Source organism: Blautia acetigignens (assembly GCF_025566865.1).
Taxonomy (GTDB): Bacteria; Bacillota; Clostridia; order Lachnospirales; family Lachnospiraceae; genus Blautia_A; species Blautia_A acetigignens.
In genome coordinates this window covers 1-57,671 of record NZ_JAOQJM010000016.1, presented here as the reverse complement: position 1 = coordinate 57,671, position 57,671 = coordinate 1, and the positions used below count along the sequence as shown (strand labels likewise).

The window sequence follows — 57,671 nt, the reverse complement described above, 5'->3', positions numbered from 1 at the left end:
GTGTTAAGCGACAGCGAGCTTCTGGCAGTGATCTTAAGAAACGGGGTGCAGGGAGCCAATTCTCTTGCACTTGCCAATCAAATCTTAAGTCTTACGAAAGATACCTCATATCCGGGGCTTTTGGGACTGCTTCACATGTCCCTGCCGGATCTGATGAAGGTGAACGGAATCGGGAAGGTCAAAGCCGTCCAGCTGAAATGTATCGGGGAGCTTTCCAAGCGGATGGCGTCTGCTGCTGCCAGACCAAGACTTTCTTTCAATGATCCCGTCACAATAGCAAGATACTATATGGAACATCTCCGTCACGAGGAGCAGGAGATGCTGATCGTCATGCTGCTGGATGGAAGGAATCATCTTCTTGGGGAGCAGACGATTTCAAAGGGGACGGTAGGAGCCACACTGATCACGCCCAGAGAGGTGTTTGTGGAGGCACTGAAGTTCCACGCCGTGAGCCTGATCCTGGTTCACAATCACCCAAGCGGCGATCCTTCGCCCAGTGAGTGTGATGTGGAAATCACGGAACGGATCTACCGGTCAGGGGAGCTGATAGGGGTGAAGCTTCTGGATCACATTGTGATCGGTGACCAGAAATACGTAAGCTTTCGGGAACAGGGAATGCTTCCTGTGTAATTCGGAAGTGCACCTTTTGGGAAGGGTAAAATGATGAAGGGACAGGTATATGCTGTTTGAAAAAACATATGGAATAGATCTTGGAAGCAGTTCCGTCAAGGTCTATTCCATGATTCGAAATAAAAGCTACATTGAGAAGAACATGATTGCGGCGAAAGGCCGCAAAATCATAGCCGTGGGCAACGAAGCGTATGAAATGTTTGAAAAAGCACCATCTAACATTTCCGTAAGTTCGCCGATGGCTTTTGGTATGATAGCCAATCTGGAACTGCAGGAAATTGTACTTTACAGTATGATGAGAAAAATTGATAAAATTTTAGGAATAGGCTCTGTTATGTATTTTGCAGTCCCTCTTGACATGACTGCCATTGAGAAACGGGCTTATTACCAGGTGGCAAATGGCCACTGGCTTCGCAAGAACCGTGTCTATATGGTGGAGGCACCCATTGCAGATGCCATTGCCATGGGCGTGGATCTGGAGAACAATGAGGGAAGCATGGTGGTGAATATCGGTGCCCAGAGCACGAATTTTTCCATTATCACAGGGGGCAGGATCATTATCAGCAAGAAGATCCCCATCGGGGGACGGCAGATGAATGAAGCTGTATGCAGCGAGGTGCGCAAGCGCTATAACCTTCAGATCGGAACCCGTACAGGGAAGCGGCTGAAGCTTGTAATGGGGCGTCTTGCAGACCAGCACAAGCAGGCCCGCAAGGTAGTTGGAATCGACAGTGTATCCGGACTTCCAAGAGAAGAAGTGATTTCTGCCTATGTGGTGAATGCAGGCATTATGAACTGCGTTAATGAGATCGGAGCCCAGATGAAGGTTTTTCTGGAGCGTATTCCGCCTCAGATTGCCTACCACATAGCCAAGGAGGGAATTTTCCTCACGGGCGGAAGTACCAGGATTCCGCACATAGATACATATCTGGCAAGCTATACCGGATATTCTTTTAACCTGTCCGACCTTTATGAGACCTCTTCGGTCACAGGACTTGAGAAGATCATTCACGACAGGGAGCTGCGCAAGTGGGCACAACCCATTACACAGCGTAAATTATAAGTTTTAGGGGTGCCATTTCATGAAAAACCTGAAGAAAAAATTTCGTTTCCGAATTAATTTAAAAAGCAAGCATCTGCTGGCAATCATGACGCTTTTCTGCCTGTGCTGCATTGTGTCCACCTTTGCATCGGGCATTTCCACTGCTCCTCTTCAGGAGGCGGCAGGAATCGTCATTGTGCCATTTGAGAAAAGCATTGAGAAGATCGGCTCCATGATCCGTTCTGCAGGGGACAGCTTCCAGGACAAGCAGGACCTGATTTTTGAAAATGAAGAGCTCAAAGCACAGATTGACAGCCTTACCACGCAGAACAACAAGCTGATCCAGGATCAGGGAGAATACCAGCGCCTGAAAGAGCTTTATGACCTGGACCAGACCTACGAGGAGTATCCAAAGGTTGCAGCCACCATTATTTCCAAGGATCCGGGCAACTGGTACGATACCTTTATGATCAACAAGGGCTCCAAGGACGGAATCCGCGTGGACAATAATGTAATCGCAGGCAAGGGACTTGTAGGAATCGTTACGGAAGTCGGTTCTTCCTGGGCAACAGTGCGCTCCATCATAGATGACAGCAGCAGCGTCAGCGCAATGACCGTAAGCACCTCAGACAACTGTATTGTAAACGGTGACCTGGAGCTGATCGATGAGGGCAAGCTTCGTTTTGAGCAGCTTTATGATCAGGAAAACAAGGTGACAGTCGGGGAACGTATTGTGACCTCCAATATCAGTGAGAAGTTCGTGGAAGGGCTTTTCATCGGCTATGTAAGCGAGGTGGAGGTAGACAGCAATAACCTGACCAAGACCGGTACCATTGTAACGCCTGTGGATTTCCTCCATCTGAAGGATGTATTTGTAATTACAGTCAACAAGCAGGATATGACAGATGACAGCGCGGCAGATACAGCGAAGAGTGTACAGGAGGGTGCGGATGAAGAGTAAGGTCGTCTTTTTTCTCACTGTGGTAGTATGCTTTCTGCTGCAGAGCACGGTTATGGATCTGATCTCCATTGGCTCTGTGACGCCCAACCTGATGCTGGTCCTGTGTGTGTCTATGGGATTGATGCGGGGGCGTAAGAGCGGGCTGTGGACAGGCTTTTTGTCCGGGCTTCTGGTGGATCTGTTTTTCGGATCCATATTTGGATTTTATGCTTTGATCTATATGTACATCGGCTATCTGAGCGGATATGCCCACAGAATTTATTATGATGATGACGTGAAGGTTCCCATGTTTCTTACTGCAGGTGCGGATCTTCTGTATAATCTGGCAGTCTACGGACTGCAGTTCCTTCTCCGGGGACGTCTTGGACTTCGTACATACCTGTACAGGATCATTATTCCGGAGATGTTTTACACGGTATTTATTACCTTGATTGTATATCGGCTTTTCCGTTACATCAACTATCGCTACATGAATATTGCAAGGAAAGAAAGTGAGTCAATTTGGGTACTAAAATAAAACGTATTTTTCGAAAAATCAGTTTAAAAAGAACAACCGTCCTGGTCCTGGCATTTGTTCTGATGTCTGTTGTGCTGGTCCGCAGGCTTTTTGACCTGCAGATCATCCAGGGACAGGACTATATCAGTAAATTTGAAGCAAGAACCACCAAGGAACGTGTGATCAAAAGCACCAGGGGGAACATTTTGGACCGGAACGGAGATATTCTGGCATCCAATGTGCTGTCCTATTCCCTGACCTTTGAGGATAACGGAACCTACACTTCTACCAGAGAGAAGAACCTTACCCTGAACGGCGTGGCTTATCAGGTGCTTCAGATCCTGCACAGCAATGGGGATGATATCACCCATTCTTTTCATATTGTGGTAGACGACAGCGGGGAATATGCCTTTGATGTATCAGAGGGATTTACCCTGAACCGTTTCCGTGCGGATATTTACGGCCAGGCGCTGATCGATGACCTGGAGGATGCGCAGAAAACGGCAACTGCGGATGAAATGATGGCATTCCTTACCGGTTCCGAGAAGTTTTCCATTGTTCTGGAGGGCGACAGGGCGTACACGGAAGAAGAGCTTTCCTCCCATGGTCTGCCTCAGACTTTGACGAAACAGGAAATGCTGGATATTGCCACTATCCGATATGAACTGAATACCAACAGCTTCAAGAAATACATGCAGGTGACCATTGCGACCAATGTAAGCGAGAAGTCTGTGGCTGCCATTATGGAGAATAAGACCGGACTTCAGGGAATCGATGTGGTGGAGGATTCTATCCGCCAGTACATAGACGACGAAAGCATGGCGCCTATTCTTGGCTACACGGGAAGGGCTTCCTCTGAGGAACTGACAGAGCTTCGCAAGCAGAACCCGGATTACTCCAATGATGCCATTGTAGGTAAAGCTGGAATCGAGCAGTATATGGAGCTTACCCTTCAGGGAACAGACGGTAAGGAAACCGTTTACGTGGATAACCTTGGAAAGGTTCTGAAAATTGATGAGGATACCAAGGTAGAGCCTGTGGCAGGTAATGACGTTCAGCTTACCATTGATACAGACTGGCAGTCCGCAATCTACCAGATTCTGAAGCAGCGTGTGGCAGGTGTGCTCCTTACCAAGATCGATGCGGTAAAAACCTTTGACTATTCTGCTGTGACAGATGCCAGCCAGATCCGTATTCCGATTTATGATGTATACAACGCACTGATTTCCAACAGTGTGATCGATATTAACAAATTTGACCGTACAGATGCTTCTGATACAGAAAAAAATTTATATGCCAAATTTCAGCAAAAGCAGCAGAGCGTTTTTGATACAATAAGCTCGAAGCTGAATGGCTCCAACCCGCCGGCCTATAAGGACGAGGATACAGAGACCCAGGAATACCTTTCCTATATCTGCAATGACCTTCTTCGGGATACCCTTGGAATCATTTCCCGTGATGCCATCGATACTTCCGATGCTACTTACAAGGCATGGACTACAGATGAGAGCATCAGCCTGAAGGATTATCTGACCTATGCCACAAGTCAGGGCTGGATCAACATCAGTAGCTTTTCTCCGGAAGGAGAATATCTGGATTCTGATGAGATCTATCAGGCACTGACTGCATATATCATTGATTATCTGAGTACAGATACGGGATTTTCCAAGCTGCTGTATAAGTATATGCTTCTGAATGATACCATTTCCGGTCAGGAGATCTGTCTGGCCCTGTATGAGCAGGGTGTTCTGGATAAGGAGGACGGATCTTATGAGAATTTGGCGTCCGGAGCTACAAGTGCCTATGATTTTATGATCAATAAGATCTATAATCTGGAAATCGAACCTGCACAGCTTGCCCTTATGCCTTGTTCTGCTTCCGCAGTGGTTGTGGATGTGAAGAACGGAGATGTGGTAGCCCTGGTATCTTATCCAGGATATGACAATAACCGACTGACCAACGATATGGATACAGAGTACTATGCCAAACTGGCACTGGATCAGTCCAGCCCATTCTTTAATAAGGCCACCCAGCAGACAACTGCGCCAGGTTCTACCCTGAAGCTTCTTTCCACCATTGCAGGTATGGAAGAGGGCGTGATTGACGAGGGCACTTATATTGAATGTACCGGTACCTTCGATTATGTAGATCCGCCGATCAACTGCTGGAACAAGGAAGGTCACGGCGGTCTTGATATCCGTACCGCTATTGAGCAGTCCTGTAACTATTTCTTTAATATGATCGGTTTCCAGCTTGGAAAGGTTGGGGACAATGAGTTTTCTGAGGTGCAGAGCCTTAGCAAGCTTCAGGAGTATGCTTCTTTGATCGGGCTTGATCAGAAGACCGGAATCGAGCTTTCCGAGGCTTCTCCGAAGGTTTCCGATGCGAAAGCAGTTCCGTCCTACATGGGACAGGGAAACAACCTGTTTACCACAACACAGCTGGCCAGATATGCAACAACTGTGGCAACTTCCGGTAACGTATTTAAACTTACCCTCCTCGACAAAGTAACGGATCCAAAGGGAGAAGTGCTTGAGGAATATGAGCCGGAACTGCAGGATGTAGTGAATATTTCTTCAAATATCTGGGATGTGCTCCATGATGGTATGCGCCGTGTAATCCAGACCCACAGCCAGTTCGACGGACTGGGCATTGAGGTGGCTGGTAAGACCGGTACTGCCGAGCTGGATCTGCGTCACCCGAACCATGGTCTGTTCGTTGGCTACGCGCCTGCATCCGATCCGGAATATGCGGTGGCAATCCGTATTGCCAATGGCTACAGTTCCGGTAATGCGTGTCTGATAGCTAATGATACTTTTAAATATATGTACAATCTTGCAGATAAAGATTCTATTCTCACAGGAGTCGCTTCTACAGACACCAGTGATACATCGAATGACTAAACTTAAGCTATGCCTGCGGCAGTATTTCCGCAGGCATAACCATAAGAGGAATACCAGGATTTTGGAACATTTTGTTTAGGAGGAATCAGAAAAAATGGGTGAAGTCATTGTCATTACATCCGGAAAAGGCGGTGTGGGAAAAACAACTACCGTTGCCAACATTGGAACCGGACTGGCTATGATGGGCAAAAAAACAGTGGTTGTGGACACGGATATCGGTCTTCGAAACCTTGACGTTGTGCTGGGACTTGAGAACCGGATCGTTTACAACCTGGTGGATGTGGTTCATGGAAGCTGTCGGTTGAAACAGGCACTGATCAGGGACAAGCGTCATCCGGAGCTGTATCTGCTGCCATCTGCCCAGACCAAGGATAAAACGGCGGTATCCCCGGAGCAGATGATCAAGCTGACAGATGATCTGCGGGAAGAATTTGACTATATTCTTCTGGATTGTCCAGCCGGGATCGAGCAGGGGTTCAAAAACGCCATTGCAGGTGCTGACAAGGCCCTTGTAGTTACCACTCCAGAGGTTTCTGCCATTCGTGACGCGGACCGGATCATCGGCCTGCTGGAGGCCAATGACTTGCGGGACATTCATCTTATTATCAACAGGCTTCGCCCGGATATGATTGCCAGAGGGGATATGATGTCTGTGGATGATGTGACGGAAATTCTGGCTGTGGATCTGATCGGAACCCTTTTGGATGATGAGCAGATCGTGGTGGCGACCAATCAGGGAGAGCCCTTATCCGGCCGAAACTCTCAGGCGGAGGAGGAGTACCGCAATATCTGCAGGCGGCTTATGGGGGAGGAAGTTCCTTTTGCCCAGATCCGTCAGAAGAAGGGCATGCTTTCCAGACTATTTAAAAGACACTGAGAGAGTGCAGGAAGGACAGACTGGATCCTGATAGTTGTCAATAAAAGTTTTATGTAAATCATCAAGCCGCGAGGAGGAATTCTTATGAAGACCTTTTTACATGAGAAAAGGCGTTCAGCAGGATATGCCCGGGACAGAATGAAGCTTCTTCTGATTTCCGAGCGTATTGAATGTTCCCCACAGATGATGAAAATGTTAAAAAGTGACCTGGTACATACTGTGAAAAAGTATGTTTCCATAGAAGAAAGTAAAGTGAAAATACAGATTTCACAGGAGCCGCCAGTTCTTATGGCGTACATTCCTGTGCAAAGGAAAAAGGACAAATAGATATATGATTAGACAGTATAAGCTGCGTTTTTACAATTTTAAGCTGGTAGCCCTGCTGCTTGCCATCAGTTTGTTTGGAGTACAGCTGGTTGCAAGCGCGTCCCCGGATCTTCGCAACAAACAGCTGTTGGGAGTTGTGACGGGAGTTGTGATCCTGATTATTTTATCGCTAATGGATTATTCCTGGATCCTGAATTTCCAGTGGATCATGTATGGCTTTAATCTGCTTATGCTTATTGGCGTACGATTGTTCGGAAGCGAGGCAGGAGGTGCTTCAAGATGGCTGGATATCGGAGGCTTCCGTTTCCAGCCTACCGAGCTTTCCAAGATTATCATTATCCTGTTTTTTGCCAAGTTTTTTATGGACCATGAGGATGATATCAATACGTTTAAGATCCTTGCAGAGTCGGCAATCCTTCTTGCGGTTCCCCTTGCACTGATCTATGCACAGCCGGATATGAAAAATACCATTACTGTAACGGTGATCTTCTGTATTTTGCTGTATGTGGCGGGCTTAAGCTACAAGGTTATCGGCGGGGCAATCCTGATCGCGGTGCCGCTGGCAGTTATTTTCCTTTCCATAGTGGTGCAGCCGGATCAGACTCTAATCAAGAGCTATCAGAGAGACCGTATCATGTCTTTCTTATACCCGGAGAACGCGGAATATCAGGAAGATATTGAACAGCAGAACAACTCCAAGACTGCGATCGCATCCGGAGAGCTGGTGGGAAAAAGACTGACCAGTGACGGCTATGTTTCTTCTGTAAATGAAGGAAACTTCGTTGCGGAGAACCAGACGGACTTTATTTTTGCGGTTGCGGGAGAGGAGTATGGATTTATCGGGTGCACGGCCATTGTGATTCTGCTTCTGCTGATTTCGATAGAGTGCATACGAATGAGTCTTCGAGCCAAGGATCTTGCGGGGAAAATACTTTGCTGCGGGGTAGGCAGCGTGGTAGCCATACAGAGCTTTCTGAATATCTGCGTTGCCACCGGACTTGCACCGAATACAGGTACGCCGCTGCCCTTTGTAAGCTACGGCCTGACATCTCTGATCAGTCTGTTTATCGGTATGGGACTGGTGATGAATGTAGGTCTGCAGAGCAGCGCATACAATAAAGAACTGAAGAAAAAAGAAATTGATAAGAAAGAGGAATACTTATGACAGCGGCGAAAAAAAACAACTCCAGGCGTAAGTCCGCCAAATTTCGCAGATCCAGGAAAAAAAGGATCCAGAAAACCATTTTGCTGGTGCTCCTTTTGATTTTCCTTGGCGGAGCGGGAATCGGGTCTATTTATCTTTTAAGAAACGGAACGCTGTTTGGCAAGCTGGATGAGCCTTATATGGCCTCCCGGGAGTTCTCCGGCGGAATTACAGGGACAGACAGCCTGCGGGCGGATGGCTTTGCCAAGAAGCTTTGTGTGGTGGTTTCGGATGTTCCTATGGATGGGGTTTCCCTTGGAGAGAACCAGAAAGGGCTTCTTCTGGATTTGGATGACAGGCAGGTGCTTTATTCCAAACAGGCACTTGAGAAGGTATATCCAGCCAGTATCACCAAGATCATGACTGCCATGCTGGCGCTGAAATATGGAAATATGGATGATGTAGTGACCATTACCCAGGAGAATCTGGATCTGGAATCCGGTTCTCAGGTCTGCGGCTTCTGGGCCGGGGATCAGGTGACCATGGATCAGCTTCTGCATTGTCTTCTGGTGTATTCCGGAAATGATGCAGCTTCCGCCATTGCAACCCATGTAGGAGGCTCTACAGAGGGCTTTGTGGAGATGATGAACAGCTTTGCGAAAGAGCTTGGCTGCACGGGAACCCATTTTACCAACCCACACGGACTGCAGGACGAAAATCATTATACCACGCCATATGATATTTACCTGATGCTGAAGGAAGCACTGAATTATCCGGAATTTACCCAGATTACCCAGATGGGCTCTTATACGGTAGAATACACCCATGCAGACGGAAGCAGCGCAAGCACGACTCTGACAGCCACAGACCATTATCTGACCGGAGAGGCGACTCCGCCTAAGAATGTGACTATTCTTGGAGGAAAGACCGGTACCACAGACAATGCCGGCAACTGTCTTGCCCTGTTAAGCCAGAACGCATACGGAAAGCCGTATATCTCTATTGTTATGGGAGCTTCTACCAAGGATGAGCTTTACCAGCAGATGTCCTCTTTGCTGCAGAACATCAATTGACGCAGTTTGCTGAATTGTGCAGTTTTTACACAATTGAGAAAAATAGACAGAAATTTCAAAAAAACTCTTGTCTTTTTAGAAAAATTATACTATAATATGAATTATATTAAACAAGGTTTTTGGTAAAATTTAATATCATATTGTCTAAGGAGGAAAACATCATGGTTGAACTGATCGTAGGAAAGAAAGGCAAAGGCAAAACAAAAGTGCTCTTAGACAGAGTAAACAATGCAGTGAAAGAAGCTAATGGAAGCATTGTTTATCTTGACAAAAGTACCAAGCACATGTATGAGCTTAACAACAAGGTACGTCTTATCGACGTTTCCTCTTATCCGTTGAAGAATGCAGACGAGTTTGTAGGTTTTATCTGCGGTATTATTTCTCAGGATCACGATCTTGAGCAGATTTATCTGGACAGCTTCCTGAAGGTTTCCAAGCTGGAAGATGCAGACGTTACAGATACTCTTGAGCAGCTGAACAAGATCAGCGAGAAATATGGTATTTCCGTAGTTGTAAGTATTTCTCTTGATAAAGAAGAGTTACCAGAAGCATTACAGGATAAGATTGCAGTAGCATTATAATCACAGATGATATGATATTGCAGCTATAAAATTCAGTAAAACCAAACCAGAGGTACATAAGGACACGACTCGTTATGGGACGTGTCCTTTTTCTGGCTGTTGGCCTTATATGTATTTCAATGGTTCAGTCCTCACGCAGCTTCACTGCGGTGGCGGCCTGACGGCGTCTGGAGTCGTCCAGGGCAGCGTAATGCTTCTTGGTGGTGTTGACGTCCTTGTGACCCAAAACATCGGCTACAAGGTAAATATCCCCTGTTTCCTGGTACAGGGCGGTACCGTAGGTACTGCGGAGCTTGTGAGGGGTGATTTTCTTGGTGGTGGTAACCTGGCGGGCGTATTTCTTGACCAGGTTTTCGACGGCCTGGACGCCAATCCGTTTGCGCTGGGTAGAGTAGAAGAGAGCGTGCTCGTGGCCTTCTACAGGGACGATATTTTTGCGCACTTCCAGGTAGTTTTTCAGGGCTTTTTCTACTTCAGGGCCGAAATATACAACCATTTCATTTCCGCCTTTTCGGGTAACCTTGATTCCGTTATTTTTGAAATCTACATCCTCAATGTCAAGACCGACACATTCCGAAACACGAACACCTGTTCCCAGCAGGAGAGTGACGAGAGCGAGGTCGCGGTCCTTGGTTTTCTCGTAGTAGACCTTTTTCTGTCCGGTAAGGTCATCGCCGCCGTGTTCGATATAATCAAGAAGCAGGGCAACTTCATCGGCTTCCAGGCGGATGATGCTTTTCTGGTGGATTTTCGGAACGTCTACCAGGACCGTTGGATTGGTATGGATCATTTCCCGTTTGAAATAATAGGCATAAAAGCTTCTTAAGGAAGACATTTTGCGTTTCAGGCCGCGTTCGCCGTTGGTTTCAGTTTTGTCGCCGGCCTGGTAAACCTTCAGATATTCTTCATATTCCTCAAGATCAATGGCTGTGATCTGATCCAGAATATCTACAGTAAAGGCATCCATAGACCAGTCCTTGAAAACTGGATTTTGCTCCAAGAGGAACTGGAAGAAAATCCGGATGTCATAGGCATAGGAAATTCTGGTTTTGGTTGTGGTACGTGGCTCAATGGCACGAAAGAAATCCCTGCAAAATGGAGGCAAGGTTTTCAGAACGTCACGAAGCCGCAAGGTATTTTCAACGTCAGTTTGTTCGTGGTAAGTGACTTTTTTATCCATGAAAAATTCTCCTTTATAAAGTTCGTTGTTTATAGAATGTGATGATAAATGTATAGCTGCGTTTCAACTAAGACAACGGGCAATGATATGTAAGGTAATAAAGTACATGGCAATGAGAAATAAAATTCTAAAAAGCAACGGGTAAACAATAAAATAATTAGCAAAAAATGCAATTAAAAACAAAGCCCCAAAATACAGTCTAGATGGCCATTAAACGGCCAAATAGCCGTTTATCCAGAGAAGTGGCTCCTTCCCAGGCCCATCTATATGAAAAACTCGGGTTTGTCGTATAGATTGAGATGAGGAACATAACGCCGGATCAGCCGCTTCTTCCTGCCTTTCCGGCGTTTTTTATGAATTTCCAGCATATTTTATGTGCATTAATAAATTAGATTTTTATTTCATAATAATTGATGATTTTATCAGCTGCTTCAATTCTAATTCTACCGTATTTGTAATTTGTACAATCAATGATGCAGCCATGCTCATAGAATGGATTCGTCCAGCATCACCGTAAATGGTCCGTCGTTTTCCAGGGAAACCTTCATGTCTGCGCCAAACACGCCGTGCTGAACAACTGGAACAACCTTGGCAGCTTCCTTTAACATATACTCATAAAGCTCATTCGCCTGATCCGGTGCGCCGGCTTCTATAAAGCTTGGCCGGTTTCCCTTTTTGCAGTTTGCATACAAGGTAAACTGTGAAACCATCAAAAGCTCCCCATTTACATCTGCCAGGGAAAGGTTCGTCTTGCCGTTGGCATCTTCAAAGATCCGAAGCCCCAGCATTTTCTTCAGGTATTTGTCTGCGATTTCTCTGGTGTCATTCTGACCAACGCCAACCAGTACAAGGAATCCTTTGCCGATGCTTCCAACGGTTTCCCCGTCTACCTTAACATCGGCATGATTGACGCGCTGTATTAAAAGTCTCATATGATTACTGTCCGTCCTTTTTGATGTTTTTTTTCTGTTTGTACTCTTCTATTAATTGTCTGACTTTTGCATAAATAATCAGTGAATATTTCTTAATAAATGTCCAGATGGTAATAAGAATTTTCTGGATGGTTTTCAGCAATGTAAGGGTAAATTCCAGCATTGCGGTACGCCTTGGAGTCTGGGCGTGCTTAGGCTCTTCCTCCGGGAAAAGAACCGGCTCGTGGGTCTCAGGGTCCAGGCAGTCAATGTTCACGTAAGTCTGCTCCTGATCTGGAACCTTCTTGTAAACCAGGCTAAAATGAACCAGCTTATCCAGCGCTGCATAGAGAACTGCAAACACCGGAACACCGATGATCATGCCAGGAATTCCGAAAATACCGCCTCCGATCAGGATGGCAACGATAACAAGGAAACTGGACAATCCGGTAGACTCTCCCAGAATCTTCGGTCCAAGGATATTGCCGTCAAACTGCTGAAGGGCCAGAATAAAGATCGCAAAATAAACAGCTTGCAGCGGATCCACCAGCAAAATCAGGAAGATACTTGGAATCGCTCCCAGATAAGGTCCGAAAAACGGAATTACGTTGGTTACGCCAATGATCACACTGATCAGAAGGATGTATGGCATGCTAAGAAGGTTCATGCCAATATAGCACAGCACGCCGATGATGGCGGAATCCAGTATTTTTCCAATGAAAAAGCCGATAAAGGTCTTATTGGTAAAGCGCATGGAACGGATGATAAAATTCGCGTGCTGCGGAGAAAATACTGCATATGTGAGCATTTTCGCCTTGGCGATAAAGCCTTCCTTGTCTGCCATCAGATAAAGGGAAACGATGGCTCCGATCAGGAAGTTCTTCAGGAAATTGATCAGGTCAAAAACACCGGCAGAAATATTCTTCAGCATCTCCTGCATCTGAGGAAGAATATTCTGTGTCAGGTAATTCTGGGCATTTAAAGTGTACTGATCCAGGGTATCAAGTGCCTGACTGTTCAGATTCCATTTCTCCAAAACACTCTGAAGCCATTTCTGGCTGGCTTTCATATAGGTTGGAAAGCTGTAGATCAGGTTCATAACGCTTCGGATCAACTCCGGCAGAACCATCATAATCAAGGCATAAATCAGTGCCAAGAAAAGGAACATGCACAAAAGGACACAGGCCCAGCGGATCGCTTTGCGTCCATTCTTTCCTACTGTGACCTCTTTCTTCTGAAGAATGGGATAAATGATTGTCTTCTCCAGAAAATTAAGAAGAGGTGTGAGAAGAAATGCGATCACAACTCCATAAACAATAGGTGTAAGGATTCCAAGAAAGGTCTGGATTCCTGTGATCAGGGTCTTCATATGGAAAACACCGTAATAAAAAAGCATACTGGCTGCAATTACAAGGAAGGCAGTCACTCCCCAGCGAACATGCTGATTGTCCCAGCGTAATTTCATCTTATTCGATCATCCTCCTGCAACATAATTGCTGAAAATATATGGCTTCGTTTACCATAACAGCGGTTCCTTTCATTATATCATATTATCGCCGAACTGTCTTATTAAAAAAGTATAAAATAATAAAGAGGCTCACCTCTCTCCTGCCTTCAGGAAAAAGGTGAGCCTGACGCCGTTTATTTCATTACTGAAAAAGAATTATTTCTTCAGGTCATCGAAAATATGTATGGTATTGATGATCGCCTGCGCAGCACCCTCAATGCCAAGCACTCCGCTGTCAACGCAAAGGCTGTAGCCTGCAGCTGCGCCCCATTTCTTATTGGTGTAGTAATTGTAATAGCTTGCACGGCTCTTATCCGTCTTGGTGATCATATCCTTGGCTTCCTTCGGAGTTTTATTGTATTTTCCTGCAATACGATTGATTCTCCAGTCCAGATCCGCATGGACGAACACACTGAAGCAGTCCTTGTTATCTGCAAGTGCATAGTCCGCACAGCGGCCGACCATAACGCACGGTCCCTCTGCAGCCAGCTTCTTGATGGCCTCAAACTGTGCCAGGAAAACCTTATGGTTCATAGGCATGTCTGTAAATCCCGCAGAAGAATATCCAAAAGAATAGGTATCCATTACAAGAGAATACAAAAAGCTGTTGGTAGGCTTCTCATCGTGATTCTCGAATAATTCCTTGCAGATACCGCTGTCATTTGCTGCATGCTCCAGAAGCTCCTTGTCGTAGCACTTGATTCCGAAATATCTGGCTACTTCCTGGCCAATCTGTCTTCCGGCACTTCCGTATTCACGTCCGATGGTAATAATTGAACTTGTAGTATTGTTCATAGCTGCCACTCCCTTCTGCAATTCCTTTGTCACTGTCAACTTCGTGCGCAGCAACGTTTTTTCTGTAAATGGCGTTTCACAGAAATATTGTAAGACTATTATACACTACATCTGGGTAAAATGACAACTATTTTCTTAATTTTTCTAACAAATTAAGAAAATATTCTGGCAAAGGTGCAGAAAATTCCATATACTCTCCGGTCCGGGGATGTACAAACCCAAGGACCATGGCATGAAGGGTCTGTCCCTGGAGATGGTAGGGATTTTTGCCGGAGCCGTAGATTTCATCGCCCAGAAGGGGATGTCCAAGGCTGGTCATATGTACACGGATCTGGTGGGTGCGGCCTGTCTCAAGACGGCACTCTATATAGGTGGCGTTCCCGAAACGTTCCAGAACCTTATAATGGGTGACGGCATCCTTGCCGTTTTTGTAGTTGATGGCCATTTTCTTGCGGTCAACAGGGTGACGGCCGATTGGCCCCTCTACGGTTCCCTCATCCTCCTTCAGATTGCCGGAAACAATAGCCCGGTATCGGCGCTTGATGGTATGGTCCTTCAGCTGCTGGGCCAGATCCCGGTGTGCGGTGTCATTTTTGCACACAAGAAGTGCCCCGGTGGTGTCTTTGTCAATGCGGTGGACAATGCCGGGACGCATTACTCCGTTGATTCCGGAAAGATTTCCCTGGCAGTGGTACATAATGGCATTTACCAGGGTTCCGCTGGTGTGTCCGTTTGCAGGATGCACCACCATTCCCTTGGGTTTGTTGACCACCAGTACGTCATCATCCTCATACAGAATATCAAGAGGAATGTTTTCCGGAAGGATGTCCGGCTCGCTTAAATCCGGCACAGTGGTCTGCACCAGATCCCCGGCCTGCAGTTTGTAATTTGCTTTTACAATCTTCCCATTGACGGTTACGCCCTGGTCCTTCAGAAGCTTCTGAAGATAAGAGCGGGAAAGATCCTCATATTTATCAGAAAGGCAGCGGTCTATGCGAACCCCTGCCTCCTCATCTGCTGCGGTGAACTCTAACAGTTCCATATTATTTCAAAACTCCTCTCCGGCATGGAAGCGGTCAAAGGAAGCTTCCTGCCTGGTGTTCACGGTTTCAAAAAATCAAAGTCATCCTCTTCCTTATAGCGGAAAAAGATGAGAAATACCAGGGCAATAATGCCGCAGGTAACGTAAATATCAGCTACATTAAAGGTGGGAAAATCAATCAGGGAAAAATAGATGAAATCCACCACATATCCGCGGAAAACACGGTCAATAAAATTCCCCATAGCCCCAGAAAATACAACTGCTGCAGTAAAAAGCAGGGGCCCGTAATAGGCGGTAGCCGGAGCCTTTACAAAAAGGTAGATAATGGCTGCAAAAAATACAAGACAGATCAGCACCAGAAACAAAAGCCTGCCCTGAAGAAGCCCGAATGCCATGCCCCGGTTCTCAAGGTACCGCAGCACCAGAACGCGGTCAATCAGGGTAACGCCTGCGTTGTCCTTCAGGCCACGGATTGCAAGAAGCTTTGTAATCTGGTCAAAAAGCACCAGAAACAGGATCAGCAGGAAGCCTTTTAGCCTGGGAGCCTTTAATGGCCTGGTTCGTCTGTCCTGGGACAGTGTCTGCTCTTTCATAGGGCATTACCTGCAGATCGCATGGATTCCCACAAGAAGCTCTTCATCTGTAACTGTTTTGTCAATGAAGCTCTTTCCAAGACCGTCCATGAGAATGAATTTGATCTGTCCCTGTTCCATTTTTTTGTCCTTTTTGGTAGCGGCAAGGATATCCTGTGGGGAAAGTCCCTCCACATATAAAGGCAGATTGTAAATCTCTAGTGCATGGCATACCTGCTGGTATTCCTCCTGGGTAAGCAGTCCCCGCTCTTTGGAAATGGCAGCTGCGGCAACCAGGCCGATTCCCACGCATTGTCCGTGAAGCAGCTGGAAATTCATCAGCTTTTCTACAGCATGTCCGATGGTGTGGCCAAGATTGAGAAGGGCACGCTCGCCCTGTTCCTTAGGGTCACGCTCTACAACGCCAGCCTTGATGGCACAGCATCTGCGGATCATTACAGCTAGCATTCCAGGATCCATTGTGCGTATTACCTCGTAATTGGCGCATACGAAGTCGAAAAACTCTTTGTCGCAAATCAGTCCGGTCTTTAAGATTTCGCCCATTCCGCAGCCAAATTCGCGCTCTGGAAGGGACTGAAGGGTGGCCATGTTCATATAAACCAGACGGGGCTGGTGGAAGGCACCTACCATATTCTTGAACTGTCTGAAATCTACGCCGGTTTTGCCGCCTACACTGCTGTCTACCTGCGCAAGAAGGGTGGTTGGAATCTGGATAAAATCAATTCCCCGAAGATAGGTCGCGGCCCCAAATCCGGAAAGATCCCCTGTTACGCCGCCGCCAAGAGCAACCACAAGGCTCTTGCGGTCAAGTCCGTTCTCAATCAGGCACTGGTACAGGTCTTCCACTGTGTCCAGGTTCTTATGTGCTTCACCAGCCGGGAACACGAACTGGCAGACATGATCGGTTATTTTCAGAAGCTCTGCCTTCACCTGCTCTGCATAAAGGGGAGCAACGGTGGAATCAGAGACGATGCACATTTTTTTGCCTGCAAGCCCCTCTTCTTTCAATGCACCGGAAAGAGCTTGAAAGTCGTTTTCAAAATAAATGGGGTAACAGAAATCCCCGTCGCGTTTCACCAGTAATTTTTCTTCTGCCATAGTAATCGTCCTCTCTTCAGATATATTTGCGAAGCCGCACGCCCAGCCTGCCCTTCTTGGTCTGTCTGGAAACGCCGTCGTAGATAAAGCGCCCCTTTCCGCGGACGGAAATAATGTCTCCCTCCTTAGGCTCATAGCCATTGGACGTGATCAGCTTGCCGTTTACAAACACAAGACCGCTTTCAATAAAGGAAACCATACTGCTTCTGGACGTCTGAAAAGCCAGTCCGATTAGGGAATCCAGGCGAACGGAAGCACAGGTGCCGCTGATAGCTTCAAACTGCGGTTCTGGAATTTCCTCTGCCTGCTCTACCCTGGTAACAAGCACAGTGGTGTGCCGCACGCGGACCAGATTGTCTATAAAAAAATCTGACATTTTGTGAAGGCAGAAAACCCAGGCTTCTTTATCCTTAATGAGAATGTCTCCAACCACACTGCGGTCAACGCCCAGGTTCAGAATCGCGCCCAGGTAGTCCCGGTGTCCCAGCTCTTCGGAAAAACGAAGGGCTTTCGGGGTGATCTTAAGGCAGTCGATGGGATATTCCCAGGAAAAGCCTACAGTACCTGGATAAAAGGCCGCCATCTGCCGCTCGGCATGGTTGTAGCCGCCAAAAAGCTTCACACTTACGCCCATCTGCCGGAGCTTCAGGGTGGCAAGCATATTTTGTTCATTTAAGTTAAGAAAATCCGTAAAGGTGACAATATCTCTCTGATAAGAGAGATTTGCCAGCTCCCGGATTCTCTTAAGTAAAAAATCGTCCTTATCCATAAAAATTAATAACCAGCTCTTACGGACGGTGTAGATCCGCCAAGAATATTCTGAAGGTCACCTGTAATGTCAACAGAAGACGGTCCAAGTACGAAAATATAGCTGGAAATCTTCTGAAGAGATCCATTTAAGGAATAGCATGCACCGGATGCGAAGTCAATGATACGCTGTGCCAGCTCTACATCAATGCCCTCCAGGTTCAGAATTACAGTTGCATTGTCAAGGAGTGTGTCTGCAATCTCGCGGGTGTCTTCCATGGAAGCTGGCTTGATCACGCAAACCTCCATAGAGGAAGCCTGGTTGGCGCGGCGGCTGCTTCTCATTGGAGTGATCTTGGAAGATGCGGCAGGACGCTGTTTCTCAGCCGGCTGTTTCACAGGAGCCTTGGCTGCTGTTGGCTTCGGAGCGGCAGCAGTATGTATCGGCTCTTCCTTGAAGGTCTCTTCCTCATCTGCGAAGTCATCCTCTTTCTTGCGGCCGAATTTCTCGAAGAATTTCTTCTTAGGCTTGTCATCCATAGGATCATCATCGAAGAAATCGCCCTCTTCGTCATCATCCATTAAATCTTCATCCAAATAACCATCTTCATCATAGTCATCATCATTCAGCTTAATAGTATCCAGTAATTTATCAAAAACGCTCATTTTCAATCTCCAATCTTAGTCTTCTTACACTGTGGCGTAATTACGCTCACCAAAAATTCCAGTACCTACGCGTACCATAGTCGAGCCTTCCTGGACAGCAACCTGATAATCTCCGGTCATACCCATACTCAGAACACTCATAGTAACATTATTAATGTTTTTGGCACTAATGTCAACACTTAATTTTTTTAATGTACGAAAAACTTCGCGATTTTCCTCTGGATTTTCTACAAAAGGCGCAATTGTCATAAGTCCTTTGACCTGAATGTGAGAAAAACTGCTGATCTGCTCCAGAAGCGGAAGCACTTCTTCTACTTTAAGACCAAATTTGGTATCCTCTTCTGCTACGTTTACTTCCAGAAGAATCGGCATCACCAGCTCCTTCTTGGCAGCCTCCTGCTCAATGGTCTGTGCAAGACGCAGGGAATCCACGGAATGGATCATGGCAACCTTGTCAATGATGTATTTCACCTTGTTGCGCTGGAGATGGCCGATCATGTGCCACTGGATATCAGAGGGCAGCTGATCGTATTTGTCCATGATCTCCTGGACTTTATTTTCCCCGAAAACACGGGCTCCGGCATCATAAGCTTCCTGAAGCATGGATACGGGTTTGGTCTTGCTTACGGCAACAAGTGTGATCTCACTGGGAGCACGCCCCACAGCAGCACAGGCTTTTTCAATATTTGCATTTACCTGCTGTAAATTTTCAGCTAACATTTTTATAAGCCTCCTTAAAAATGGTATATCAATCAATAGAAATAGAAAAATCTTATTCCTTCACCTGGGAAGAATCCCTGGCAATGCGGTCATATCTGGAAAGGCCGTAGGAAGTGGAACTGGAAATGATGGCATATTCCTCATTCTGATCCAGAATCTCAACCAAACGGAAAACAGGGTAGCCCTGATTAATGCAGTATACGCCTTCCAGGGATATGGTCTCGCTGACAATGAAGCGCTGGTTGGAATTATTCTTTACCAGTGCATCTCCTTCCTTGAATGCGCTTTTATCTACATAATAATCGCAGATTTCCTTTTTACCCGAGGAATCATAGCCGGTGACCAGCTTTCCGTAAATTCCAGCTTTGATGAAGGTTTTGACTGTGTTTCCGTCGGAATCCTTGGAAACCTTGTTAAAGCCGATGACGCCGTTGGCATCTGTGGTGGAATACTCGGAAGAGATCACGTAAAAATCCCGGTAAGTGTTAGCGGAAAGGGGAATCTTAAGCCCGGTTACCGTGTTGGTAACAAGCTCAATATCCAGGAAACGCTCTGATGCGTACCGGATCAGGCCGCGGCTGAAATCAATCTTGCCGTATTTGGCCTCGTCTATTTTGACAATGGAAAAATCACCGCTCTGGGTCATGCCATCCTTGAGAAATTTCACACGGATGGTGGTGCGTCCCTGCAGCTTGGCAGCCTGCTTATCGCTGAGCGGAATGATCAGGCTCCACAGCTCACTGGTGATATTGGTATAAATATTATCTCCCGTCTGTATCTGGGCATCCGTTTTCAGATCTGTTTCATGGTACGAGGTTTGGTCAAAATCCTCTGCTGTGAGGGTATCAACCGTTTTATTCTCATAGCCGTCCATGGAATACAGGATAATTCCGTCCTCCTGGGCCTTGCATACGTTTTGTCCCCCAATGGAAACTACCTGGGAACTGGCATTCCCGTCTGTGGAGATTCCCTCGTACTGAAGAATGCTGCCCTCCAGCTGGTTCTTGAAACTGTAGGTATTGTTAAACTTGCTTCCGGAAAAGCTTTTGGAAAAGCTGAGCATGGAGCTGCGGATTTTCGCCAGGTCTTCCGAGCTAAGTGCCGCGGAAGTCTCGGAGGTTTTGCCAGAGCTTAAGCCGTAGACCGCTCCGCCGGCATTGATCTTGCTGCCTTCTCTTGCGTAATAATTCACATAACCGGATGACTCTGCCTTAAATACACTCTCCTCCCGAATGGAAAGGCCGGTATAGGTTTCATTCCGGGAAAGGGGTCCTGTGGTTACCTGATAGGACTCTATATGTGTGGAGGTGATCAAAAGGACTGCTGTAAATACCATATAAATCAGCAAAACACCAAAAGCAATGGTGGCGATGTTGAGTCCGAATATTTTCTTCAACTGTACAAGAAGCCCGGCCATATGCCCCGGTTTGTTCGTTTTCTTTTCGGACAAGCAGATTCCCCCTTTGTTTTTGATCATGTCGCCTGCCGGCAACATATCTGTTTTGTAATCGTTCAATTCGTGCCAAACAATTGTACCATTTTTTGCCTTTGAACACAAGGAAAACAAGAAGAAAAGTCTGTGAACAAAAAAGAGGAAAACGAACATATTTTCAGAATATCTGTTTGCTTAATAAAGAAAAATATGATATGATAGAAAAAAGTTGAATGAATTTCGGAGGAAAACTCTTATGACATATGGTAAAATCAGTAAAAAACAGCAGGAAATCCTGGATTATATAAAAAGTGAAATCTTGAACCGCGGCTTCCCACCGGCAGTCCGTGAAATCTGTGAGGCCGTAAATCTGAAATCCACCTCTTCTGTTCACGCGCACTTAGAAGCCCTTGAGAAGAACGGCTACATCCGCCGCGATGCCACCAAGCCGAGAGCCATTGAGATTATTGACGACAATTTTAATCTGGTCCGCCGTGAAGTGGTGAACGTTCCCCTGGTAGGAACGGTAGCTGCCGGACAGCCTATTCTTGCCGTGGAGAACGTAGAAGGCTATTTCCCGATCCCATCAGAGTTCATGCCTAATGAGCAGAGCTTCATGCTTAAGGTTAAGGGTGACAGCATGATCAATGCCGGAATCTTCGACGGCGACCAGGTGCTTGTGAAGCAGCAGCCTACGGCTGATAATGGAGATATTGTAGTTGCCATGGTAGAGGATTCCGCCACAGTGAAGACCTTCTATAAAGAAAAAGGCTACTACCGTCTTCAGCCGGAGAATGACGCCATGGATCCGATCATCGTCACAGGCGAAGTAAAGATTCTGGGGAAAGTATTCGGTGTGATGCGCTTTTATCAGTAAGTTTTAAAGTGCGCCCCATACTCATTTCCGTAAAGTATGATGCAAATCCTGCAGAAAGCCGTTCGTAGTATGCAGGGACTCTTAATCTCTTATATTTTGAAAGGTACCAAAATATAAGAGATTAATTTTTTAAGTGCTTTATTTACATAATATTATTATTGACAACTTATAGAACGATATATGTCAGGATGCGTAGAATTGTCAGCCGATGAATCAGAAGTGAAAGAGCTTATGTCTGAAAGAATACAGGATTTGTGAGTAAAATAAAAGCCGCATGAGCATCTTCTGTCTCTTAGGTTTGAGACGAGTTTGCCCATACGGCTTTTATCATACATTATTTCTCCAGAAATTCATCCATTTCCAGCACTTTTCCATCTCTCCAGATTCTCTCCAGATCATAGAAAAGCCGGTTCTCTTCATCAAATACATGCACGATCACATCGCCGTAATCCATGAGAATCCAGCTGGAATTGCGGTTTCCCTCGATCTGCTTTGCTTCAAATCCAGCACGTCCAAGCTGTTCCTCAACATTGTCTACGATCGCCTGAACCTGGTTGGAGTTGGTACCGCTTGCGATTACAAAGTAATCTGCAATTACGGAAACAGTATGAATATCGATTACCTTGATATCCTGTCCTTTTTTATCATCAATTGCCTTGCAGGCAATCTGTGCCATCATTTTCTCTGTGCTTACTGTACTCATGTTCTGCTCCTTTCGGTATAGTAGTAACAGTACAGCGGTTTCTGCTATGCGGCAGAAACTTTCATTTCGCTGTCAGCTATTGGTAACATTGCTGCGTTTATTATGTAATTCTTTATAATAAATATAAGCTTCTCTGGAAGTTGGCTCGATATCCTCAGCTGAATCCTCTTCCAGATATTCCAGCGTATCTTTAAGAATCTCATACATACACTCATCCAGATCCTGGAATGCGATTTTACGGATTTCAGGCAAACGGCTTGCCTTATAGCGCATAGGCTCAATGTAATCCGCAATATAAATAATCTTTTCCAGAAGACTCATATCACATCTGCCTGTAGTATGGTAATTAATGGCAGAAAGAATCTCCTGATTGTCAATTCCGTATTTTTCATGAGCAATATATGCCCCTAATCTTGCATGGAGAAGAAAAGGATGCCCCAGTTCAAAATCAGACACCGGGATATTATGCTCACTGCACATTTTCAGTTTCTTTTTATTTGGGATGCATTTGGCACAGTCATGAAGAAGACCGGCAACCTGTGCATCCTTCACATCATATCCGTGTACCATAGCCAGGCAGGCACTGGTGTACATGACTCCCATGGTATGCTGAAAACGATCTTCATCCAGATACTTGGAAAGCTTTTTTTCTATTTTCGCAAAATCATAATCTGCCATGGTCAGACTTCCTTCTTTCTGTAGATTCCATTTTCCTTCATGTAAGAGATTACAAGATCCGGAACGTAGTATTTCAGACTTTTATCTTTGGCTATCCACTGGCGTATCAGGTGACTGGATACATCAATGTTCATAGTATCCAGAATAACAAAATGTCCATGATACTTCTCTGAGAGATACTGGATCCTCTCGCGAAGCTGCTCCCTGGAAGCGTGATCACGCACAGCAACTACAAGAGTGCAGGCTGCACAGATACGTTCGGGCTCACGCCACTCTTCAAAGGCAAATAAAGAATCGGCTCCGATGATAAAATAATAATCCGTATCGGGATTTGATTCCTTTAATTCCTCCAGAGTGCGGTAGGTATAAGTGTAACCGGTCTCGTTCATTTCCGCAAGAGACAGTTCAAAGTGAGGATTATCTGAAATGGCAAGGCGGACCATATCTACACGCTGCTCATCAGCTGCTCTGCCAATTCGGTTCTTCTTGTGCGGAGGATTTCCGGCTGGCATAAACAATACCTTATCCAGCTTCAGCTGCTCATAGCTTTGCTCGCCAAGTATCAGATGTCCCATATGGATGGGATCAAAGGTTCCGCCCATAATCCCGATTTTTCTGTGATTATTTTGGCAGTTCAATTTTCTTCTTCTCTTTTTTACCTTCACGGTATAATACGATCTTTTTGCCGATTACCTGTACAACCTGGGAATGAGTGCGCTCTGCAAGAACCTGTGCCATTTCCTTCGGATCCTCCAGACAGTTCTGCAGCACGCTGATCTTGATCAGCTCTCTGGCTGCAAGAGCTTCGTCAACAGCTTTTGTATTTTCCGGTGTAAGACCGCCCTTGCCAAGCTGGATGATGGCATCCATTTTCATGGCAAGACCTTTTAAATATGCTCTCTGCTTGCTTGTCATAATTTATCTCCTGAACTGCAGCCGATTATACATCACAGGCTGCAAAATACATAAAATCAATGGTTTATTTGTAATAATCAAATTCAAATCCATACATGCGGACGGTATCGCCTTCCTGAATTCCGGCTGCTTCCAGTTCCTCCAGAATGCCGCCCTCTTTGAGGAAGCGCTGGAAGAAGGCAAAGCCCTTCTCAGAATCCAGATTGGTGTAGCCCAGCATTTTCTCAATGCGGGGTCCTTCCACAACAAATACGGAGGGATCCTCCTCATCGATCTCCACGGTAAATGGAAGGGTCTCATTGATCAGTGCATCCTCCGGGAAGAATTCCTGCTCAAATACGATAGCCTTCTTCGGACAGCTATCCAAAAGTTCCTTAATGTGGAAAAGGAGCTCACGCACACCTTGTCCGGTAACTGCGGAAATGGGATATACCTTGATTCCCTTAGGCTCAAATTCCTTACGGAGTCTGTCAACGGGATTCTCCTGACCATCGTCAAAAATACAGTCCACTTTGTTGGCTGCAATTACCTGAGGACGCTTTGCAATCTCCGGATTGTACTCCTCAAGCTCTTTGTTGATCTTGTAAATATCATCAATAGGATCGCGGCCCTCTGTGGAAGCTGCGTCTACAATGTGTACCAAAACTCTGGTACGCTCGATGTGGCGAAGGAATTCGTGGCCAAGGCCTACGCCCTCAGAAGCTCCCTCAATCAGACCTGGGATATCTGCGATGATGAATCCGCCATTCTCAGTATCCACAACTCCAAGATTCGGGCTAAGAGTTGTAAAGTGATAGTTGGCAATCTTTGGCTTTGCATTTGTGACACGGGAAAGAAAGGTGGATTTACCTACATTAGGAAAACCTACCAGTCCAACGTCAGCGATCACCTTAAGCTCCAGAAGAACTTCAAGCTCCTGGAAAGGCTGACCTGGCTGTGCATATTTGGGAACCTGCATAGTTGGAGTTGCATAGTGCTGGTTTCCCTTGCCGCCGCGTCCGCCGCGCAGAACGACCTGACGACGATTGTCGCCGGACATATCTGCAATAACCTTGCGGGAAGCTGCGTCCATGATTACGGTGCCTTCCGGTACCTTTAATATAATATCAGCTCCATCGGCTCCGTGGCAGCGCTTTTTGCCGCCCTCCTGGCCGTCTTCTGCCTTATATTTTCTCTTATGACGGTAGTCTCCGAGGGTATTCTGTCCCTCGTCTACCTCAAAAATTACGTCTCCGCCCTTACCGCCGTCGCCGCCATCCGGACCGCCGTCAGGTACATATTTTTCCCTGCGGAAGCTTACATGGCCGTCGCCGCCTTTACCGGAACGGATTATAATGGTAGCTCTGTCTGCGAACATAAATCTCCTTTATAAGAAAAGGCTCCAAACCTTTATAGATTTGAAGCCTCTTGCTCTACTGATTACTCTGCCTCTACTGGTACGATAGAAACCTGTTTCTTATCGCGGCCTTTTCTGGTGAATCTTACAACACCATCGGTCAGTGCAAATAAGGTATAGTCTTTTCCACATCCTACGTTCTCACCTGCATGGATCTTAGTTCCGCGCTGTCTGTAAAGGATGTTGCCGGCTTTAACAAACTGTCCGTCTGCTCTCTTCGCACCTAATCTCTTGGACTCGGAATCACGACCGTTCTTTGTAGAACCAACTCCCTTTTTATGTGCGAATAACTGAAGGTTCATCTTCATCATTGTTGTTACACCTCCTTGACTCTTACTGTCAAATATCGATTGTTATAACTATGCTCAATTTCTGTTAATCCGAGAATAAGGGAATCCATAAGAAGCTTCCCGCGCTCAGTATTAGGATTTGTTTTAAAATGGATGGATACGTATCCGTCATCCTCTCCAACCTCAATCTTCTCTTCTGTGAATGCATCAAGTGAATTCACAGTTGTGATGATCAAAGCAGATACAGCGGCACATACAATATCCTGTCCCTCTTCGGCATAGCCTGCATGTCCTCTGGACAGAAAATCCAGATAAGAGCCATTTCTCTTCTTAACTGTAATATTGATCATAACAGCACCAGATTAAGCGTTGATCTTTTCGATTTTAACTTTGGTGTACTGCTGTCTGTGACCGTTTTTCTTGTGATATCCAGTTTTTCTCTTGTACTTGTAAACGATGACTTTCTTAGCCTTTCCGTTCTCAACTACAGAAGCGGTAACACTGGCATCCTTAACGTCTTCTCCAACTTTTAATCCCTCATTGCTAACTGCAATTACGTTATCAAAAGTAACGGTTTCACCAGCTTCAACTCCGAGCTTCTCAACTCTGATTACGTCGCCTTCAGCAACTTTGTACTGTTTACCACCTGTTGCAATAATTGCGTACATTTGTGGCACCTCCTATAGACTTTACTCGCCAAATATGGTGGCCTTATGGCTCTTAAACCTCTTTGTGCGGCATACTTGATTATAATAACAGGGTGATCCCTGTTCGTCAAGTGGTTTTTTAAAATATTTTGTAAAATTTTGAAATTTTATTTGGCATCTGCTATTGTGCTACCTGATCTTATCTGTCTGATCTCTTCAATCACAGGCCGTCTGACTTTTTTCCTGGTCATCTCCAGAATATGCAGCGGCGTAATATCTACCGCTTTGCATTTCACCGGATCTTTTCGCAGGTATTTCTGAAGCACGTGGAACAGCTCGTCGTTGTGATCCGGATTTGCCATATTGATAAAGTCGATGAGAATGATCCCGGATAAATTGCGCAGGCGAAGCTGCCTTGCAATTTCTTTTGCCGCTTCCAGATTGATCTTGCGGTAGGTCTCCTCTGCCTTTTTCTTTCCGGTAAATTTACCACTGTTTACGTCTATGGAAACGAAGGCTTCGGTCTGCTGGATCACAATAAATCCGCCGCTGTTCAGCCAGATTTTTTCTTTTTGGACTTCCTCCAGGGCATTTTCCAGACGGGAAAGCTTATATAATGGAAGGAGCTTGTCCTGGTAAAAACGGGCCTTGCTCTCTTCTCCCGGGCTTGTTTCCTTCAGATAGGAAGTGATCTGCTCATAAATGTGAGGATCGTCTGTCACAATGTCGGTCAGGTTTTCACTGTAAATATCCCGAAGGGTGGTGAGATAAACCGGTTCCGTCTCATAAAGGACGCTGAAGCAGGTGCGGCTTCTGCCGTTTACCGCAACTTTTTCATAGAGGTTCTTCAGATAGGAAAGCTCCTGCAAGACTTCGCTTTTTTCTGCCTGTGCGGCGTTGGTGCGGACGATAAGGCCATATTCTTTGTCAGGACGCGCTGCTTCCTCTTCCAGCCAGGAAGAAAGGGTGTGACGTTCCGTGCCGGAAAGCTTGCCGGAAAGGCCGAATTTCTTTTCCCCTGTTGTGAGGACCAGATATTTGCCTGTGAAATTTAAGTTGGCGGTAAGGGCTGGAAGCTTGCCTTTCATGGCATCCCGGCTTACCTGGACAAGGATCTGATCTCCCGGGCGAAGGGGGCTTCCAAGGGCTTTTCCAGAGGCATAGATCACATGCTCCGCTTCCTGAATGGGAAAATAACCGCGCACGCCAGGGGCAATCAGTACAAATGCGGCCTGGATGTTTGCAGCAATGTTTTCCACCTGTCCCACATAAATATTTCCAAGAATGGACTGGCGGGAGGCAGCTTCCAGACGAAGCTCCATGATCTGGTTTTCTTCCTCGATTGCACAGGCATGGCACTGATTGCCGTCAAGTTCCATGGTTGTTATGATTAGTTTACTCAATTGGTTCACCTGGTTGTTTATTTAATTTCTTCCCCTAATGATTCAAGGGAAACAAAGTTGTGCTTCTTCTCGTCTCCCAGATCTGCGTACACTTCCAGACGGTGGATCATGCATGCAAATTCCGGAAGCTCCCATCCAAGCCATTTGGCAAAGGCGGCAATGACGGCATCCGGTTTGGTGTAGTTGGCGCTTGCAGATGCAAGGCTTAAGAAAATGCGGTCATTTTCCTGCAAAGCCATTTTATAGATGAAAGGACGGATATCTACCTCTTTTTCCCCTTTTTTGGTCTCTTTTGTGACCAGAATCTCAGGTTGCTTCATAAATTCCTCAATTTTGTTCTGCCAGCCTTCTTCTGGTGCTTTGCCCTCACGGAATTCTACCAGATAATCCGCGGCGGCAACAAGGGACATGGCTTTGCTTGCTTTTCCATCCTCCACCTGGCGGGCGCTTAAAACTTTAACGCCCTGGACCATCTGCGCGTCAAGGCGCTGGCAGATCTCATCAGTGGGAAGAGTTTCTGTAAGCTCCATGTCAAAGTACTCTCCTGTGCTGGTAACGCCAACTCCAAGAGGAGCTGCAAAGGACATGATCATATGGGGGCTGTATCCGCCGGAAAAAGCGATGGGCAGTTCGGCTCTTCGAACCGCTTTCTGGAAGTAGCGCATGGTATCCAGATGGCCTACAAATTTCATAGGGCCTTCTTTTGTAAATTTAATTCTTACCTTCATAGCATACGCCTCCTTTATAACGTCTTGCTCCGCAGCCTGCACATTTCTGGCGGCAGTTTGGAGTTACCACCTCGCCTTTGGCCTGTTTCCATTCCCGGATCAGGAATTCCTTGGTTACGCCTGCATCAATGAAATCCCATGGCAGGATCTCGTCTGTGCTTCTCTCACGAAGAGTGTAGAATTCAATGTCAATGCCAGTCTCTGCAAAAGCTTCCTTCCAGATATCGTAGCGGAAGCTTTCAGACCAGGCATCATAAAGAGCGCCTTTTTCATAGGCCTTTAAAATGACCTCAGAAGCACGGCGGTCACCTCTTGCAAGGAAGCCTTCCAGTGTAGTAACATCCGGCTCATGCCAGTTGTACTTGATGCTTTTTTGGTTCAACTGGGCACGAATCTCTTCTTTAACAACCTTTGCCTTATCAATGAAATCCTGCTCTGTGTACATTGGTGCCCACTGGAATGGAGTAAATGGCTTAGGCACAAAGAAAGAAGTGCTGACCACGATCTGTACTTTTCCATGGCGTTTTTCCTTGGGAACAGTATCATAGTATTCTTCTGCAATGCGCTCAGCCAGATGAGCGATTCCTTTCATGTCTTCTTCAGTTTCCGTCGGGAGACCAAGCATGAAATAAAGCTTCACACGATTCCAGCCGCCTACGAAGGCTTCTTTTGCACCGTGGAGAATAACCTCTTCTGTAAGGCCTTTGTTGATTACATCACGAAGCCTCTGGGAACCGGCTTCCGGAGCAAAGGTAAGACTGCTTTTCTTGATATCCTGCACCTTGCTCATTACATCCAGGGCAAAGGCATCGATACGAAGGGATGGCAGGGAAATGTTTACGCCTGCAGATTTAAACTCATCAATCAGAAAGTTTACCAGCTCTTCCAGATGGGTGTAATCACTGGAGCTTAAGGAGCTGAGGGAAATTTCCTCATGTCCCGAATTCTTCAGCATGGCTCTGGCGGACGCTTTCAGCTCTTCAACATCACGCTCACGCAGCGGTCTGTAGATCATACCTGCCTGGCAGAAACGGCAGCCACGGATACAGCCGCGCTGAATTTCAAGTGTTACACGGTCCTGTGTTGCTTTGATAAATGGTACAACCGGTTTTTCAATTGGACAGTAGCCTTTATCCATGTTTACGATCAGCTGCTTCTGTACTTTCTCGGGAACTCCCGGGCGATTTGGTGTAAAGGAAGCGATGGTGCCGTCTTCCTTATAAGTGACATCATAAAATGCCGGAACATAAATTCCTGGGATCTGTGCTGCTTTCAGAAGAAAGTCTTCTCTGCTGCCTCCTGCTTCCTTATTGGCCTTATATGCATCAAAAAGTGCATCATAGACGGTTTCACCTTCACCAATATAAAACAGGTCGAAAAAGTCTGCCAGAGGTTCCGGATTGTACGCACATGCACCGCCGCCGATTACGATTGGACATGATTGGTCACGGTCAGCTGCTTTTAGCGGAATCTGGGAAAGATCCAGAGTCTGAAGCACGTTGGTGTAGCACATTTCATAGCCAAGGGTGATGCACAGGAAATCAAAATCCTTAATGGGATCCTGAGATTCCAATGCAAATAATGGGATATTTTTTTCTCTCATAAGCTTGTCAAGATCAAGCCACGGAGAGTATACACGCTCGCACCATACGTCCGGGCGCTTGTTGAACATGTTGTAGAGGAGCATCATACCCAGGTTGGACATACCGATTTCGTAGACATCCGGGAAGCAAAATGCGACCCGGGTGGTCACCTCTTTTTTATCCTTCATTACGGAGTTGACTTCACCGCCGATATAGCGGGCTGCTTTGTCAACACTAAGTAATATTTCGTCACTAAGTGCTAATTTTCTCATAGTTTTCCTTTCGTATTTTGTATATATCTTATAATAAAGACGGCAGAGTTTGCAAAACATAGATTGCTGTCATAGAATATCTGCCTGATTTAGAGCTTATTGATAATCTGTAAAAATAAGCCCTATTTTTTAGCTCATTATGGGGCTAAAAAGTGGGTTTGGTCACTTTTTAGTGAAAAACAGCTTCACTATTTAGAAAATGCAAAGCTATTTTCCATATAATGCCCGTTAACAGTATTTTTTATTATATAACAGGAGGTAAGGGAAGCGCAAGCTTTGTTTGTGAAATCGGCTTGAATATAGAATCATGCTGGAAATATTATAGAAAAAGAGGCTTTTTTTAGCTTGCGATAGGATCAGAAGCCAGCCTTGGTCACTTAATATGGAAGAAATTCAAGTGTTTTTAGCTTGGGCATACAATTATATATCAGTTTGGTCACAAAAATAGGGAAAGCCCTATTGAAAAACAGAGATTTTTTTGCCTGACATGGAAAGAAAAACAGTTTCGGTCACTCGATTTGTACGTTGTATCTGCCTGCATCGGGGACGGATGATCTTTGCTGGTAATAAAATACGGCATAGCCGGGTAAGCTGACTATGCCGATATTTTCAAAAGTATGTTGTTCCTGCAAGATCCATAAGATCGTGCTTATCAATGGGAATCTCGCAGGCACCAGAGTTCATGGAAGTCTCATACCCTAAAGAATCTTCTAATTTGTCTATCTCTTTGTCTGTTAAACGTATCTTTAGAAAGCTTCTCCATGGAAATGCAGGAAAGGAGCATTTGGACAGGATACGTTCATAAGGTTTTTTGATAAAATTCTCCTGCTGTTGTCTCCCGTTCTGGCTCCAGATCAGATACCGGAATGGATTAAATTTCGCATCCTGTTCTTGTAGTGCTTTTAGACGCTTTTCCTGATTTTTGATCTCGTTCATTATAATATCTGGCAGGTATACCGTTTTGGTATTTTCCCTGGACAATACGATATTGGAACGGGGACCGTTGTAGTCTTTGTGAGTCCTCGGCAGATCAAGGCAATGATTATCAAGGTCGATATCATCAAAATGAATCCGGACAATCTCTGCAATCTGCAGGCCGGCAGTGGCGGACAGGAGCATGGGAAGATAAAGCGTTGGGGCATTCCATTTGGAAATCTTCAGTAGCTGCAAAAGCTGCTGGAAAGAATAAGCTTCGGAAGTATCGTAAGAAACACTACCGTCCCAAATTCTCAGCCCATGGGATCTTATGGCATTGGCAGCAGCCGTACCATTGTCCTGTCCTGCACAGTATAATTCCATGGCATTCCGAAAGAAACTGGATACTGCATCACACAACATAGAATATTTTTCCATCGGAAAGTTTTGGGTATCAGGGATCTCGGTCTCTTTCAGGATCTTTATCAGTTCGTCTGTGGTTACATCATTTATGCGTTTATCGCCCAGGACGGGAATAATGTATTTTTTGATAAGGCTATGATAACTTTTGTTATAATCAAGGGCATGACGCCAGAAGGACTGAAATTCTTTTACGGTACATTTGAAGACGGGAATCCGCTTCTCTTCCGCCTGCTGTTTATAAAACGGGTACATGGACAGTGCTTCTTCTTTTGTTTGGTGATATTTTGTCTGCACGGTCAGAACCTTTCCGGATTCAAAAGTACATTTTATGCGGTAACAATACCGTCCACGGCCTTTGATGTAAGTTGGATTTGACGGGAGGTTTGCAGACTGCATTTCGCCGTAGAAAAAAGCATTCTTGTATTTCACATTTGTTTTTGTAGCCTGAGCCATTTGCTAATTCTCCTTTCCGTGAGTTCCATCGACTAAAAAAGGACCGATCTGGACACCGCCGGTTAAATAACGTATTTTTTCGAGGGAACAGTTTTTTTGAATCAGGAACCATACGAACATATTACTAAGGTCACTCATTGTGATGGACGGGAGCCCATTCTCTCTGGTAATGGATTTTAGCTTTGCATTAAGAGCTTCTTTGGTCTTTATGGTTCCATGGCTGCTGATTGAGAAAGAAGTTTCTTTCTTTTTATTCGGATTCGAGGAAAAAAACACATTATTTTCCTGCTGGCGGCGGACGAGTTCTTCACCAATAAAATCAGGGACTTGAAAATCCCGGATCCTTTCCATATCCAACTGCTTATAAATGTAGCTGGAAGCATCTGGGGATGGCTGCTTGTTTTTGATATATTGGTGATGGATTTCCAGCACACGGGTACAGGGAGTGAAGTCTTTATAGGTAAGGCCAAGGATCTCTCCTGTATGCAGGCCGCAGAACAAGGCAAGAAGGAATTCCAGACGGTGAGGGCAGGAACTACTGTATACCGCATTCAGAAAAATTTTAAGCTGTTCGCTAGTATAGAGTAATACGGTTGTTTGGGGCTTTTTATAAGCGGCAGGTGAAGGTGCGGGATTGCAGCTGACTTCTCCGTGTTTCCATATATCATCTGAAAAAAGCTGCAGCAGTTTGGCTACGGCATATTCGGTACCTTCACAATAGGCTTTGCAGGCATTGATCAGATCTTTGAGATATTTGGTATCGATGTTGTGAAGAAGCGGATCTGTTGTAATGTTGGGATCGATTAGGTTGCGGATGATCCAGCGGTTCTTTATAATTGCATTTTCGCTGCAATTATATGCAAGGTATATTTTATAAAAATAATAGCTCAGGTATTCGTTGAAAGTAAAAGGGCAATGGTTGGCATTTTTCAATTCCACAAGTTCCTTTGTAGAAATACGTGCTGCTTCTTCGCAAAGTGTTTCAGCCGTACTGCGCTGCAAAATGCCGTTATGGGTAACGGAACGGATTGTTAGCGCATTAGGGTCTACTGTTCTGGTGCGATAGCTCCATAAATGTTCATGTGATAAAAATACGTCTTCTGTTCGGTTCATAAAATCCTCCTGAAAAATTATATAAGACAAAATGTTTAAGGGTGATCTGCGGCAGGCTGCCCAGGCAGGAAAATGTGTTGTCTTCATCATAAATATGTCTGAAAATGGTCGTTTTGTTCTGCAAAAAATATATGTTCCTAATTATAATATGTATGATTTTGGTAAATATGGTCTGTTTTTGTAAGAAAACATTTAAAACTTGATAAAAGGACAATCTGACTGGAATTAACTGTTCATGGGATAAAAGAAAAGGCGCACAATGCAATAGCTACATTATGCGTCTCATGAGAATAATTTGTTTCAAAGGAAGTGCCTATTTAATAAAGAACCATTTTTTATAGATAGAGTCATCCGGAAGAAAAAGTATTTTGGGGTCGTAATCTTCCGGAAGAAGGTGATTGGCAGAAACATACTCTTCTATTGCTTCAGAGATATCGTATGCGCTCAGATTTTTTGTTACTACATAGACTTTGCTGGTAAAATCCGGACTGTAATGTCCAAGACATTCAGAGATCGTTTTCATATTAATTTTATATCCTGCCAGGATGGTTGCATAACTGTTACGGAACTTTCTCCAGGGAAGCCTTGGAAAATCACACTGTTCGGTCAGCCGGTTATAGGCTTTCGCATAAAAGCGCCGGTGATAACACTGTCCATTTTCCCGGCAGCAGAGGTATCCAAGATCCAGAAAAGATGGATCTTCGGTTCTGTGTTTTTCATAGCGCTGCCGCTCAAACAGAATCTCTTCCAGGACAAAATCAGCCAGTTCTACAGTCCGTCTGCTTCTTTTGGTTTTCAGTTTAAGTTCCTGCGAAAGGATAGGTCTGTTCGAAGACTGTTCGTTGGGATATATGCTTCTTCCCAGCTGCCGTTCCACGGAAATTTTTTTATTAAGGAAATCAATGTCCTCATACCGCAGGGCGATAATTTCTGATATCCGTAATCCGGCGGTGGCAGCCAGGAGCATGGGAAGATACAGCTGAGGCTCCTTTTCCCGGCAGAGGCACAAAAGCCGGGTGATCTGTTCAACAGTGTAGACTGGTGAGTTACTCTTCTTGGTAACTGTAGAAGCATTTTTTCGTCTTAATTCAGCAGAAAGTCCATCGTATATGTTGTATGGAAGGTAATTGCGGCTTTTGGCATAGCGTAAAGAACCGGTGATCATACCAATGGCAGTCCGCTGTTGATCTTTTGAAGAGATTTTATGCAAAGCTTTTACTAGGTCTTTCCTTTTCAGTTTGTTCAGCCATTTAGTACCGATGAAAGGATTGATATACTTCCTTATGAGATTGCGGTACATGGTAAAAGTATTGTAAGTGATATGCTTTTCCTGGATCATATGGTAATACAGCCAGTAATCATAAAATTCTTTGACAGAATAAGAAAATGGAACAAAGGTTCCTTTGGAGATCTGCATGAGTGTTTCGTCCCTTTTCTGCCGGGTCAGCTGTCTGTCGGGATAGCCGCTGCGTTGTACTATTTTTGTATCACCTGACTCAAAAATAAGGAAAAGACGGAAACTATAGTTTTTTCTGGATTTTAAATATACCACATCCCCCATAGATCTTCCGGAAACGACATTGCCATAAAAGAATGTTTTGCTTACATCAGGAATCGGATAGGCTTTTTTTCTGCTCATAAGTACGCTCCTTTGCATCCTGGCATCCTGGTTCCTAAAAATGGATCCAGGGAATCGCCAATAACTGTGCCGATCTTTAAATCTTCATTGGGGAACATACTGCAGAAGTTTAGTGTGGTACTCAGTTTCGTATGTCCGAGAATAGCGGATATCGCTTCCATGGAAAAATCCTGATTTACAAGGAACTGTGCAAACATATAGCGGAGGTCTCCCATTCGGACAACAGGAAGACTGGCTGCGCTGGATATGCGCTTTAAGGAATAATTAAAGGTAACACTGGATTTGATTTTTGCGGCTAACCCAAGACAGATAAATTGTTTAAAAGCAGATGGTTGATTTGCAAGAATCAGTTTATTTTCTTTTTTACGTTTGGAAAGTTCATGGAAAATAAAAGAAGGGATCTTTAAGATACGGTTCTGCCTGCTACCAGATAATTTTTTTATCTGATAGCCTTTTTCTGTATGATTGGCTGTATAGATACGTTCTATGGTCAGAAGCTGCGTTGTTTTATTAAAATCCGTATATTTAAGACCAAGAATCTCTGCGCTTGTGAGTCCGCAGAAAAGAGCAAGCTGGATCTCAAGATAGCAGCTGGATTTGGACGCCTCTGCAAGAAATTTACGGAACTGGTCAGTGGAATAAAAAACTGCTTTTCTTGTTGGTTCTGGATAGCGTTTGATCTCTTGAAAATCAACGGAAGGGATATAAGCATTTTCATGGGCTGATTTTAAGACCTTATGCAGGAGCTTGTATGCATAATAGCCGCCATTGCTGCAGTATTCCTGGCAGGATTCCAGAATCTGGTTAATATAATTGGGGGTAATGCAGCTTAAAAGCATATCCTTATGCAGGTGCGGCTGAATGATCAGATCTGCCACCCATTGGTCCCGGGCAAGCGTACTGCTTCCATTGGATGCCGGAGCCTGGATTTCTTTGATCCAGTAATCCAGGTATTCTGAAAAGGTAAAAGGAACATTGCGGGTCTTCTTCAGCATGGAAAGAAGATCCTGGTAGGAATCCATGGATTTCTGATAACTTTTTTCGGCTTCTTCTTTTGAGGAAAATCCGGTACTGCTGCCATATTCAATGGTGCAGATAAGCGGATTTACGGTTTTGGTAAGGTGTCCCCAGGTGCCGTCACTGTTTTGGAAGACGGGGGTTTTGGTTTGTTTTTGCATTGATTCATTTTCTCCTTTGTGATTTTTTTACATGAAATATTTCTTTATCACGAAACATTATATGAAGTTTCTCGGATATTATCAATACAAAAGTTTCTTAATAACGAATTATTGATGAAGGTGGGGAATATCATGCAGAAACTCAGACCGGATATGAACATTGGCGGGAACATACAGAAAATACGGTATAGCCGAAAGCTTACACAGGATCAGGTGATTGCCAAAATGAATCTCATGGGGATCCAGATATCCAAAAGTACCTATGCGAAGCTGGAAACAAATCGGATGAATATTAAAGTAAGCGAACTGGTGGCCATGAAGGAAATCTTTGAATGTGAGTTCAATGATTTCTTTGAAGGGCTGAATGAGTAATTATAGATAAATCATAATATAGGGAACTCTTTTATTATCTAGGTATATCCTAAAACGTGATGATAAGAGGGTTCCCAGTTTTTTTAATTGAGATAATGTCGTAGGTGACATAATTGTTTACAAGAAAGTCAGAATTTTAATATTCCTGATCTCTCTTAGCTTATGCGTCTATATCATATTGAAATTCCTCATATATAGAATGTCGCATTTTTTCATACAATTTCTTAAAATTTTCTTCTGTATCGTCAGAAGAGATAGTATTTGAAGTGCTTAAGGCATTTTCGAGCCGACTGCTGTAATTAAGGGCAAACTCTGGATATTTCAGAAATGTATCCAGGGCAGCAGATTCCAGTTCCTCTCCTGCTTTCAAGCGTTCCAACTGAATACTGTCGAAAAGTGTTTGTGTCATAGGCTCGATCCCATATATTGCAGCCCATTGAGTCTGAGTGAAATGTTTCAATTCTGCCGGCAATGTCAGTAATTTTTGCCTTTGCTCCAAGGTCAATTCTTCTAATAAATTTTCTCCCATAATCAAAATTCCCTCCCATCGGGATAAATATGTGTAAGTAACTACAGTATATATTCTACAACTTATAATTCAATTATATATTAGTTATCCTATACTTACAATCTCTGAATAATATTATAGTTGAGGGTAATGGTATATGGAAGATCGTGATTATGGAACTATCCGGATCAAACTGGATGAAATGATAGAAAAGCAAAACATCAGTAAGAACAAATTGGCTCACCGCGCCGAAATGCAAAGGACCCAACTCAACCAGTTTTGTAAAGGAACGGTGACACGGCTGGATACTGCTGTTTTGGCTAGATTGTGCTGTGCGCTGGATTGTAAGATAGAGGATTTGTTGGAGTATGTTCCGCCAGAAAATGAGGAAAAATAATTATAGATCAATGTTAATTGCCGGAATGTTTAGTTACAAATACATTCCGGCAATTTAACACTGATCTATTCCTGATAGGTTCTCTTTTCATAACAATATTCTCATTTTTTTAACAAGATTTCATTCCAGATTGTCAGTATCCTGGAGCCCAGTCTCTGCATTTTGCTGATTTCCCTTGAGGCCTTGTAGATGTCTGTATCAAGGTACAACTGTGGCAGCAGAGCTAATTCCGTTTGTTTTTGTTTTGGCATCAGTGGGTTTGTACGTTTCACTTCAATTAGTTTCTGATAATTGGCATAAAGTTGCGGGCACTGTCCTTTTAACAGGGAAGGGATGTCTGGATATATGACTTTCTGGAATATGTCTGATGCCCAGTATCCCGTGACTGTCAAATCAATTGGATTAACGTACGCATGATTGAAGAAATTAATGTCAATGATGCATCCGTGAATGCGTCCATCTCCTCCGATTTTTTTAATGGCACCAGCAATTTTTTCCTGAAAGGCAGTATATTTGTCCATAGGGGTCTTAATCGTTGCAATCATTTGATCCATATAATCATAATAATACTGGATGTCTTTATGTTCCAGTCTTTTCAATGCTCCTCCATGTAGTATGGCTAACAGTCCATGCCTGCTCTTATGTATGAAACAGTAATAACCATTTTTCTTCAGCATATAAAGAATATAGAGTTTGCGGCTGAAGTCCATGTTGATATTAGTTCCCCGCATGAAATCTTGATAGGCTTGAGTGCTGATTTCATAAATACCATCCCCGTAATCTGAAAAGTAATCATATTCCCAGTCCATCAGGAAATTTTTCAGACGAGGATTGTTATTATGGTATCCGATCTGATTATCCGCATAGATTCGTTCTTCACCATCATCATAAAATACATTCCGGTGTGTGTGCCCACTGACGTACACAAATTTGGCATGAGATTTTGGATTGGAACTCCAGTCTTTCTGCGGAGTATGGGTAAATATTACCGTATTTTTCTGATCAAGTACAGGAAGAAGTTTCTGGTATAAGTTATCAAATTTCTTACTTTCCTGAATTTCGGTTTCTCTGTCTACGGTATTCCAATATATCCCGTTATTTGCATTGAATTCCACGTTACAACCGGAAAAGCCTGTTCCGCCAAATACCACAAGCCTGGAACAGCGGAGTCTCTCAGTAAGTTCCGCATTTGTCATTTGTTCCAGTTCTGCATACGGAATAATACCCATGTCATCGAATTCATTTTTATAAAACAGGTCATTTTGCAACAGGTACATACCATGTTCTTCCAATAATTTCCGGTATTTATCCGTAATATGTTCTACGGAAAGATCCGGGAATTCCCAAAACTCGTGGTTGCCGAGCACGAACAGGAATGTCTGACTCCCATAAGCTGAATGAGCAAGCAGTTTTACGAACAGATCAAACAGGGAAAAATTTGAAGACACATCGCCGCCTATAAGCGTGATGCCGCAGGATTCCTGCACAATAGTATCTACAATTTTCTGCAAGGCGAAAACTACGTCTTCCCTGGAACGACATCCGGCATTTTGAATCCGGTGCAATAAGTGCAGGTCTGTGATATAGCTGATTCGGTTGTAACTTCTGGACATATCAGAAGAAGCAAGCTCCCTTGATTCCTGCAAGATCACTGCCGTTTCTTCTTCATTCTTCTCTGTTGGAGGGAATTCCTGGATGAACTTTTGATTATAAGTATATTTCTCATATGGGATTCCAAATTTTTCACATATGGAGCTGGTCAGACTGGTGTCCTTAAGTTCCAGTCCGTTTGTGTTATTCAGATATTTCAGGCCTCCACAGAGAACCAGAGTTGATCCGGACAAATCCCCTTTCAGGAAGGATACAAAGTCAAAGAAATACTCAAATTTATGAGACTGTCTGGCTATCGTTTGCCCGTCACTGTTCTTCCACTGCTGATTCACTATAAATTTATCTTTCCAGTAGGATTTGCTGACACTGTAAAGAATATCTGTACTGGCAGTGACTGGAAGCTTTGTTGCACTGTCCGTCTGGTACCTGGAAGTATCTATTTCCAGATCAATAACCCCGGACAGGTCGCAGTTCCTTAAATCCCCGTTTCTGGAGCAGACAAAATCATCAAAGGTAGTAAAAATGCGGCAGACTTTTACACAGCAGCTTTCAAGGCGGTATAATACTTTACGCCCTCTGCTGTTTGTGTATTGGTAGACGGATGTTTCATCGCAATAAAGGTGCGTTAGGGAATCAAAATATCCTCTTGTTTCTGTCACCACATTATGATTAACCCAGTCATTTGCGAAATCCCTTACTTCCTTTTTCCTTCTTGAATTTGTTACTTTTGATTGCTGGCTGTAATTAAATTTTTGGACAACTTCTTCCGGATCATAAATCAGGCATAATCCCTGTACAGCATCGCCACCGCAGTAGTAATCTTTGGAAAGGTATTCCATAAGAATATCCATACGTCTTTTATCGGCCGGATCATGATAAGCATACTGGAACAGAAAAAAATGCAAGGGCTTCTTTTCAGAAAATGCAGACTTTTCATAATTTCCGCACACTTTTTTCAGTTCTTCATAAGTGCCACAGGCATTGAATTTGTCCAGCCAGTTCTGGTATTGTTTTTTCACCGTTTTTTCAATATGCTGGTATACCTTCCTGTCCTCCGGTGATAATCCTGGCAGGAATTCATTTATCGTATCAGAGATAAATGAATTCCTGGCATACAGTTTATTGGTATCAAGATGGAATTCGTGTATTGCTTTATCTGGAAACTTATATTGGTAATAACAGGCTTCTTCATAGATATCCCCATCGAGGTATTGGTAGTATTTTTCAAAGTCTGGAAATATTTCTTTATGTTTCCTGGAATAAGGTTCATCGGGATCATCTAAATAAAACCATTCCTCTTCCACAAAAAATTCCTGGCGGATTACATCAAAACCTCTGTGCCCGCTTTTTCTTAATCCAAGCTTTCTTTCGGCTCTAAGAATATCTATATTTCTATATAGTTCCTCCGGGACAGAATTTAGTGTTAATTCACCAATTTTCAATTTTTCGATAATCTTTTTTACTTCTGGATTTTTATGAATTATTTCTGGCATACTTTCAACCATCCGCTTGTCATGTCAAGATCAATATAATATCTGTTGTACATACCAATTATTTCCTTGCATAAGTTCTATTTTGAAAATTTTTAGCATTTTGCTGACTGATAATTATTGCATTTACTATCTCAGTCTTGTCATCATTAAAATTATATGGCTTGAATTTGTAATAGTTGTAATAACTAATATCTATCCAGTTATCTATATAATTTATCAAATCCTGCTTTATAGCGTCAAATGAATTCCAAAAATGCTCTTTATCATATGGTTCTTCTAAAGTTAATTCAGCAGCATAAAATTCGAATTTATAATCTAAAAGTATATTTTCAAGATTTTTATCGTATATATTATTTATATTAAGTAAATATTTCTGAGTATCTATTCTTTTAATCTCTTTCTCAACTTCGTTTACACCATTTAGCAATTGTTCAATAAAAAATTTTATTAATTCTCTTTGTCGATTTTCATCACACTTCCCAAATTCACTTTTGGTAATTTCATACCATTCAACCCAAGTGTGCTTTTCTTCCCGATAGTTTTTGCTTTTAAATGCTACACAGCACAAACGTGACCATGTTTTTACATAATCTAGTATTCGATATTGTAATTCAAAAAATACTGCATTATATATACTATTTGCTTTTTCATTTTTTTCTTTCGTATTTCCAATTTCAATAAGTAGAGCGACAAGTGTAGATGCTACACATCCAAATGCCAAATTTTTAATTACGTCAGAAATAGAACTATTAGTATCATTATTCCAACTGACTGCAAAAATCATTACAAGTACGGATATTCCACCAATTAAACCATACATTTTCCAGTTTACTTTATATGGATTAAGGATATGCTTTTTCATCTTTTACATTCTCCAATATTATATTTTTTTACAAATTAAACTTTGTATATAAAGATTCTTTTTTAGAATTCAATATTATGGAAAAACTCTCTATGTGGTATATTAGGTCCTTTGAGTGATTGTTTATTTTTCACCCAGGAACAATCTAAGAACAGTTGCATAAAATGAATATGCCTTCTTGATATCATATATAATATCAAAAAGGCGTATTCTTGGCTACTATTGTATTTCATTTGGTGGGCATTAATATTCCTAGAAAGTTAAGCACATCAATTGCGCATCTGTCCACAAAAGGAAATTTTGGTAATTCCATTAAATTATATAGCAATGCACCGTATCCACCTAGTTTAAGTTGTGAAGGATTAATTCCAGCTGCATCCAAAATGGCTTGATCTGAAAATACTAATGATTTTCTGTATAAATCAAAGATTTCAGAAGCTATCGTTACGTTATTCAATCCTGAAACGTTGGTATAAGTTTCAGATTTTCTATGAACACCGCTAGTTTGAGCGAAACCGATTACGCTAAGAATTATTAATTGTCGATATGTTAATTCAGAAGATATTTTTAATAGTTTATCTGCCATTTCACAGCTGATAGAGTCATCAAAGGCAATATTAGCATATAAATTAGCAATGTATTGAAGTTTCCTTTCTTCATATTCTTTTTGTGCTACTAGCAATGTACCCTCTAAAATTTCTTCTGCTGATGAATATTCATCAATATTTTTAAAAAAATTATCATTACGAAGTTTTTTATTATTTTGAAGGTTTTTATCGATTTTTTTCTTTGCGAAATCCATGACGTTGGTAATTCGAGATTCTTCACGTTTGGATAAGAAGCGCTGTTTTATTTCTTTTCCAACGTAATCAAATACTTTTTCCACAAGATTTCCAGCTACAGCACCACCAAGAATGCCTCCTATTCCCGGTGCAACCGTGGATATACTAGCTTCAACTATAGTGCCAGCTACAACTCCGCTTAAATCGGAAATTATGTCATTTTTTTCCATAGGATTCCTTCTTTCTTTTTGGTATTTTGTTAGACATTCCCCATCATAAAAACTTTCTTTATACTATATACGAATAAAACATATCATTATCACAATAAAATATTAAAATAAGATTAATAAATTTAAAATGTATTGTTTTGTATTGAATTTTCATTGCAATAAAGTGTATAATGAAATTATTCAATAGAAAAATATTCGGTTAATATCATTTTATATCTAGGAGGAACACATGACAAAACAGGAATTGGCAACCAGAATATGGGCCACAGCGAATGTACTGAGAAAAAACATCAAAGCCAGTGAATATAAAGATTATATTCTTGGATTTATGTTCTATAAATATTTGTGTGACAAAGAAATGGATCATCTTTTAGACATGGGAGGCTCTTTTGAAGATTTGAAAAATGCCGATGAAAATTTGCAGACAACGCTTAAAGATGATAAGGGATATTTTATTGCCTATAAAGATATGTTTGAATACTGGAAAGGGCTTGGTGTAAAGCTCGGGGCAAAAGATGTTTCCGAAGCGCTGGACAGATTCTATACAAACTTAAAACCAATCTATAGCAATGTTTTTAATAAAATATTTTCTGCATTACAGACTGGTTTATCCAAACTTGGTGATAATGCCGGATCACGTGATAAAGCTGTTCGTGACATTGTAGAACTCGTTGCTCTTATCCCACCAACAAGTCGTGAGTATGATGTGCTGGGCTATATTTATGAATATCTGATCCAGCAGTTCTCATCAGAAGCAAAAAAAGACGGTGCATTTTACACACCGCATGAGCTAACCAGTCTAATGGCTAAGATTGTTGCAGAGCGAATGAAAGGGCGTACAGAAATAACGGCGTATGATCCTACCGTTGGTTCTGGAGGATTGCTGCTCAACATTGGCCGGGAAGTCGGAAAATATATTGATAGAAATTTTATCCATTACTATGGTCAGGAATTGATCACTGAGACGGCAAACTTAGCGAAAATGAACCTATTTATGCAGGACGTACCGGTACAGAATATCTGTATAAACTGCGCGAATACTCTGGAGGATGACTGGCCGTATTTGGAGGAGAATGGAGGAAGAAAACCGCTTCCTGTAGATGTAGTAGTTTCGAATCCGCCCTATTCTGCTCACTGGACTTCAGGTTCCTATAAAACAGATCCGCGTTTTGTAAAATACGGTCTTGCACCTGATACCAAGGCAGATTATGCATTTTTACTGCATTGCCTTTATCATTTAAAGAATGACGGTGTTATGGCAATCGTACTTCCTCACGGTGTTCTTTTCAGAGGCGGCAGCGAGGAAGAAATCCGAAAGAAATTGATTGAAAACCATAATATTGAGACGATCATTGGATTTCCAAGTCAGATGTTCTTTTCCACCCCAATTTCAGTCATTGTTGCTGTTCTTTCAAAAGAGAGAAAAGAAAGTGATATTCTGTTTGTTGATGCATCCCAGAGTTTTGTAAAAGTAAAGAAACAGAATGTTTTGAGACAGATGGATATACAGAAGATTTTTGACGCCGTGCAGGATCGTAAAAGCATTCCGGATTTTTCCAGACTGGTTACTAAAGAGGAAATCAAGAAAAATGACTATAACCTTAATATTTCACGGTATATTTCTGCAAAAAAGGAAGAGACTCCATATGACCTCTTTTCAGTCATGACCGGACAAATCTGCAAATCTGAAGTTGAACAGTTTAAAGAGTTCTGGGAAAAATTTCCTGGATTGAGAGAAAAACTGTTTATAGAGAATGATACGTATTATGATATAACAGGTGATAATCTTAGAAAGGTTATTGTCAATTACCCTGCTGTTGTTGATTTTACAAAAGAATTTAAGGGAGTATCCGCAGAATTCAAGTCTTATTTGATTGAGGAAATACTCTGCCAGTCTCCAGCTCAAAACGTGATGGAAACAATCAAAAAGCAGCTGTTTGTGACGTTTGGAGACGAAAAGTATAAGCTTATTGATAAATACAGCGTATATCAGTCGTTTGCTGATTGCTGGGACGATATTGAAGGGGATCTTTCCAGGATCAGCTCTGAAGGGAAACAGATCTGCACGGAAACAGAGCCTTGGATCATCATGAAAAAGGATTCTAAAACAAAGAAGTTTGTTGAAGAACAGATTGGAATGAAAGGAAAAGTCTTCCCATTGGAACTGATAAAAGACACCTATTTTAAAGAAGACTTTTCAAAAATCAGAACATTATCAGCTGATGCAGATGGTTATGTATCTAAATACACAGAGCTCTGGGAAGATTTCGATGAAGACATTGTTGCCGAATTATCAAAAGAAGGCGATGACAATACAGATTTCGATATTAAGAAAATAAAAGCTGCGATTAAGAAAGCAGAATATCCGGAAACAACTATCCAGAATTTCAAAGCCATTGTAAAGGCTGTTGACAGCGAAAAGGCCTGCCGCAAGCGTATAAAAGAACTTGATCTGGAGATGAAGCAAAAAGCTGAGGACAAGATCCACGCCCTGTCAGATGAAGAAGTCTTTAATCTTCTTGTTATGAAATGGATCGATCCGATTATTTTAAATATTAATAAAACTGCAGAAAGCGTTATTACTGGTTTTGCAGCAGATATTGTTGCGTTGAAAGAAAAGTATGCCAATCCCCTGTCTGAATTATCCTCTGATCTGGAAAATACAGAAAAGCAGTTTCATGACATGCTTTCAGGCCTTGTGGGCAGTACAAAAGATATGGACGCAATCAAAATGCTGAAAACAGAATTTGACGTTAATCCAAAGGAGAAACCAGAATGCGGCCAGAAATAGGATTTAAAGGATTTGCTGATGAGTGGGAACAGCATAAGTTATCGGAAATTTGTGACTTTGAAAAGGGCAAGGGATTAAGTAAAGATGATATAAGTGATAACGGAAAATATCCATGCATTTTATATGGACAATTATTTACAGAGTATGGAATGTTCATTAACAGTATTTTTTCTAAAAGTAATACGATAAGTGATGAATGTAAATTAAGCGAAAAAGGCGATATATTAATACCAAGATGTGATACAACACCAGATGGATTAGGTCGGGCCTCTGCATTATCTGTAAATAATGTGATTCTCGGATTTGATATTAATATTCTCAAGATAAAAAACAAAAAAGATTATAATTTTAATTACGTTTCTGTAGCACTTAACTTTCACAGAAAGGATTTACTTTCAAAGGTAGTAGGAAGTACGGTGCGGCATCTTGAAAACAAGGAATTAAGAGATATCTTAATAGAATCTCCCTGCTCAATTGAAGAACAGAAAAAAATTGCTAGTTTATTTCAATGCATAGAAAATCTAATCACTCTTCACCAGCGTAAGTATGAAAGACTTGTAAATGCCAAAAGATCCATGCTGGTCAAAATGTTTCCTCAAAATAGCAGTAAAGTTCCTGAAATTCGCTTTAAGGGATTTACTAATGATTGGGAACAGCGTAAGTTAGGGGAAATTACAGAACTTAAATCAGCATCACGTGTTCATAGAGATGAATGGACTGGCTCAGGTGTTCCGTTTTTCAGATCAAGTGACGTTATGGCAGCAATAAATGGAACTGTGAATGAAAAGGCATATATCTCCGAAGAATTGTATGAAAAACTTTCAAGTGTATCAGGAAAATTAGAAAAAGGCGATGTACTTATTACGGGTGGTGGTTCTGTAGGAAACCCTTATATTGTTCCAGATAATGAACCACTTTATACAAAAGATGCAGATTTGCTCTGGATAAAAAACCAAGGTAGATTTCATCCATATTTTCTGTATGAGTATTTCTTTTCACCAACATTCAGAACATATTTGGGTAGTATTTCGCATGTTGGAACGATTGCTCACTACACAATTACGCAATTGTCAGAAACACCAATTTGCCTGCCAAATATTGAAGAACAAACAAAGGTGGGAGAATATTTTTCTAACCTCGACCACCTTATTACGCTTCATCAATGTAAGATAAAAAAATTACAAGATGCAAAAAAAGCATTTCTGATAAAAATGTTTGCATAGGAAGGAGTTTCATATGCCATTACCATATACCGGTTCTCATGGAGAATTGAATTTTGAGGCAGATTTCGTAGATGAATTGCGTCATGCTGGATGGCAGGAAGTCCTCAAAAACAAAACAGTTCCGGAACTGATTGATAACTGGAGAAATATTATTTTTAAACGAAACAGAGATACACTGAATGATATACCGTTATCAGATTCTGAAATGGACTATCTTTTAGATGTTATGAGGTCACAGGCAAATACCCCTGTAAAGGCCAATCATTTTATTAATGGACCCGCAGTAGGGATTAAACGTGACTCTGATTCTCCAGATCGACAGCATGCAGGGAAAGAGGTCTTTCTGGACCTCTTCTCTTCCACCGAAATAGCCGGAGGAACGTCCAGGTACCAGATTGCAGAACAAACACAGTTTGACACTGCAGACATATATAATGATCGACGAGGAGATATCACACTTTTGATCAATGGTATGCCGGTCATTCATATTGAACTGAAAGCTTCAGGTGTTGATATTTCAGAAGCCACTATTCAGATACGGAAGTATTACCAGGAAGGGATTTTTCGTGGATTTATGGGGCTTGTACAGGTGTTCTGGGCTATTTCACCGGAGGATGCATTATTTTTTGCCAATCCTGGAGATGTAGATAAATTCAATTCTTCCTTTTTCTTTCGATGGGGTGACCGAAATAATAAGATTATAAAGAATTGGAAAGAATTGATATCTGGCAGTACTCATATTCTATCTATTCCGGAAGCACACAAATTAATTGGTTATTACTGTGTCGCTGACACTTTAAAAGACACTTTGAAAATATGTCGCAGTTATCAATATATTGCAATCAGAGCTCTCGTAAAAAGAGCTTCAGAGCAAAAATGGGGAGATAATAGCCAACTTGGAGGTTTTATCTGGTGTACCACTGGTGGTGGCAAGACAATGACCTCTTTTAAAGCGGGGCAGCTAATTATAGATATGGGCTATGCGGATAAAGTTGTTTTTGTGGTAGATCGAAAGGTACTTGATACGCAGTCTACCAAAGAATATAATTCATTTTCCAGATCAGGAGAAAATGTCTGCGAAACCAAAACAACAAATGACCTGTTCTATAAATTAAAGAGTTCAAGATCTGATGAAACGATGATTGTGACTTCCATGCAGAAAATCTCCCGGATAAACGATGAGGCTGAAAAAATCAAAAAGGATATGTTGGAGAAAATAAAAGAAAAGCGCATCGTTTTTATTATTGATGAGGCACATCGTTCTCAGTTTGGAACTATGCATGACAGTGTAAAGAAAACTTTTTATAATGCGTTGTTTTTTGGATTTACTGGAACCCCAATTTTTACGGAAAATATGAAACCTGGCGAACTTATAACAGAAACTGTATTTGGCCCGTGTCTTGCAATCTACTCTCTCGCTACCGGAATCAGGGATAAAAATGTACTTGGTTTCTGGCCGGAGGCTGTAAAAACTTTTTCAGATGATGAATTAAAAGAAAAAGTTGCATTATCTGAATGCCATGCAAATAATAAAAATGAAATTGTGGTAGGATCAGAAGCATGGCGGCTATATCGAAAGCTTACAAAAAATACGCCTATGGCAACAGAATATGATGAAAAGGGAAATCCCAAGAAAGACAAAAATGGCAAGATAATTAAAGGGATTGAAGACTATATTCCTTCAAATACATATAATGATCCAGAGCATCGGCATCATAATGCAGTTGTCAAATATATAGTGAATAATTTTGTCACGATTGCGTATGGAGAATATGGAACTCTTTTTCATGGGATTTTAGCCACAGAAGGTATTGATGAAGCAATTTACTATTGGGAAAGATTTCGGAAAACAGCTCCGACATTAAATGTAACAGCATTATTTAATCCAAATGTCAATACAAATAAAGAAAGAACATTAGAACATGAAAAAGCGCTGATAAAAATTGTAGATGCTTATAATGAACAATATGGCACCAGCTATAATCGTAAAACGGATCCGGATCATTCTGGCTTTAAGGAAGATTTAACAAGTCGTCTTGCCCATAAAAAGCCATATGAACATATTGGAAATGATCACAGTAAGTGTATTGATATTGTAATAGTAGTAAAACAATTGCTTACAGGCTTTGATTCGCAGTATGTAAATATATTATATCTGGATCGGGAACTGAAAGATGATGCACTGATTCAGGCAATATCGCGAACAAATAGAGTTTTAGATAATAATGAAAAACCATGGGGAATGGTTAAGTTTTTCAGGAAGCCTTATAGCATGAAACGGAATTTGCAAGAGGCACTAAAACTCTATTGCGAGGGAGATTATGCGGATGTTGCGGTAAATGATTTAGAGAAAAATATCGATAAACTGAATCATATCTTTGAAAATATTACGTATGTTTTTTCTCAGGATAAAATAGAAAATTTTGAATGTCTTCCGAAAAAGGATGAAAACAGACAGAAATTTCGGAGAGAATTTTACGACATGAAAACCACTATGCGGGCAGCTATGCTCCAGGGATTAAAATGGACAAATTCACATGGAAAAAAACTGGATTTTGATGAAAAGACATACAAGATTTTGACTATGCGATACAACGATCTTCCTTCCAATCAAGGTGGTGGTGGAAAACGGACCCAAAAACCAGGCTTTAATTTGAACACCAATATCTCAACAATGGAAATGGAAAAAATTGATGCAGAATACCTGGAGGCACAATTTAGAATCATAACAATGGAAGACGTGGAAGATTCTGATGACTATGATGAACTAAAGTCTGCTGCTATTAAGGAAATCAAAAAGAATCTCGGTATGTTAACTGAAATACAGCAAAGATACGCAAAAATAGTATTATCAGATATTGAGAATGGAATTCTGATTGTCGAAAAAGGAAAAAAATTCATGGATTACATCCAGGAATATATGGAACGGATCCAACGTGAAAAGATCAAAAATTATGCAGACCAGGTTGGGCTCAACCCAGATAGGCTTTTTGACCTATATAGAGAATATACTTCCGGTGAAGTTGACCCATTAAAGTTCGAAAGGTTAAAACAATCTGTTGATATTGAACGCTTGAAGAAATATTACAATTGTGTAGAATTCAAAGCCAGAATCCGTTTTCATGTAGAATTGAAAAAGTATATTGAAGAACGCAAAGCTGACTACGAAGAGAAAGGATGATTCAAATGCCTAGACCGAAAAAAGACAACTATCCATTGTCGCTGAGAATAGAAAAAAATGTATACGATCGATTAACTCAATATTGCGAGGATTCTGGTCAGACTAAAACCCTGGCTATTGAGCGGGCTTTGATGGCGTATATAGATGAGTATTATAGGCAGCAGGAGAAACTGGAGCATATTTAATAATTGATAAAAATGAACAAGTGTATTATCTAAGACGGTGTTTTACAATTATTTATTTATGCTCTCCTATTTTAATTGCAAGATTGTCAGTCAAAGTAAAGAAGCCTACCTCGACTGACAATCTGACAGTTAAGAAATGCTTATGTTTTATTGTAGCAATTGTCAAAATATTGTACGCAATCAAGTGGTAGTTTCCGACATTTTATATTTTTTATCGAGAAATTTTTTGATATCATCCACGGTAATTTCATCCCGTTTTTCTTTTTCAATATATTCCTGAAAATCTTTAGTGGGCGTTAATCCGTCAACTTTGAGCATTCCGATTGCATAATCCCATGCTTCAGATTTTGTCATAATATCATTCTCCCTGTACAGGTTTAGTTGCTTATACTTATATCATCGAGTGTTTTAGGTTGGTAGTTACAAAGGTGGGTATTTTTCTACAAATTAGATGTATATCAGCCTTTCTTATGAGTACCAAAGTATTCTTTCAGAACATTCAGTGCTTCTTCTCTCAGAACGCCTTCTGTAACTTGCGGGTGCCAGAATGAGTTATCAAATACCATTTTGGAACAGTTGCAGCCTTTATTTCCAAGGATATTTTCAAGATCGATATTGCTTGCTCCGTAGACCAGTCGTCCAAGTTTTACCCATACCATGGCACCACTGCACATAAAACAGGGTTCACAGCTGGAATAGAGAGTACATTCATGTAAGTCTGTAATGGCGGTCTGTGCGCAAAATTCCCGGATAAGGCCTGCTTCGCCATGAAAAGTCGGATCATGTCTGGTGTAAATCTGGTTTTCATTGGTGAATATAATCTGGTCATCTTTCACCAGTACTGCACCAAATGGTTCATTGCCATGTTCTACAGCCAGTTTTGACAGCTCAATTGCTTTTTTCATAAAGATTTCATCCTGCATAAAATTTTCTCCCATCTTTTGTAAATTTGGAAACCATCAATATTCTTTTGGAATTTCTCCTGTTATTCCATATATACTTTTGAAGTATTCCAGATCCTGTGGACATTTGATCAACATGATTTCTTCCATTTCGCCCGTCTGAATATCCTTAAATCCCGCAACCTGTTCTCCGGTGCAAATGCTTGCCTGGATCACAGGTCTCATTTTTTCTTTATCATAGGATTTTCTGACGGATTTCTTCTTAAATAATCCCATGTGTATTTTCCTCTTTCTCCGTTGCTGTCAGAATCATTTTCTCAAAAGCCAGTGCAAATCTCTCATCATCTTTCTGTGTACGTTTCTTTGGTTCCTTTATATGATTTTTATGAGAGCTTCTTCGGAGTTTTTTATTCAGGTGACGTTCCATAAGCATCTGGTCAATATTCTCATTTGTATACCATTTGCCAGATTGGTGAATAGCGTAAGCTCCTTTACTCAGAGCCAGTGTTATTCCATAATCCTGTGATACTATAATATCCCTTTTTTGGCAGATGCTGATCAGCTTGTAGTCCACGGCATCCTTTTTATGTCCAATCTCCTTGCTTAGTACGTGGGCAAAATATACTGTCCAGAGGAGAGGCCGATGTGGATGGATTGTCAGTTTGTCAGGGCCCTTTCGATAATGATATTTATGGCAACTACATATTTAATCCTTCTAAATATTGAATGGCTGTTTCTATTAGGGACATACATCTATTATAAAAATATTTGTAATGCCGTTTATCAAGGACATTTGTTTGGGTTGTTTCATGATGACGAATACTGAAACTATTACCTATTTCTGTAAGCTCATGAAATTCTTTATCAAATAAGTCTTTAAACGCTTTTTGATTATTACTCATGTCATTTATGAGCTTTTCTACGGAATTTTTTTTATTCATTGTGGAGGAACAATAATATGTTTTTAATCGTTCAAATGCATCCCAAAGTTTTTCTACAGCAATTTGGAAGTTATTTTCATCATAATATTTAGTAGCTTCTTGCAATAATTCTTTTAGTCCTGCTTCTTCAATTTTCATTAATGAACTACTTCCTATTCGGGTATCAAATACCCTGCTTATTTTCCCATTATATAAAGAAAAAGGAATTTCATTCAATTTCAAAAGTGCATTAATACTTGGCTCAAATTCATTTCCTTCACTATGTCTATTAAAGAATTCTATGGCATCAAAAACACAAAACGGTGAGCTGGAAAGAATAAAATTTTGTAAATTATCAGTTTCAACATATTCTTTTTGATTGTTATAGCATTTGGGGGTATAAAATTGTTTTATGTCTTCAAATACATCTGCTGCTACCGTTGTGGGATAATTGAATCCAGTTTCAGTTGTTGCATAATATCCCATATTATAATGCTCCAAAAACTGATAAATTTGATTTCTAGCCTTTTTACTGATGGATAAGGATAGCTGCTTTTCTTTTATTTCCTTAGAATGACGTTGGGAATATGGAATAAATAAAGTATTTTTTTCATTTTGATATATTCTCCAGCCATAAACATCCCGGTTGGATATTTTTTGTGCTGGATATAATTCATATCCGTCATTTCGTAATAAATCGTTGATTTTTTCTAAATATTCAGTCCAATATCCTTTATCATTTCTGACTGCGGGATGAAATATTTCACAGATAAATTTTAAATATTTTTCGTCACTGCCATTTATTAGTTCGAATCTTTCATCTTCAAAAACCCAACAGAAGGGATAATCTTCATTGTTTACTGTATGTTGCCATATGTCGCCTTCAGCATCCTTATATCTTAGGTCCTTACTAGGAAGCTTTTTGAGATCATACAACCTTTTGAGAAAGTCAACTTCAGTAAGTCGTCCCCAATAATAATATATAATTGTTTTTGTTTCGAAGAATTCATCTATTACTAAACCATTTCGAAATAAATCTAATATGTCACGTCTGGTTATTTCTGTAATACGATTCATTATATTTTCCTTTCATGTTATGGTACGTTATTGTTTCACGTATTAGCGCTATATCAAAAAAATAATAATATGTTCGAAAAACAAACAAAAGAAATCAGAAGAGCATATATTTTGTGAAGTTATAATCCATAAAAATTTTGCTGAAGTATATTTTTCATTTCGTCAAAATGTTGGGCTGCATTTTCCAATACGGGATATTTCTTATAAAAAAGGAACCAATTTGTCATCCATTCATTTATGCCAAAATGTTTTTTTATCCATTGATCATTTAGAGTTTCGGGATATAATTTTTGCAAAGTATAAAGTCTTCCAATATATTGTGCCACAAAATAGGCTTGGTGATATCCTGTAACTGCATTATCGTATTGCTCTTGAAGATAATTCCACTGAGCTGGCAGTTCTTGGTTTATTATGTATGGAAGCATTTCTTCACAATTAGCATTATTTTTTCCTAAGGAATATTTTCTGGTAAAGTAATAACCGGTTGATCTAGCGTGAATCTCTGTCCAAAGCGAAAACATATTATGCTTATTGTTCTGTGTGATTTCGGTATACTTTTTGGCATTAATTATCTTTGCATACTGAACAAAATCCTGCACATGAGTTGTTTCATGTATAATTGTGCCAACCCAAGTCATATTGTTTTTGTGTATATTTTGAATTAATCTGTCTTGGTTTATAAGAACAATAAAAGTACCATTGATTTCTTCAGGTGGAACCATAAGACCATTATATTCATTAAGTGACTTTACAAAAGAAGAATCAGGATTACTTATATTTGGATTCAAGATCAAATATTCAGTTGCGATATTTTGCACTATATAATAAGAAGGCATAACAGGATCTCTAACATTAACTGTGTTAAAAAAATCGTCTATAATGCTTAAAATTCTATTATTGATTAAATTTTCTGGATCCATAGTCCCTATTCTATTCCTCCCTTTTTACTATGCAGTAATTTAAGAAATTAAATTTATACCTATATCCAATACTTTATAAGTAACTTGGACCTTGTATATATATACGACAAAAATCGTGAAAAATCACAATATTTTATTATATCAAATCTATATATCAATTACTCCAATAATTTTTTTTGTATAAGAATTTTATCATTTCAATATTTCTGAAAATCCAACTATCAGATTGTGGATTTTTACATATATTTATTTGTCTAATTTCTTGCCTTCGATATTATAGATTAGATGTTTTAGGGACAAAGTCATGAGCACATATAATCCTGCTCCGCTGAACTACATCACCTCTAACTGAGCAATTTCCCTTTGCGCAGCCTTCTATTGGTGTGAAGTTTTCACAAGAGTTGCACTTTCTACGTTCTTTTTTCATTCCATGCCCATCGCATCGTATCATTTCATACCCAACAATATATTTTTGTAGTTCATCCTCGGATATTGTTTTTTCGAGCTTTTCACCTTTATCATTTTTTAATTCAAAGTGAATATTCAAACCATTTATGTCTGCTCTTAATGCTATATTGTTATTCAGAAGACCTTCCTCATTTAATTCATTAATTTCTTCACAATTTAGTTCTTCAATAAATTGTAAAATATCTTCCATTGTAGATACTGATAAACCATATCCTCCAGATGTATATTCATAAAATATGTTACCATAATAGTCACCATCTTTTAAGGTTATAGCAATTACATAATCTCTGGATTTATAGTCATCTGTTAAATCATGGTACATTTTTGATTTCTCCTTATATTGATATCTTTCTTGATTTTCTTCTCGATACTTTTCATTTCGAATTTTATCAATAGCGCTTAATCTTTTCATTCTTGCTTCCATAGCATCAAGACCATTTTGCTTGAATTTTTTTATTAATTCGTCTCCGTAAAAAGATTCAAATTCTTCTCTACACTTTTTTAGTTCATCAAGCCGAGTTGACATAAAACTTTCAAAAAAGCTTTCTGGTATGTGTAATCTAGTTGAAAATTGTCTTTTCCTTTTGGGAATTGTTTTTTGTGTTCTGGCATATCCAAGGACACCAATAGATACATCTAATATCCCTGCCAATTCTTCCGAGGTTAGTTGATAAATCTTTTCAATAACATCGTAAATATTTATTTCAACTCCAATTCCCTGTTCATCTTTTTGCAAAAGATCGAGAAATTCCATATAATTTAATTTGTATCTATCATAGGACTCTTTTAGATACCAAGGTGCTTTTTGGGTAATTTCTTTATAATATTCAAAAGAAGCCCCCCAGCTTTTACACTCTTTATTGGGAGTATATTTGTGTTCAATTCCACATTTTCCTTCAAAGTTAAATTCACATGTTTTACAAGTTTTATCTAGAATCATCCCAGCCACCTCTTACCCTGCTAATATTTTTCTGCGGTATGAATTATTTTGATATGTTATTCAACTACTATTCTGTATAAACTAAGGGTGAAAAGCCTAAATTTTAAGCTAGTCACCCTTACTGTCATACAAGAATATTATTTACAGAAATTTTTTTATAATTAAAACTATTTCATTACGCATAAACTTTCATCAATCCATTTCTGGACCTCTTTTTCGTTCACCTTAACCAGACGGGCAATCATTTTTACATCCATGCCCTCTTCTGCCATGGAAAGGGCTATTTCTTTCGCTTTTTTCAGTTCACCGCATTTCTCGCCGCTTTCCATTCCCTCACTATAAATTTTCTCCATTTCATAGCACATAAACTCAACCCCTTTCTGTGTCTCTTTCAATTCATGTACCCTTTTTGCAAGAACCGAGCTGTGCATAATATTTATTTCTAAATATGCTTATAATTTATATTCTTTATAAAGTTCCTCACGATACTCTTCATCCTCAGAGGCCTTCTCTGCATCTGAATAACGTTTGTTCTTCAAAAGAATATTCATAAGCGTCCCTAAACGGTTTTCACCCTTTTTTTCGCCATTTTCTTCAGCATAGGAAATCATACTTAACATATCAGCCAACTCCTTTTGTCGGACCGGTTTATCAGAGTCCGGGATATATGATAATACTTTTTTCTGATTACCAGAAAATAATCCATATAAAAAATCCACGAGTCCTTTTTGATCTTGTTTTTCTCCGCCAAGTCTTACGATGATTATTTCTAGAAGGTCTGCTTCGGCGGTATTAACCTTGATATCTGGTTTTGGAAAACCTTCGTTCTTATAATTCTGTATTTTGTAATAAGATATAGTATTCTGTAGTCTTTTTGGTATACCTTCAAGGCATATCCAAATGCTATATACTTTCTCTAGGTATTTATATGCAATTCCATTCTTGCCAATCTTATCAATCTGAGCGGACAGCTTGCGGCATCCATAGTATATGCCTCTTTTTATAACTGGATAGTCAAGATCATATTCTTTCTGAAATTCAAAGTCAATATGAAGGTTTACCAGAATATTTTCTTTTGAATTTGGAAGTAGCGAACGGAATAAAACATCAAAAGTTGCCGGTGGCTTACCTGTGGCATTGGTTTCTGTTCTTTCTCCACGTATGGTTTGAGCCATATCCTCTTCCACTAATGCAGTTCCTGTCTGGATGGTATCTCCTTCAATACATTCCATGATTTCCTCTAATGAGCAGTCTTTGTATTCTGCTACTGTGTACTTTAAGATATTTCCCATAATTGGTTTGTATGAGAATATATTTTTTGCAGATTGATCTCCCGATTCGTTTCCTTCTATGGAATCCATTGTTGCAGAAATACTGTCTTTTACGTTCATGAATTTCTCCTGACATTAGAAGTTATATTTATATAACAATCATACAACAGGGCAAAAATTTCGTCAAATGTTTCTTCAGTTCAAACAATAGTAAAAAAGCATAAAGGTTAGATGTCTTAATGAGTCAAATGAGTTTTTAGAAATATCTATAATGGGGGAATTGACAGATTGAGATAAGCAATATATACTAATAGTAACAAAAAACAGATAAAAGAAATGCTGTATGTGGAATATGGTTAGCAAATCTGATCTGTGAAATAATACCAAACGGAACTAAATGGCATTAGATAGCAGCGCAGGAAAAGAACGTAATTATATGACACCAAATATCACTAAGTAGTACCAAAAGATCAATGAAGGGGACAAAAATCAACCTTGAAACTGTCACATTTGGTGTTCAAAAAAATTGTTTGTTCCGTGTGTTATTGAGTGTTATCTAGTACTAAATGGTATCAAATGACACACAATATCATGTACAAGATAACATGAGATAGCACTATATATTGCGAAATGGGCGTAGACGTAATCTGCTAATCACAGACATCCGGAAAACAAAACGCCACACGGATATCTATCCCGTCTAAATTTTTCATCACAGAGTTGACCTCCCCGCCGATATAACGGGCTGCTTTGTCAACGCTGAGTAATATTTCGTCACTAAGTGCTAATTTTCTCATTCTTTTCCTTTCACGATTTGTCACTATTTGCCAAATACAGAACTTCTTCTGTTTAGATTTGGATAGTGACTTTTTTTCTGAATAAGTGGGAAAAATAATGCTCATTTTTGAACCTATTTTTACCCCGAAAACGGCATTTGGTCACTGCGGTACCGGCTGTGGTATATGCCGTTAATTATCCTATTATAATACAGGTCATTTCAGAAATTCAAGAGAAATTGTGTGCTTTTGTGGAAATGGTGAAAATTGTCTGCTGTCCCTCCTTTTTTTACAAGATTCTTTTTTCAATATTAATATGTCATATTTTTTGTTTCTGTCAAAAAATGTTGAGGTGCTTGTCGCTTTTGGGATATCTGTTTTCTTGGAAAAACCTTTCTTAAATAATCATTCTTAAAAATATTACATATTAAATGTATAAATACTCTATAAATATATTCCTTTGTATGGACATCCACCTTACAGGATTAATATGTCATTTATTTGAAATTTTATCAAAAATTTTCATAAAAGATCGGATTCTGAGCGAAAATCGGACAATATATAATTGAAAGACAATTAAACGCTCAGCCAGTGATGGCAGAAAGGAAAAAAGAATGAGAAAAGAATCAAAAGAAATGGCTGTTACAGCCGCAACAATGAAAAAAGAGATTGTCAACACTGAGCAATATTTCGTCACTAAGTGCTAATTTTCTCATTCTTTTCCTTTCACAATTTATCACTAGTTAGCAACCACCAGTTCAACTGGTGGTTTATCCTTGGCCCTCCAAAGGCCATTGTTACTGCTCGCCCCAAAGGGCGGTATC

General features: G+C 41.4%; 57 protein-coding genes (1 of these 57 running past the window's edge). 17 read left to right on the top strand and 40 right to left on the bottom strand.

Annotated elements, in window-relative coordinates; all coding sequences use genetic code 11:
• The 10 genes from radC to OCV70_RS15675 form a co-directional block, all read left to right on the top strand.
• A protein-coding gene (gene radC, locus OCV70_RS15720) for a RadC family protein (RefSeq protein ID WP_021925862.1) crosses the window boundary here: on the top strand, positions 1-630 show its 3' portion. Its footprint begins 81 nt before the window's first position; only the last 630 of its 711 coding nucleotides appear in the window; its start codon lies off the left edge, out of view; the stop codon is at positions 628-630.
• Between the two features lie 49 nt (positions 631-679).
• Positions 680-1,693, top strand: coding sequence for a rod shape-determining protein (locus tag OCV70_RS15715; protein WP_021925861.1), 1,014 nt, complete (start codon positions 680-682; stop codon positions 1,691-1,693).
• A gap of 19 nt (positions 1,694-1,712) precedes the next feature.
• Positions 1,713-2,633, top strand: coding sequence for a rod shape-determining protein MreC (gene mreC, locus OCV70_RS15710; RefSeq protein ID WP_173767791.1), 921 nt, complete (start codon positions 1,713-1,715; stop codon positions 2,631-2,633).
• Positions 2,623-3,150 (top strand): rod shape-determining protein MreD, encoded by a 528-nt coding sequence (gene mreD, locus OCV70_RS15705; RefSeq protein WP_021925859.1) that lies wholly within the window; start codon positions 2,623-2,625, stop codon positions 3,148-3,150. Before mreC ends, mreD begins: the two co-directional genes overlap by 11 nt.
• Positions 3,135-6,032, top strand: coding sequence for a penicillin-binding transpeptidase domain-containing protein (locus tag OCV70_RS15700; RefSeq protein ID WP_021925858.1), 2,898 nt, complete (start codon positions 3,135-3,137; stop codon positions 6,030-6,032). Before mreD ends, OCV70_RS15700 begins: the two co-directional genes overlap by 16 nt.
• Before the next feature lie 94 nt (positions 6,033-6,126).
• Positions 6,127-6,909 (top strand): septum site-determining protein MinD, encoded by a 783-nt coding sequence (gene minD / locus OCV70_RS15695; RefSeq protein ID WP_021925857.1) that lies wholly within the window; start codon positions 6,127-6,129, stop codon positions 6,907-6,909.
• An 84-nt stretch (positions 6,910-6,993) separates the two neighbouring features.
• Positions 6,994-7,236: a cell division topological specificity factor MinE gene (gene minE / locus OCV70_RS15690; RefSeq protein ID WP_117853605.1), complete on the top strand. Its 243-nt coding sequence runs from the start codon at positions 6,994-6,996 to the stop codon at positions 7,234-7,236.
• Between the two features lie 4 nt (positions 7,237-7,240).
• Positions 7,241-8,401: an FtsW/RodA/SpoVE family cell cycle protein gene (locus tag OCV70_RS15685; protein ID WP_173767793.1), complete on the top strand. Its 1,161-nt coding sequence runs from the start codon at positions 7,241-7,243 to the stop codon at positions 8,399-8,401.
• Complete coding sequence (locus OCV70_RS15680) at positions 8,398-9,453, top strand: D-alanyl-D-alanine carboxypeptidase family protein (protein WP_117853602.1); 1,056 nt, start codon at positions 8,398-8,400, stop codon at positions 9,451-9,453. The genes OCV70_RS15685 and OCV70_RS15680 overlap by 4 nt, the downstream gene beginning before the upstream one ends.
• Before the next feature lie 161 nt (positions 9,454-9,614).
• Positions 9,615-10,034 (top strand): hypothetical protein, encoded by a 420-nt coding sequence (locus tag OCV70_RS15675; protein WP_021926513.1) that lies wholly within the window; start codon positions 9,615-9,617, stop codon positions 10,032-10,034.
• A gap of 124 nt (positions 10,035-10,158) precedes the next feature.
• Here OCV70_RS15675 and OCV70_RS15670 read toward each other — a convergent pair whose 3' ends face one another.
• The 11 genes from OCV70_RS15670 to OCV70_RS15620 form a co-directional block, all read right to left on the bottom strand.
• On the bottom strand, positions 10,159-11,214 hold the full coding sequence (locus tag OCV70_RS15670) for a tyrosine-type recombinase/integrase (RefSeq protein WP_021926514.1): 1,056 nt from the start codon (positions 11,212-11,214) through the stop codon (positions 10,159-10,161).
• Between the two features lie 485 nt (positions 11,215-11,699).
• Positions 11,700-12,146: a D-aminoacyl-tRNA deacylase gene (gene dtd, locus OCV70_RS15665; protein ID WP_021926515.1), complete on the bottom strand. Its 447-nt coding sequence runs from the start codon at positions 12,144-12,146 to the stop codon at positions 11,700-11,702.
• Between the two features lie 4 nt (positions 12,147-12,150).
• Entirely contained in the window at positions 12,151-13,590 is a 1,440-nt protein-coding gene (locus OCV70_RS15660; RefSeq protein WP_021926516.1) for an AI-2E family transporter, read from the bottom strand.
• Positions 13,591-13,788: 198 nt separating this feature from the next.
• Positions 13,789-14,427 (bottom strand): cytidylate kinase-like family protein, encoded by a 639-nt coding sequence (locus OCV70_RS15655; RefSeq protein WP_021926517.1) that lies wholly within the window; start codon positions 14,425-14,427, stop codon positions 13,789-13,791.
• Positions 14,428-14,554: 127 nt separating this feature from the next.
• Complete coding sequence (locus OCV70_RS15650; protein ID WP_021926518.1) at positions 14,555-15,469, bottom strand: RluA family pseudouridine synthase; 915 nt, start codon at positions 15,467-15,469, stop codon at positions 14,555-14,557.
• Between the two features lie 59 nt (positions 15,470-15,528).
• Positions 15,529-16,062, bottom strand: a complete 534-nt coding sequence (gene lspA / locus OCV70_RS15645; RefSeq protein ID WP_173767797.1) for a signal peptidase II — start codon at positions 16,060-16,062, stop codon at positions 15,529-15,531.
• Between the two features lie 6 nt (positions 16,063-16,068).
• A complete protein-coding gene (gene aroB / locus OCV70_RS15640; RefSeq protein WP_173767799.1) occupies positions 16,069-17,160 on the bottom strand; it encodes a 3-dehydroquinate synthase in 1,092 nt (363 codons plus the stop codon).
• A gap of 16 nt (positions 17,161-17,176) precedes the next feature.
• On the bottom strand, positions 17,177-17,929 hold the full coding sequence (locus tag OCV70_RS15635; RefSeq protein ID WP_173767801.1) for a YlmH family RNA-binding protein: 753 nt from the start codon (positions 17,927-17,929) through the stop codon (positions 17,177-17,179).
• Positions 17,930-17,934: 5 nt separating this feature from the next.
• Positions 17,935-18,573 carry a cell division protein SepF gene (locus tag OCV70_RS15630; protein ID WP_021926522.1) on the bottom strand — a complete coding sequence of 213 codons (639 nt, stop codon included), beginning with the start codon at positions 18,571-18,573 and terminating at the stop codon, positions 17,935-17,937.
• A 24-nt stretch (positions 18,574-18,597) separates the two neighbouring features.
• A complete protein-coding gene (locus tag OCV70_RS15625; protein ID WP_117853589.1) occupies positions 18,598-19,293 on the bottom strand; it encodes a YggS family pyridoxal phosphate-dependent enzyme in 696 nt (231 codons plus the stop codon).
• Between the two features lie 52 nt (positions 19,294-19,345).
• On the bottom strand, positions 19,346-20,743 hold the full coding sequence (locus OCV70_RS15620; protein ID WP_243280759.1) for a biotin/lipoyl attachment domain-containing protein: 1,398 nt from the start codon (positions 20,741-20,743) through the stop codon (positions 19,346-19,348).
• 238 nt (positions 20,744-20,981) lie between these two features.
• Here OCV70_RS15620 and lexA point away from each other — a divergent pair, with 238 nt between their 5' ends.
• Entirely contained in the window at positions 20,982-21,602 is a 621-nt protein-coding gene (gene lexA, locus OCV70_RS15615; protein WP_021926525.1) for a transcriptional repressor LexA, read from the top strand.
• A gap of 334 nt (positions 21,603-21,936) precedes the next feature.
• Here lexA and rsfS read toward each other — a convergent pair whose 3' ends face one another.
• The 15 genes from rsfS to OCV70_RS15540 form a co-directional block, all read right to left on the bottom strand.
• Entirely contained in the window at positions 21,937-22,305 is a 369-nt protein-coding gene (rsfS, locus tag OCV70_RS15610; RefSeq protein ID WP_021926526.1) for a ribosome silencing factor, read from the bottom strand.
• A gap of 72 nt (positions 22,306-22,377) precedes the next feature.
• Positions 22,378-22,983 (bottom strand): bis(5'-nucleosyl)-tetraphosphatase (symmetrical) YqeK, encoded by a 606-nt coding sequence (yqeK, locus tag OCV70_RS15605; RefSeq protein ID WP_021926527.1) that lies wholly within the window; start codon positions 22,981-22,983, stop codon positions 22,378-22,380.
• A 2-nt stretch (positions 22,984-22,985) separates the two neighbouring features.
• Positions 22,986-23,585, bottom strand: a complete 600-nt coding sequence (gene nadD, locus OCV70_RS15600; RefSeq protein WP_021926528.1) for a nicotinate-nucleotide adenylyltransferase — start codon at positions 23,583-23,585, stop codon at positions 22,986-22,988.
• Positions 23,586-23,604: 19 nt separating this feature from the next.
• Complete coding sequence (yhbY, locus tag OCV70_RS15595; protein WP_021926529.1) at positions 23,605-23,898, bottom strand: ribosome assembly RNA-binding protein YhbY; 294 nt, start codon at positions 23,896-23,898, stop codon at positions 23,605-23,607.
• Positions 23,899-23,962: 64 nt separating this feature from the next.
• On the bottom strand, positions 23,963-25,255 hold the full coding sequence (gene obgE / locus OCV70_RS15590; RefSeq protein WP_173767807.1) for a GTPase ObgE: 1,293 nt from the start codon (positions 25,253-25,255) through the stop codon (positions 23,963-23,965).
• A 62-nt stretch (positions 25,256-25,317) separates the two neighbouring features.
• Entirely contained in the window at positions 25,318-25,605 is a 288-nt protein-coding gene (gene rpmA, locus OCV70_RS15585) for a 50S ribosomal protein L27 (RefSeq protein WP_015542711.1), read from the bottom strand.
• Between the two features lie 5 nt (positions 25,606-25,610).
• Positions 25,611-25,934, bottom strand: a complete 324-nt coding sequence (locus tag OCV70_RS15580) for a ribosomal-processing cysteine protease Prp (protein WP_117853584.1) — start codon at positions 25,932-25,934, stop codon at positions 25,611-25,613.
• A 12-nt stretch (positions 25,935-25,946) separates the two neighbouring features.
• Positions 25,947-26,252, bottom strand: coding sequence for a 50S ribosomal protein L21 (gene rplU / locus OCV70_RS15575; protein WP_117853582.1), 306 nt, complete (start codon positions 26,250-26,252; stop codon positions 25,947-25,949).
• Between the two features lie 146 nt (positions 26,253-26,398).
• Positions 26,399-27,643: a ribonuclease E/G gene (locus OCV70_RS15570; protein WP_317259475.1), complete on the bottom strand. Its 1,245-nt coding sequence runs from the start codon at positions 27,641-27,643 to the stop codon at positions 26,399-26,401.
• A gap of 8 nt (positions 27,644-27,651) precedes the next feature.
• Positions 27,652-28,362 (bottom strand): TIGR03936 family radical SAM-associated protein, encoded by a 711-nt coding sequence (locus OCV70_RS15565; RefSeq protein WP_021924985.1) that lies wholly within the window; start codon positions 28,360-28,362, stop codon positions 27,652-27,654.
• The gene (locus tag OCV70_RS15560) at positions 28,346-30,217 is read right to left on the bottom strand and encodes a TIGR03960 family B12-binding radical SAM protein (protein ID WP_262579856.1); all 1,872 of its coding nucleotides are present in this window, start codon (positions 30,215-30,217) and stop codon (positions 28,346-28,348) included. The genes OCV70_RS15565 and OCV70_RS15560 overlap by 17 nt, the downstream gene beginning before the upstream one ends.
• A gap of 609 nt (positions 30,218-30,826) precedes the next feature.
• On the bottom strand, positions 30,827-32,008 hold the full coding sequence (locus OCV70_RS15555; protein ID WP_173767811.1) for a site-specific integrase: 1,182 nt from the start codon (positions 32,006-32,008) through the stop codon (positions 30,827-30,829).
• 3 nt (positions 32,009-32,011) lie between these two features.
• Positions 32,012-33,121, bottom strand: a complete 1,110-nt coding sequence (locus tag OCV70_RS15550; RefSeq protein ID WP_173767813.1) for a site-specific integrase — start codon at positions 33,119-33,121, stop codon at positions 32,012-32,014.
• Positions 33,122-33,434: 313 nt separating this feature from the next.
• Positions 33,435-34,760, bottom strand: a complete 1,326-nt coding sequence (locus OCV70_RS15545) for a site-specific integrase (RefSeq protein ID WP_173767815.1) — start codon at positions 34,758-34,760, stop codon at positions 33,435-33,437.
• On the bottom strand, positions 34,757-35,938 hold the full coding sequence (locus OCV70_RS15540; protein ID WP_173767817.1) for a tyrosine-type recombinase/integrase: 1,182 nt from the start codon (positions 35,936-35,938) through the stop codon (positions 34,757-34,759). Before OCV70_RS15540 ends, OCV70_RS15545 begins: the two co-directional genes overlap by 4 nt.
• Before the next feature lie 132 nt (positions 35,939-36,070).
• On the opposite strand from OCV70_RS15540, the gene OCV70_RS15535 reads away from it, so the two are divergent.
• Positions 36,071-36,310 carry a helix-turn-helix domain-containing protein gene (locus tag OCV70_RS15535; RefSeq protein WP_173767819.1) on the top strand — a complete coding sequence of 80 codons (240 nt, stop codon included), beginning with the start codon at positions 36,071-36,073 and terminating at the stop codon, positions 36,308-36,310.
• A gap of 160 nt (positions 36,311-36,470) precedes the next feature.
• On the opposite strand, the gene OCV70_RS15530 is transcribed toward OCV70_RS15535, so the two are convergent.
• On the bottom strand, positions 36,471-36,839 hold the full coding sequence (locus OCV70_RS15530) for a hypothetical protein (protein WP_262579855.1): 369 nt from the start codon (positions 36,837-36,839) through the stop codon (positions 36,471-36,473).
• Between the two features lie 136 nt (positions 36,840-36,975).
• Between OCV70_RS15530 and OCV70_RS15525 the strand changes: the two genes are divergently transcribed.
• A complete protein-coding gene (locus tag OCV70_RS15525; protein ID WP_187566306.1) occupies positions 36,976-37,215 on the top strand; it encodes a helix-turn-helix domain-containing protein in 240 nt (79 codons plus the stop codon).
• A gap of 101 nt (positions 37,216-37,316) precedes the next feature.
• On the opposite strand, the gene OCV70_RS15520 is transcribed toward OCV70_RS15525, so the two are convergent.
• The 3 genes from OCV70_RS15520 to OCV70_RS15510 form a co-directional block, all read right to left on the bottom strand.
• Positions 37,317-40,319, bottom strand: coding sequence for a metallophosphoesterase (locus OCV70_RS15520; RefSeq protein ID WP_173768369.1), 3,003 nt, complete (start codon positions 40,317-40,319; stop codon positions 37,317-37,319).
• A 58-nt stretch (positions 40,320-40,377) separates the two neighbouring features.
• Positions 40,378-41,181, bottom strand: coding sequence for a hypothetical protein (locus OCV70_RS15515; protein ID WP_173768368.1), 804 nt, complete (start codon positions 41,179-41,181; stop codon positions 40,378-40,380).
• A gap of 229 nt (positions 41,182-41,410) precedes the next feature.
• Positions 41,411-42,193, bottom strand: coding sequence for a hypothetical protein (locus OCV70_RS15510; protein ID WP_173768366.1), 783 nt, complete (start codon positions 42,191-42,193; stop codon positions 41,411-41,413).
• A 229-nt stretch (positions 42,194-42,422) separates the two neighbouring features.
• Between OCV70_RS15510 and OCV70_RS15505 the strand changes: the two genes are divergently transcribed.
• From OCV70_RS15505 to OCV70_RS15490, 4 genes are read left to right on the top strand one after another with little or no spacing between them, the layout of a single operon-like run.
• Complete coding sequence (locus OCV70_RS15505; protein WP_173768364.1) at positions 42,423-44,984, top strand: type I restriction-modification system subunit M; 2,562 nt, start codon at positions 42,423-42,425, stop codon at positions 44,982-44,984.
• Positions 44,969-46,207, top strand: coding sequence for a restriction endonuclease subunit S (locus tag OCV70_RS15500; RefSeq protein WP_173768362.1), 1,239 nt, complete (start codon positions 44,969-44,971; stop codon positions 46,205-46,207). Before OCV70_RS15505 ends, OCV70_RS15500 begins: the two co-directional genes overlap by 16 nt.
• A 13-nt stretch (positions 46,208-46,220) precedes the next feature.
• The gene (locus OCV70_RS15495) at positions 46,221-49,388 is read left to right on the top strand and encodes an HsdR family type I site-specific deoxyribonuclease (RefSeq protein WP_173768360.1); all 3,168 of its coding nucleotides are present in this window, start codon (positions 46,221-46,223) and stop codon (positions 49,386-49,388) included.
• Between the two features lie 5 nt (positions 49,389-49,393).
• Positions 49,394-49,573, top strand: a complete 180-nt coding sequence (locus OCV70_RS15490; RefSeq protein WP_173768358.1) for a ribbon-helix-helix protein, CopG family — start codon at positions 49,394-49,396, stop codon at positions 49,571-49,573.
• Between the two features lie 180 nt (positions 49,574-49,753).
• On the opposite strand, the gene OCV70_RS15485 is transcribed toward OCV70_RS15490, so the two are convergent.
• The 10 genes from OCV70_RS15485 to OCV70_RS15440 form a co-directional block, all read right to left on the bottom strand.
• Complete coding sequence (locus OCV70_RS15485; RefSeq protein ID WP_173768356.1) at positions 49,754-49,927, bottom strand: hypothetical protein; 174 nt, start codon at positions 49,925-49,927, stop codon at positions 49,754-49,756.
• A 104-nt stretch (positions 49,928-50,031) separates the two neighbouring features.
• On the bottom strand, positions 50,032-50,496 hold the full coding sequence (locus OCV70_RS15480; RefSeq protein ID WP_173768354.1) for a nucleoside deaminase: 465 nt from the start codon (positions 50,494-50,496) through the stop codon (positions 50,032-50,034).
• A gap of 36 nt (positions 50,497-50,532) precedes the next feature.
• Entirely contained in the window at positions 50,533-50,751 is a 219-nt protein-coding gene (locus OCV70_RS15475; RefSeq protein WP_173768352.1) for an aspartate dehydrogenase, read from the bottom strand.
• The gene (locus OCV70_RS15470) at positions 50,738-51,130 is read right to left on the bottom strand and encodes a DUF188 domain-containing protein (RefSeq protein ID WP_470256356.1); all 393 of its coding nucleotides are present in this window, start codon (positions 51,128-51,130) and stop codon (positions 50,738-50,740) included. Before OCV70_RS15470 ends, OCV70_RS15475 begins: the two co-directional genes overlap by 14 nt.
• A 43-nt stretch (positions 51,131-51,173) precedes the next feature.
• The gene (locus OCV70_RS15465) at positions 51,174-52,472 is read right to left on the bottom strand and encodes an AbiJ-related protein (RefSeq protein ID WP_173768350.1); all 1,299 of its coding nucleotides are present in this window, start codon (positions 52,470-52,472) and stop codon (positions 51,174-51,176) included.
• Positions 52,473-52,591: 119 nt separating this feature from the next.
• The gene (locus OCV70_RS15460) at positions 52,592-53,392 is read right to left on the bottom strand and encodes a hypothetical protein (RefSeq protein WP_173768348.1); all 801 of its coding nucleotides are present in this window, start codon (positions 53,390-53,392) and stop codon (positions 52,592-52,594) included.
• A gap of 274 nt (positions 53,393-53,666) precedes the next feature.
• Positions 53,667-54,800, bottom strand: coding sequence for a hypothetical protein (locus tag OCV70_RS15455; protein WP_173768346.1), 1,134 nt, complete (start codon positions 54,798-54,800; stop codon positions 53,667-53,669).
• 167 nt (positions 54,801-54,967) lie between these two features.
• On the bottom strand, positions 54,968-55,195 hold the full coding sequence (locus tag OCV70_RS15450) for a hypothetical protein (protein ID WP_262579854.1): 228 nt from the start codon (positions 55,193-55,195) through the stop codon (positions 54,968-54,970).
• Between the two features lie 57 nt (positions 55,196-55,252).
• Positions 55,253-56,191: a hypothetical protein gene (locus tag OCV70_RS15445; protein WP_262579853.1), complete on the bottom strand. Its 939-nt coding sequence runs from the start codon at positions 56,189-56,191 to the stop codon at positions 55,253-55,255.
• Between the two features lie 530 nt (positions 56,192-56,721).
• On the bottom strand, positions 56,722-56,868 hold the full coding sequence (locus OCV70_RS15440) for a hypothetical protein (protein WP_262579866.1): 147 nt from the start codon (positions 56,866-56,868) through the stop codon (positions 56,722-56,724).
• Positions 56,869-57,671 lie beyond the last annotated feature (803 nt).

Bases quoted from the DNA above. Each gene is read 5' to 3' on its own strand.
- OCV70_RS15545 (WP_173767815.1), bottom strand. From the start codon at position 34,760: ATGAGCAGAAAAAAAGCCTATCCGATTCCTGATGTAAGCAAAACATTC.
- OCV70_RS15715 (WP_021925861.1), top strand. From the start codon at position 680: ATGCTGTTTGAAAAAACATATGGAATAGATCTTGGAAGCAGTTCCGTC.
- OCV70_RS15625 (WP_117853589.1), bottom strand. From the start codon at position 19,293: ATGTTAGCTGAAAATTTACAGCAGGTAAATGCAAATATTGAAAAAGCC.
- OCV70_RS15680 (WP_117853602.1), top strand. From the start codon at position 8,398: ATGACAGCGGCGAAAAAAAACAACTCCAGGCGTAAGTCCGCCAAATTT.
- rsfS (WP_021926526.1), bottom strand. From the start codon at position 22,305: ATGAGTACAGTAAGCACAGAGAAAATGATGGCACAGATTGCCTGCAAG.
- yhbY (WP_021926529.1), bottom strand. From the start codon at position 23,898: ATGACAAGCAAGCAGAGAGCATATTTAAAAGGTCTTGCCATGAAAATG.
- OCV70_RS15635 (WP_173767801.1), bottom strand. From the start codon at position 17,929: ATGGATAAGGACGATTTTTTACTTAAGAGAATCCGGGAGCTGGCAAAT.
- dtd (WP_021926515.1), bottom strand. From the start codon at position 12,146: ATGAGACTTTTAATACAGCGCGTCAATCATGCCGATGTTAAGGTAGAC.
- rplU (WP_117853582.1), bottom strand. From the start codon at position 26,252: ATGTACGCAATTATTGCAACAGGTGGTAAACAGTACAAAGTTGCTGAA.
- OCV70_RS15530 (WP_262579855.1), bottom strand. From the start codon at position 36,839: ATGGGAGAAAATTTATTAGAAGAATTGACCTTGGAGCAAAGGCAAAAA.
- OCV70_RS15460 (WP_173768348.1), bottom strand. From the start codon at position 53,392: ATGGATCCAGAAAATTTAATCAATAATAGAATTTTAAGCATTATAGAC.
- yqeK (WP_021926527.1), bottom strand. From the start codon at position 22,983: ATGGCAGATTATGATTTTGCGAAAATAGAAAAAAAGCTTTCCAAGTAT.
- OCV70_RS15490 (WP_173768358.1), top strand. From the start codon at position 49,394: ATGCCTAGACCGAAAAAAGACAACTATCCATTGTCGCTGAGAATAGAA.
- aroB (WP_173767799.1), bottom strand. From the start codon at position 17,160: ATGGCAGAAGAAAAATTACTGGTGAAACGCGACGGGGATTTCTGTTAC.
- OCV70_RS15485 (WP_173768356.1), bottom strand. From the start codon at position 49,927: ATGACAAAATCTGAAGCATGGGATTATGCAATCGGAATGCTCAAAGTT.
- OCV70_RS15520 (WP_173768369.1), bottom strand. From the start codon at position 40,319: ATGCCAGAAATAATTCATAAAAATCCAGAAGTAAAAAAGATTATCGAA.
- OCV70_RS15555 (WP_173767811.1), bottom strand. From the start codon at position 32,008: ATGGCTCAGGCTACAAAAACAAATGTGAAATACAAGAATGCTTTTTTC.
- OCV70_RS15510 (WP_173768366.1), bottom strand. From the start codon at position 42,193: ATGGAAAAAAATGACATAATTTCCGATTTAAGCGGAGTTGTAGCTGGC.
- OCV70_RS15505 (WP_173768364.1), top strand. From the start codon at position 42,423: ATGACAAAACAGGAATTGGCAACCAGAATATGGGCCACAGCGAATGTA.
- rpmA (WP_015542711.1), bottom strand. From the start codon at position 25,605: ATGATGAAGATGAACCTTCAGTTATTCGCACATAAAAAGGGAGTTGGT.
- OCV70_RS15675 (WP_021926513.1), top strand. From the start codon at position 9,615: ATGGTTGAACTGATCGTAGGAAAGAAAGGCAAAGGCAAAACAAAAGTG.
- lspA (WP_173767797.1), bottom strand. From the start codon at position 16,062: ATGAAAGAGCAGACACTGTCCCAGGACAGACGAACCAGGCCATTAAAG.
- OCV70_RS15650 (WP_021926518.1), bottom strand. From the start codon at position 15,469: ATGGAACTGTTAGAGTTCACCGCAGCAGATGAGGAGGCAGGGGTTCGC.
- OCV70_RS15565 (WP_021924985.1), bottom strand. From the start codon at position 28,362: ATGAAGGTAAGAATTAAATTTACAAAAGAAGGCCCTATGAAATTTGTA.
- minD (WP_021925857.1), top strand. From the start codon at position 6,127: ATGGGTGAAGTCATTGTCATTACATCCGGAAAAGGCGGTGTGGGAAAA.
- OCV70_RS15500 (WP_173768362.1), top strand. From the start codon at position 44,969: ATGCGGCCAGAAATAGGATTTAAAGGATTTGCTGATGAGTGGGAACAG.
- OCV70_RS15515 (WP_173768368.1), bottom strand. From the start codon at position 41,181: ATGAAAAAGCATATCCTTAATCCATATAAAGTAAACTGGAAAATGTAT.
- mreC (WP_173767791.1), top strand. From the start codon at position 1,713: ATGAAAAACCTGAAGAAAAAATTTCGTTTCCGAATTAATTTAAAAAGC.
- obgE (WP_173767807.1), bottom strand. From the start codon at position 25,255: ATGTTCGCAGACAGAGCTACCATTATAATCCGTTCCGGTAAAGGCGGC.
- OCV70_RS15655 (WP_021926517.1), bottom strand. From the start codon at position 14,427: ATGAACAATACTACAAGTTCAATTATTACCATCGGACGTGAATACGGA.
- OCV70_RS15660 (WP_021926516.1), bottom strand. From the start codon at position 13,590: ATGAAATTACGCTGGGACAATCAGCATGTTCGCTGGGGAGTGACTGCC.
- OCV70_RS15540 (WP_173767817.1), bottom strand. From the start codon at position 35,938: ATGCAAAAACAAACCAAAACCCCCGTCTTCCAAAACAGTGACGGCACC.
- OCV70_RS15525 (WP_187566306.1), top strand. From the start codon at position 36,976: ATGGAAGATCGTGATTATGGAACTATCCGGATCAAACTGGATGAAATG.
- OCV70_RS15560 (WP_262579856.1), bottom strand. From the start codon at position 30,217: ATGAGAAAATTAGCACTTAGTGACGAAATATTACTTAGTGTTGACAAA.
- OCV70_RS15630 (WP_021926522.1), bottom strand. From the start codon at position 18,573: ATGAGCGTTTTTGATAAATTACTGGATACTATTAAGCTGAATGATGAT.
- OCV70_RS15480 (WP_173768354.1), bottom strand. From the start codon at position 50,496: ATGCAGGATGAAATCTTTATGAAAAAAGCAATTGAGCTGTCAAAACTG.
- OCV70_RS15580 (WP_117853584.1), bottom strand. From the start codon at position 25,934: ATGATCAATATTACAGTTAAGAAGAGAAATGGCTCTTATCTGGATTTT.
- OCV70_RS15550 (WP_173767813.1), bottom strand. From the start codon at position 33,121: ATGAACCGAACAGAAGACGTATTTTTATCACATGAACATTTATGGAGC.
- OCV70_RS15535 (WP_173767819.1), top strand. From the start codon at position 36,071: ATGCAGAAACTCAGACCGGATATGAACATTGGCGGGAACATACAGAAA.
- OCV70_RS15465 (WP_173768350.1), bottom strand. From the start codon at position 52,472: ATGAATCGTATTACAGAAATAACCAGACGTGACATATTAGATTTATTT.
- OCV70_RS15670 (WP_021926514.1), bottom strand. From the start codon at position 11,214: ATGGATAAAAAAGTCACTTACCACGAACAAACTGACGTTGAAAATACC.
- OCV70_RS15685 (WP_173767793.1), top strand. From the start codon at position 7,241: ATGATTAGACAGTATAAGCTGCGTTTTTACAATTTTAAGCTGGTAGCC.
- OCV70_RS15445 (WP_262579853.1), bottom strand. From the start codon at position 56,191: ATGAACGTAAAAGACAGTATTTCTGCAACAATGGATTCCATAGAAGGA.
- OCV70_RS15495 (WP_173768360.1), top strand. From the start codon at position 46,221: ATGCCATTACCATATACCGGTTCTCATGGAGAATTGAATTTTGAGGCA.
- nadD (WP_021926528.1), bottom strand. From the start codon at position 23,585: ATGGGCGGAACCTTTGATCCCATCCATATGGGACATCTGATACTTGGC.
- OCV70_RS15455 (WP_173768346.1), bottom strand. From the start codon at position 54,800: ATGATTCTAGATAAAACTTGTAAAACATGTGAATTTAACTTTGAAGGA.
- minE (WP_117853605.1), top strand. From the start codon at position 6,994: ATGAAGACCTTTTTACATGAGAAAAGGCGTTCAGCAGGATATGCCCGG.
- mreD (WP_021925859.1), top strand. From the start codon at position 2,623: ATGAAGAGTAAGGTCGTCTTTTTTCTCACTGTGGTAGTATGCTTTCTG.
- OCV70_RS15475 (WP_173768352.1), bottom strand. From the start codon at position 50,751: ATGGGATTATTTAAGAAGAAATCCGTCAGAAAATCCTATGATAAAGAA.
- lexA (WP_021926525.1), top strand. From the start codon at position 20,982: ATGACATATGGTAAAATCAGTAAAAAACAGCAGGAAATCCTGGATTAT.
- OCV70_RS15440 (WP_262579866.1), bottom strand. From the start codon at position 56,868: ATGAGAAAATTAGCACTTAGTGACGAAATATTACTCAGCGTTGACAAA.